This is a genomic window from Arthrobacter oryzae, assembly GCF_030718995.1.
In the GTDB taxonomy this organism is placed as follows: domain Bacteria; phylum Actinomycetota; class Actinomycetes; order Actinomycetales; family Micrococcaceae; genus Arthrobacter; species Arthrobacter oryzae_C.
In genome coordinates, this window is the sequence record NZ_CP132204.1 from 681,256 (window position 1) to 736,126 (window position 54,871).

Annotated in this window: 58 protein-coding genes (2 of these 58 running past the window's edge); 29 read left to right on the forward strand and 29 right to left on the reverse strand. The window is 66.4% G+C overall.

Going from position 1 to position 54,871, the window contains the following annotated elements; genetic code table 11:
* The 8 genes from Q8Z05_RS03165 to Q8Z05_RS03200 form a co-directional block, all read left to right on the forward strand.
* Window positions 1-162, forward strand: partial view of a hypothetical protein gene (locus Q8Z05_RS03165; RefSeq protein ID WP_305942052.1) — the 3' end only. The gene continues 495 nt to the left of window position 1, outside the view; 162 of the gene's 657 nt are visible here — the last part of the coding sequence; its start codon lies off the left edge, out of view; it ends in the stop codon at window positions 160-162.
* Between the two features lies 1 nt (window position 163).
* Window positions 164-529 (forward strand): DsrE family protein, encoded by a 366-nt coding sequence (locus Q8Z05_RS03170; RefSeq protein WP_305942053.1) that lies wholly within the window; start codon window positions 164-166, stop codon window positions 527-529.
* Between the two features lie 57 nt (window positions 530-586).
* Entirely contained in the window at window positions 587-787 is a 201-nt protein-coding gene (locus Q8Z05_RS03175) for a hypothetical protein (RefSeq protein WP_305942054.1), read from the forward strand.
* A 185-nt stretch (window positions 788-972) separates the two neighbouring features.
* Window positions 973-1,491, forward strand: coding sequence for a hotdog fold thioesterase (locus tag Q8Z05_RS03180; protein WP_305942055.1), 519 nt, complete (start codon window positions 973-975; stop codon window positions 1,489-1,491).
* 15 nt (window positions 1,492-1,506) lie between these two features.
* A complete protein-coding gene (gene paaK, locus Q8Z05_RS03185) occupies window positions 1,507-2,841 on the forward strand; it encodes a phenylacetate--CoA ligase PaaK (protein WP_305942056.1) in 1,335 nt (444 codons plus the stop codon).
* A 260-nt stretch (window positions 2,842-3,101) separates the two neighbouring features.
* Window positions 3,102-4,454: an MFS transporter gene (locus Q8Z05_RS03190; protein WP_305942057.1), complete on the forward strand. Its 1,353-nt coding sequence runs from the start codon at window positions 3,102-3,104 to the stop codon at window positions 4,452-4,454.
* Between the two features lie 325 nt (window positions 4,455-4,779).
* Entirely contained in the window at window positions 4,780-5,385 is a 606-nt protein-coding gene (locus Q8Z05_RS03195; protein ID WP_305942058.1) for a TetR/AcrR family transcriptional regulator, read from the forward strand.
* 79 nt (window positions 5,386-5,464) lie between these two features.
* Window positions 5,465-6,310, forward strand: coding sequence for a DUF427 domain-containing protein (locus Q8Z05_RS03200; protein ID WP_305942059.1), 846 nt, complete (start codon window positions 5,465-5,467; stop codon window positions 6,308-6,310).
* Between the two features lie 92 nt (window positions 6,311-6,402).
* Here Q8Z05_RS03200 and Q8Z05_RS03205 read toward each other — a convergent pair whose 3' ends face one another.
* A complete protein-coding gene (locus Q8Z05_RS03205; protein ID WP_305942060.1) occupies window positions 6,403-6,810 on the reverse strand; it encodes a VOC family protein in 408 nt (135 codons plus the stop codon).
* 246 nt (window positions 6,811-7,056) lie between these two features.
* Here Q8Z05_RS03205 and Q8Z05_RS03210 point away from each other — a divergent pair, with 246 nt between their 5' ends.
* Both Q8Z05_RS03210 and ykgO read left to right on the forward strand, forming a co-directional pair.
* The gene (locus Q8Z05_RS03210) at window positions 7,057-8,187 is read left to right on the forward strand and encodes a GTP-binding protein (protein WP_305942061.1); all 1,131 of its coding nucleotides are present in this window, start codon (window positions 7,057-7,059) and stop codon (window positions 8,185-8,187) included.
* The gene (gene ykgO / locus Q8Z05_RS03215) at window positions 8,184-8,306 is read left to right on the forward strand and encodes a type B 50S ribosomal protein L36 (protein ID WP_011693081.1); all 123 of its coding nucleotides are present in this window, start codon (window positions 8,184-8,186) and stop codon (window positions 8,304-8,306) included. The genes Q8Z05_RS03210 and ykgO overlap by 4 nt, the downstream gene beginning before the upstream one ends.
* Window positions 8,307-8,334: 28 nt before the next feature.
* On the opposite strand, the gene Q8Z05_RS03220 is transcribed toward ykgO, so the two are convergent.
* The 4 genes from Q8Z05_RS03220 to paaZ form a co-directional block, all read right to left on the reverse strand.
* Complete coding sequence (locus Q8Z05_RS03220) at window positions 8,335-9,585, reverse strand: hypothetical protein (protein WP_305942062.1); 1,251 nt, start codon at window positions 9,583-9,585, stop codon at window positions 8,335-8,337.
* A gap of 7 nt (window positions 9,586-9,592) precedes the next feature.
* Window positions 9,593-10,390, reverse strand: a complete 798-nt coding sequence (locus Q8Z05_RS03225) for a TIGR03943 family putative permease subunit (RefSeq protein ID WP_305942063.1) — start codon at window positions 10,388-10,390, stop codon at window positions 9,593-9,595.
* Window positions 10,380-11,381 (reverse strand): permease, encoded by a 1,002-nt coding sequence (locus Q8Z05_RS03230; protein ID WP_305942064.1) that lies wholly within the window; start codon window positions 11,379-11,381, stop codon window positions 10,380-10,382. The genes Q8Z05_RS03225 and Q8Z05_RS03230 overlap by 11 nt, the downstream gene beginning before the upstream one ends.
* Before the next feature lie 392 nt (window positions 11,382-11,773).
* The gene (gene paaZ / locus Q8Z05_RS03235; protein WP_305942065.1) at window positions 11,774-13,885 is read right to left on the reverse strand and encodes a phenylacetic acid degradation bifunctional protein PaaZ; all 2,112 of its coding nucleotides are present in this window, start codon (window positions 13,883-13,885) and stop codon (window positions 11,774-11,776) included.
* A gap of 153 nt (window positions 13,886-14,038) precedes the next feature.
* Between paaZ and Q8Z05_RS03240 the strand changes: the two genes are divergently transcribed.
* Together Q8Z05_RS03240 and Q8Z05_RS03245 are read left to right on the forward strand one after the other, a co-directional pair.
* Window positions 14,039-14,452 (forward strand): PaaI family thioesterase, encoded by a 414-nt coding sequence (locus Q8Z05_RS03240; RefSeq protein WP_305943467.1) that lies wholly within the window; start codon window positions 14,039-14,041, stop codon window positions 14,450-14,452.
* 109 nt (window positions 14,453-14,561) lie between these two features.
* Complete coding sequence (locus tag Q8Z05_RS03245; RefSeq protein WP_305942066.1) at window positions 14,562-15,272, forward strand: DUF4397 domain-containing protein; 711 nt, start codon at window positions 14,562-14,564, stop codon at window positions 15,270-15,272.
* A gap of 80 nt (window positions 15,273-15,352) precedes the next feature.
* Here Q8Z05_RS03245 and Q8Z05_RS03250 read toward each other — a convergent pair whose 3' ends face one another.
* Window positions 15,353-15,937, reverse strand: a complete 585-nt coding sequence (locus Q8Z05_RS03250; protein WP_305942067.1) for a ferritin — start codon at window positions 15,935-15,937, stop codon at window positions 15,353-15,355.
* Window positions 15,938-16,144: 207 nt separating this feature from the next.
* Between Q8Z05_RS03250 and Q8Z05_RS03255 the strand changes: the two genes are divergently transcribed.
* The 3 genes from Q8Z05_RS03255 (at window position 16,145) to Q8Z05_RS03265 (ending at window position 19,011) form a co-directional block, all read left to right on the forward strand.
* Entirely contained in the window at window positions 16,145-16,720 is a 576-nt protein-coding gene (locus tag Q8Z05_RS03255; RefSeq protein WP_305942068.1) for an RNA polymerase sigma factor, read from the forward strand.
* Window positions 16,707-17,606 (forward strand): anti-sigma factor, encoded by a 900-nt coding sequence (locus Q8Z05_RS03260; protein WP_305942069.1) that lies wholly within the window; start codon window positions 16,707-16,709, stop codon window positions 17,604-17,606. The genes Q8Z05_RS03255 and Q8Z05_RS03260 overlap by 14 nt, the downstream gene beginning before the upstream one ends.
* 145 nt (window positions 17,607-17,751) lie before the next feature.
* Complete coding sequence (locus Q8Z05_RS03265; RefSeq protein ID WP_305942070.1) at window positions 17,752-19,011, forward strand: globin domain-containing protein; 1,260 nt, start codon at window positions 17,752-17,754, stop codon at window positions 19,009-19,011.
* Window positions 19,012-19,099: 88 nt separating this feature from the next.
* Here the strand turns inward: Q8Z05_RS03265 and Q8Z05_RS03270 are convergent, their stop codons facing one another.
* Both Q8Z05_RS03270 and Q8Z05_RS03275 read right to left on the reverse strand, forming a co-directional pair.
* On the reverse strand, window positions 19,100-21,586 hold the full coding sequence (locus Q8Z05_RS03270; protein WP_305942071.1) for a trypsin-like serine protease: 2,487 nt from the start codon (window positions 21,584-21,586) through the stop codon (window positions 19,100-19,102).
* A gap of 19 nt (window positions 21,587-21,605) precedes the next feature.
* Window positions 21,606-22,319: a tyrosine-protein phosphatase gene (locus tag Q8Z05_RS03275; RefSeq protein ID WP_305942072.1), complete on the reverse strand. Its 714-nt coding sequence runs from the start codon at window positions 22,317-22,319 to the stop codon at window positions 21,606-21,608.
* 195 nt (window positions 22,320-22,514) lie between these two features.
* On the opposite strand from Q8Z05_RS03275, the gene Q8Z05_RS03280 reads away from it, so the two are divergent.
* A complete protein-coding gene (locus tag Q8Z05_RS03280; RefSeq protein WP_305942073.1) occupies window positions 22,515-23,396 on the forward strand; it encodes an SGNH/GDSL hydrolase family protein in 882 nt (293 codons plus the stop codon).
* Window positions 23,397-23,419: 23 nt separating this feature from the next.
* On the opposite strand, the gene Q8Z05_RS03285 is transcribed toward Q8Z05_RS03280, so the two are convergent.
* The gene (locus tag Q8Z05_RS03285) at window positions 23,420-24,028 is read right to left on the reverse strand and encodes a GNAT family N-acetyltransferase (RefSeq protein ID WP_305942074.1); all 609 of its coding nucleotides are present in this window, start codon (window positions 24,026-24,028) and stop codon (window positions 23,420-23,422) included.
* A 36-nt stretch (window positions 24,029-24,064) separates the two neighbouring features.
* Here Q8Z05_RS03285 and Q8Z05_RS03290 point away from each other — a divergent pair, with 36 nt between their 5' ends.
* Window positions 24,065-24,505: an SRPBCC family protein gene (locus Q8Z05_RS03290; protein ID WP_305942075.1), complete on the forward strand. Its 441-nt coding sequence runs from the start codon at window positions 24,065-24,067 to the stop codon at window positions 24,503-24,505.
* Between the two features lie 74 nt (window positions 24,506-24,579).
* Here Q8Z05_RS03290 and Q8Z05_RS03295 read toward each other — a convergent pair whose 3' ends face one another.
* From Q8Z05_RS03295 to Q8Z05_RS03315, 5 genes are all read right to left on the reverse strand, one after another.
* Entirely contained in the window at window positions 24,580-25,452 is an 873-nt protein-coding gene (locus tag Q8Z05_RS03295) for a 3-hydroxyacyl-CoA dehydrogenase family protein (protein WP_305942076.1), read from the reverse strand.
* Between the two features lie 2 nt (window positions 25,453-25,454).
* Window positions 25,455-26,330, reverse strand: a complete 876-nt coding sequence (locus Q8Z05_RS03300) for an enoyl-CoA hydratase/isomerase family protein (protein ID WP_371745917.1) — start codon at window positions 26,328-26,330, stop codon at window positions 25,455-25,457.
* Window positions 26,330-27,559, reverse strand: a complete 1,230-nt coding sequence (locus Q8Z05_RS03305) for a thiolase family protein (RefSeq protein WP_305942078.1) — start codon at window positions 27,557-27,559, stop codon at window positions 26,330-26,332. The genes Q8Z05_RS03300 and Q8Z05_RS03305 overlap by 1 nt, the downstream gene beginning before the upstream one ends.
* A 216-nt stretch (window positions 27,560-27,775) precedes the next feature.
* Window positions 27,776-28,468, reverse strand: coding sequence for a pentapeptide repeat-containing protein (locus Q8Z05_RS03310; RefSeq protein WP_305942079.1), 693 nt, complete (start codon window positions 28,466-28,468; stop codon window positions 27,776-27,778).
* Window positions 28,468-28,941, reverse strand: coding sequence for an SRPBCC family protein (locus tag Q8Z05_RS03315; RefSeq protein WP_305942080.1), 474 nt, complete (start codon window positions 28,939-28,941; stop codon window positions 28,468-28,470). The genes Q8Z05_RS03310 and Q8Z05_RS03315 overlap by 1 nt, the downstream gene beginning before the upstream one ends.
* Before the next feature lie 188 nt (window positions 28,942-29,129).
* Here Q8Z05_RS03315 and Q8Z05_RS03320 point away from each other — a divergent pair, with 188 nt between their 5' ends.
* Complete coding sequence (locus Q8Z05_RS03320; protein WP_011693098.1) at window positions 29,130-29,306, forward strand: CsbD family protein; 177 nt, start codon at window positions 29,130-29,132, stop codon at window positions 29,304-29,306.
* A 123-nt stretch (window positions 29,307-29,429) separates the two neighbouring features.
* Window positions 29,430-30,152, forward strand: coding sequence for a dienelactone hydrolase family protein (locus tag Q8Z05_RS03325; protein WP_305942081.1), 723 nt, complete (start codon window positions 29,430-29,432; stop codon window positions 30,150-30,152).
* 80 nt (window positions 30,153-30,232) lie between these two features.
* Here Q8Z05_RS03325 and Q8Z05_RS03330 read toward each other — a convergent pair whose 3' ends face one another.
* From Q8Z05_RS03330 to Q8Z05_RS03365, 8 genes are all read right to left on the reverse strand, one after another.
* Window positions 30,233-31,693: an amino acid permease gene (locus Q8Z05_RS03330; protein ID WP_305942082.1), complete on the reverse strand. Its 1,461-nt coding sequence runs from the start codon at window positions 31,691-31,693 to the stop codon at window positions 30,233-30,235.
* A 207-nt stretch (window positions 31,694-31,900) separates the two neighbouring features.
* Window positions 31,901-32,218, reverse strand: coding sequence for a Rieske (2Fe-2S) protein (locus tag Q8Z05_RS03335; protein ID WP_305942083.1), 318 nt, complete (start codon window positions 32,216-32,218; stop codon window positions 31,901-31,903).
* Window positions 32,215-34,737: a nitrite reductase large subunit NirB gene (gene nirB, locus Q8Z05_RS03340; RefSeq protein ID WP_305943468.1), complete on the reverse strand. Its 2,523-nt coding sequence runs from the start codon at window positions 34,735-34,737 to the stop codon at window positions 32,215-32,217. Before nirB ends, Q8Z05_RS03335 begins: the two co-directional genes overlap by 4 nt.
* Before the next feature lie 56 nt (window positions 34,738-34,793).
* A complete protein-coding gene (locus Q8Z05_RS03345) occupies window positions 34,794-35,141 on the reverse strand; it encodes a molybdopterin oxidoreductase (protein ID WP_305942084.1) in 348 nt (115 codons plus the stop codon).
* Window positions 35,142-35,371: 230 nt separating this feature from the next.
* On the reverse strand, window positions 35,372-37,060 hold the full coding sequence (locus tag Q8Z05_RS03350) for an ABC-F family ATP-binding cassette domain-containing protein (protein ID WP_305942085.1): 1,689 nt from the start codon (window positions 37,058-37,060) through the stop codon (window positions 35,372-35,374).
* Between the two features lie 110 nt (window positions 37,061-37,170).
* Complete coding sequence (locus Q8Z05_RS03355; RefSeq protein ID WP_305942086.1) at window positions 37,171-38,046, reverse strand: metal ABC transporter permease; 876 nt, start codon at window positions 38,044-38,046, stop codon at window positions 37,171-37,173.
* Window positions 38,047-38,049: 3 nt separating this feature from the next.
* Window positions 38,050-38,883, reverse strand: a complete 834-nt coding sequence (locus Q8Z05_RS03360; RefSeq protein ID WP_305942087.1) for a metal ABC transporter ATP-binding protein — start codon at window positions 38,881-38,883, stop codon at window positions 38,050-38,052.
* Window positions 38,880-39,860, reverse strand: coding sequence for a metal ABC transporter substrate-binding protein (locus tag Q8Z05_RS03365; protein WP_305942088.1), 981 nt, complete (start codon window positions 39,858-39,860; stop codon window positions 38,880-38,882). Before Q8Z05_RS03365 ends, Q8Z05_RS03360 begins: the two co-directional genes overlap by 4 nt.
* Window positions 39,861-39,930: 70 nt before the next feature.
* Here Q8Z05_RS03365 and Q8Z05_RS03370 point away from each other — a divergent pair, with 70 nt between their 5' ends.
* The 5 genes from Q8Z05_RS03370 (at window position 39,931) to Q8Z05_RS03390 (ending at window position 44,334) form a co-directional block, all read left to right on the forward strand.
* Window positions 39,931-40,692, forward strand: coding sequence for a CPBP family intramembrane glutamic endopeptidase (locus Q8Z05_RS03370; RefSeq protein ID WP_305942089.1), 762 nt, complete (start codon window positions 39,931-39,933; stop codon window positions 40,690-40,692).
* A gap of 73 nt (window positions 40,693-40,765) precedes the next feature.
* Window positions 40,766-41,206 (forward strand): VOC family protein, encoded by a 441-nt coding sequence (locus Q8Z05_RS03375; protein ID WP_305942090.1) that lies wholly within the window; start codon window positions 40,766-40,768, stop codon window positions 41,204-41,206.
* 21 nt (window positions 41,207-41,227) lie between these two features.
* Window positions 41,228-42,196 (forward strand): 1,4-dihydroxy-2-naphthoyl-CoA synthase, encoded by a 969-nt coding sequence (locus Q8Z05_RS03380; protein ID WP_305942091.1) that lies wholly within the window; start codon window positions 41,228-41,230, stop codon window positions 42,194-42,196.
* 27 nt (window positions 42,197-42,223) lie between these two features.
* Window positions 42,224-43,390, forward strand: coding sequence for an AMP-binding protein (locus Q8Z05_RS03385; protein ID WP_305942092.1), 1,167 nt, complete (start codon window positions 42,224-42,226; stop codon window positions 43,388-43,390).
* Window positions 43,391-43,452: 62 nt separating this feature from the next.
* Window positions 43,453-44,334: a 1,4-dihydroxy-2-naphthoate polyprenyltransferase gene (locus tag Q8Z05_RS03390; RefSeq protein ID WP_305942093.1), complete on the forward strand. Its 882-nt coding sequence runs from the start codon at window positions 43,453-43,455 to the stop codon at window positions 44,332-44,334.
* A gap of 17 nt (window positions 44,335-44,351) precedes the next feature.
* On the opposite strand, the gene Q8Z05_RS03395 is transcribed toward Q8Z05_RS03390, so the two are convergent.
* Window positions 44,352-44,681, reverse strand: coding sequence for a DUF4229 domain-containing protein (locus tag Q8Z05_RS03395; protein WP_305943469.1), 330 nt, complete (start codon window positions 44,679-44,681; stop codon window positions 44,352-44,354).
* A 73-nt stretch (window positions 44,682-44,754) separates the two neighbouring features.
* Here Q8Z05_RS03395 and Q8Z05_RS03400 point away from each other — a divergent pair, with 73 nt between their 5' ends.
* Together Q8Z05_RS03400 and Q8Z05_RS03405 are read left to right on the forward strand one after the other, a co-directional pair.
* A complete protein-coding gene (locus Q8Z05_RS03400; protein WP_305942094.1) occupies window positions 44,755-45,219 on the forward strand; it encodes a PLDc N-terminal domain-containing protein in 465 nt (154 codons plus the stop codon).
* 256 nt (window positions 45,220-45,475) lie between these two features.
* On the forward strand, window positions 45,476-46,414 hold the full coding sequence (locus tag Q8Z05_RS03405; RefSeq protein WP_305942095.1) for a hypothetical protein: 939 nt from the start codon (window positions 45,476-45,478) through the stop codon (window positions 46,412-46,414).
* 130 nt (window positions 46,415-46,544) lie between these two features.
* On the opposite strand, the gene ccsB is transcribed toward Q8Z05_RS03405, so the two are convergent.
* Genes ccsB through Q8Z05_RS03430 form a run of 5 tightly spaced genes read right to left on the reverse strand, consistent with a single transcriptional unit; the run spans window position 46,545 to window position 51,627 of the window.
* A complete protein-coding gene (gene ccsB / locus Q8Z05_RS03410) occupies window positions 46,545-47,669 on the reverse strand; it encodes a c-type cytochrome biogenesis protein CcsB (protein WP_305942096.1) in 1,125 nt (374 codons plus the stop codon).
* Window positions 47,669-49,537 carry a cytochrome c biogenesis protein ResB gene (gene resB, locus Q8Z05_RS03415; RefSeq protein ID WP_305942097.1) on the reverse strand — a complete coding sequence of 623 codons (1,869 nt, stop codon included), beginning with the start codon at window positions 49,535-49,537 and terminating at the stop codon, window positions 47,669-47,671. Before resB ends, ccsB begins: the two co-directional genes overlap by 1 nt.
* Window positions 49,537-50,292, reverse strand: coding sequence for a cytochrome c biogenesis CcdA family protein (locus Q8Z05_RS03420; protein WP_305942098.1), 756 nt, complete (start codon window positions 50,290-50,292; stop codon window positions 49,537-49,539). Before Q8Z05_RS03420 ends, resB begins: the two co-directional genes overlap by 1 nt.
* A 16-nt stretch (window positions 50,293-50,308) precedes the next feature.
* On the reverse strand, window positions 50,309-50,914 hold the full coding sequence (locus Q8Z05_RS03425; protein WP_305943470.1) for a TlpA family protein disulfide reductase: 606 nt from the start codon (window positions 50,912-50,914) through the stop codon (window positions 50,309-50,311).
* 47 nt (window positions 50,915-50,961) lie between these two features.
* The gene (locus Q8Z05_RS03430; RefSeq protein ID WP_305942099.1) at window positions 50,962-51,627 is read right to left on the reverse strand and encodes a histidine phosphatase family protein; all 666 of its coding nucleotides are present in this window, start codon (window positions 51,625-51,627) and stop codon (window positions 50,962-50,964) included.
* 221 nt (window positions 51,628-51,848) lie between these two features.
* Here Q8Z05_RS03430 and Q8Z05_RS03435 point away from each other — a divergent pair, with 221 nt between their 5' ends.
* From Q8Z05_RS03435 to Q8Z05_RS03445, 3 genes are all read left to right on the forward strand, one after another.
* Window positions 51,849-52,397 carry a YceI family protein gene (locus tag Q8Z05_RS03435; RefSeq protein ID WP_305942100.1) on the forward strand — a complete coding sequence of 183 codons (549 nt, stop codon included), beginning with the start codon at window positions 51,849-51,851 and terminating at the stop codon, window positions 52,395-52,397.
* Between the two features lie 289 nt (window positions 52,398-52,686).
* Window positions 52,687-53,547 (forward strand): hypothetical protein, encoded by an 861-nt coding sequence (locus tag Q8Z05_RS03440; protein ID WP_305942101.1) that lies wholly within the window; start codon window positions 52,687-52,689, stop codon window positions 53,545-53,547.
* A 275-nt stretch (window positions 53,548-53,822) separates the two neighbouring features.
* Window positions 53,823-54,590 (forward strand): hypothetical protein, encoded by a 768-nt coding sequence (locus Q8Z05_RS03445; RefSeq protein WP_305942102.1) that lies wholly within the window; start codon window positions 53,823-53,825, stop codon window positions 54,588-54,590.
* A 66-nt stretch (window positions 54,591-54,656) separates the two neighbouring features.
* Here Q8Z05_RS03445 and Q8Z05_RS03450 read toward each other — a convergent pair whose 3' ends face one another.
* A protein-coding gene (locus Q8Z05_RS03450) for a redox-sensing transcriptional repressor Rex (protein ID WP_305942103.1) crosses the window boundary here: on the reverse strand, window positions 54,657-54,871 show its 3' end. Its footprint extends 481 nt past the window's final position; the window shows 215 of its 696 coding nt (coding positions 482-696); the start codon falls outside the window, past its right edge; its stop codon occupies window positions 54,657-54,659.

Here is a 54,871-nt window from a genome sequence, read left to right on the forward strand (position 1 = left end):
ATCCAGCACATCCCGATCGGCGACGTGCTCTTGGTTAGCACCCGCGATCCGGCTGCCAAAGAGGATCTACCTTCCATGGCCCGTCTTATGGGGCATGTTGTTCATTCGATCAAAGCACCGGGAGACGGACGTCTGCTGGTGAGTGTGGAAAGGGGAAAATGAGATGAGCGAGAAGCTGATCTTCAACTGCACCTACGGAAAGGAAGAACCCGAGCGCGCCACGCTCCCGTTTGTGGCCGCTAACGTAGCTGCGGCAGCGGGCCAGGATGCGATCGTGCTGTGCACGATCGAAGCTGTGTGGCTGGGCACCAAGGGTGGAACCGACGGAGTGGCCCAGCCGGGGCTGCCGGAGCTTGGCAACTTGTACACCGAGTTCATCGAGAATGGCGGCCGGGTGTGGCTGTGCGGCGCGTGCGCCAAGCCCCGAGGCATCACTGAGGAGCAACTCGAGAAGGGCTCCACCATCGTGGGAGCCGCCAAGGTCGTCGAGGAGGTCCTGGCCGGAGCTAAGACAATCGCGTTCGCCTGACCCTCGGCGCCAGCTGTGGATGGTGCCTGACGCCGAGGGCGTCCCTGAGAGGCATTCATGACCAAGACCAGTATGCGCATCATCACCGGAACCATTGCGGGCGGCCTGCTCCGGGGAGTCGTCCTGAACTTGGTCCTCATCCCCCTGCTCGTCCTGCCTATACTGCTCTCGTCGATCAAAGTCTGGAACACTCGTCAGGACTTCAGCGCCGCCGCGATCGCGGCTGTCCACGCATGTACGTCGCTCCGCAGCTCATGAAGGCCATCGTAAGGGGCGGCGTCGAAGTACTCGCTGGGGGCGTGCCTTGGCCCGCACCATGCCCGTCACAGCGCCCGGGCACAGCACCCGTCACAGCACCGGATTCAGCACCGCCTCTTGACAGCATGCCCCAAAATGGGATTACCTAATGAACATTCGGTAAATAAAGCTGGAGGCAATGACGCATGGCTGAAGCAACACTTTCCGGGGCCACCCACCCCATCCTTGAAAACGACTATGCCTCCGAATGGATGGGCATCGAGGTTGTTGCGCTGGACGACGGACATGCCACGATCCGCATGGCACTCCGGCAGGAAATGCTCAATGGATTCGGCATGGCGCACGGCGGAATGATCTTCGCCTTCGGCGACACTGCCTTCGCGCTGGCCTGCAACCAGTCCACCCCTAGCCCTGCAGACGAAGGCAACATCACCGTGGCGTCCGGCGTCGATATCAACTTCCTCAAGCCGGCCTTCCGCGGCCAGGTCCTTACTGCCGTCGCCAACCGCCGCGCCGTTACCGGCCGCAGCGGCCTCTTCGACGTCCAGATCTTCGCCGCCGATCCCGCCGCAGGCACTCCCGCTGCGGCACCCGCCGGCCCGGCCCCCGCCGCCACGGTCCCGGGCCAACTTCCCACCGACATGCCCCCGGGCGAGCTCATCGCCGAGTTCCGCGGCCGCAGCCGCACCATCTCCAAGAAATAGAAACAGGGACCCCAGATGACCCTCCACGCCACTGAACCAGCAGCAGCCACCGACGCCGTGCTGGACCGCGAAGAAACCATATCCCGTGACGAGCTGGAAGCACTTCAGCTGAGCCGCCTCCAGCACACGGTTGCCTACGCCTACGACCGCGTGCCGCTCTACAAGCGCAAGTTCGACGAAGCCGGCGTCCACCCCACGGACCTGCGCGAACTCGCGGACCTGGGCAAGTTCCCCTTCACCACCAAGGAAGACCTCCGGCTGGAGTACCCCTTCGGCATGTTCGCCGTGCCGCAGAACGAGGTGGCGCGCATCCACGCCAGCTCCGGCACCACCGGCCGCGCCACCGTAGTGGGCTACACCAAGAAGGACCTCGCCGACTGGGCCAAGCTCGTGGCACGGTCCCTCCGCGCCTCCGGAGTCCGTCCCGGCATGAAGGTCCACAACGCCTACGGTTACGGCCTGTTCACCGGCGGCATGGGCGCCCACGCCGGCGCCGAGGCCCTGGGCTGCACCGTCATCCCCATTTCCGGCGGCCAGACCGAACGCCAGATTACCCTCATCCAGGACTTCAAGCCCGACGCGATCTTGGCCACCCCCACCTACCTGCTGACCATCGCCGACGCGATGATGAAGCAGGGGATCGACCCGGCCTCCACCTCGCTCAAGTACGCCGTGCTGGGTGCTGAGCCGTGGACCGAGGAAATGCGCCACGAGCTGGAAACCACCATGAACATCAAGGCCTGCGACATCTACGGCCTGTCCGAGGTCATGGGTCCGGGCGTGGCCGGCGAAGCCGTGGAAACCCAGGACGGCAGCCACATCTGGGAGGACCACTTCCGCCCGGAGATCATCGACGCATTCGACCCCACGAAGGTCCTGGGCGACGGCGAACACGGCGAACTGGTGTTCACCTCGCTCACCAAGGAAGCGCTGCCCATCATCCGCTACCGCACCAAGGACCTCACCCGCCTGCTCCCCGGCACCGCCCGCCCCGCGCATCGCCGCATGGGCCGCATCACCGGCCGCAGCGACGACATGATCATCCTGCGCGGCGTGAACCTGTTCCCGTCGCAGATCGAGGAGATTGCCCTGCGCATCCCCGAGCTGAGCCCGCACTTCCAGCTGGAACTCACCCGGCCCGAAGGCCAGCGGATGGACCAGCTGACGGTGAAGATCGAACGCCGGGAATCGGTCACTGTTGAAGGTGTCGCTTCGGCAGCAAAGGTCCTGCAGCAGCAGATCAAGATCCATGTCGGGTCCTCCTGCACCGTCAACGTCGTCGAGCCGGGCTCCCTGGAGCGCTCAAACGGCAAGCTCCGCCGGATCTACGACATGCGCCCCAAGGGGTAGCGCGAACGGACAGTTGCGGCCCCACGCGGCAACAGCCAGAAGGGTCCGGGGTTTGAACCCCGGGCCCTTTTTGGCGTGCCCGCCGTCTTGCCCGACCGTCCCCCGGCTTCCCCATCGGCCGCCACCCCTGCCCCTCACCCCTCCACTTTTGCCTCGTGTTGCCATAATTTAGGCAATCGGTTGCCAAATACTTCCACAGCACCTAGTCTGGGAACCGCGTCCACGCAGTGGTGGGCGCTTTCTCATGAACAGGATCAGCAATGACGCATACTCCCTCGACTACGGGAACCAAGCCACACGGCGCGCTCCACCCGGCCGCCGTCAACAAAACCGAGCTTCGCCGCGCCGGCTGGGCAGGGTTCATCGGAACCGTCCTGGAAAACTACGACATGGTGGTCTACGGCGTTGGCACGGCCATCATCTTCAACACCCTGTTCTTCCCCAACGTCTCCCCCGCGGTCGGCTTCATCGCCAGCTTCGGCGCCTACGCCGTCGGCTTCGTGGCCCGGCCCATGGGCGGACTGTTCTTCTCCCGCTACGGCGACAAGATCGGCCGGAAGTTCGTACTCGTGGCCACGCTGGCCCTGATGGGCACGGCCACTTTTGCCATGGGCCTGCTGCCCACCTACGAATCCGTGGGCATCCTGGCCCCGATCCTCCTGACCGTGCTGCGGTTCATCCAGGGCTTCGGTGCCGGCGCGGAAATGGCCAGCGCCGTGGTGCTGCTCGCCGAATTCGCCCCCAAGGGCAGGCGCGGCGCCATGACCTCGCTGGTGTGGGCCGGTGCCGCCGTCGGCTCCGTCTTCGGCTCCGGCGCCTGGATCCTGGTGCAGCTGCTGCCGCGCGAAGACCTCGAGTCCTGGGGCTGGCGCCTGGTGTTCCTTTCCAGCGCCCTCGTCACCGTGGCCGCGTACCTGATCCGCCGCAACATGAAGGAATCGCCGGTGTTCGCCGAGCTCAAGAAGGAGCACGTCGAGGCAGCCTCACCGGTCGCGGAAGTGCTCAAGAAGGGCCGCCGCCCGCTCCGCCAGGTGTTCCTCATCAACATGGGCACGCACGCCCACTCCTACATCTACCAGGCCTTCCTGGGCACGTTCCTGATCTCCGTGGTCAACATCGACAAGGCACTCATCCCGCAGATGCTGGCCATGGGCGGCCTCTTCGCCATTCCCGCCGCACTGGTGGCCGGCCGCGCCACCGACCGCTGGGGCCGCAAGCCCGTGAACGTGTTCATTCTTGCCTTCCTCTTCCTGTTCTCCTTCCCGGCGTTCTGGCTCAGCAGCACGGGCAACGTCTGGCTGATTGCCCTCGTCTACGCCGTGGGCTTCACCTTTGCCGTGGAGGGCGGCATCGCTGCGCAGTCGGCCATGTACGCCGAGCTGTTCGGTTCCAAGTTCCGGTACGCCGGCGTGGCCATTGCCCGCGAGTTCTCGGCGATCTTCGGCGGCGGCATCGCGCCCATCATCTGCTCGGCCCTGCTCGCCTGGGCCACGGGCTCCTACTGGCCCATCGCCGCCTACATGATGGTTATCGTGGGCATCTCGCTGGTCCAAGCCATCAAGGCACCGGAGACCAGGGACCGCGACCTCACGCTGGAAGAGAACGCCAGCTAAGGCGTCGCCTTGGGACTTGGTCCCGGACGTAGGGATGGTCCCCGGCTGCTGCGGCCGGGGACCATCCTTTTACGGGAGGCATTCAGTGCACTGCTGCCAATGCGCGACAGCGCTGTGACGTGCCGATGGCTAACCGCCAGCCGGGCAGCCCAATGTGCCTGATCCCGTCCCGGTCTTTGAAGCTGTTTCAGCAGGTGTACCGGCCCCCGCACCGATGGTTCCTACTACTAGCTGTTCTAGCACCGGGGCCACAGGCAGGCAAGGATTTTCAGGTATATGACCCGGTTGCATCAATTGACCGAACGTTCATGAGAAAATAGCCGGTATGTCCACCACTGATGCACCCACCAAGCGCGGCCGCCCCGGATACGACCAGCAGTCGGTGCTGCAGATCGCCGTCGAGGTTTTCAACCGCCACGGCTACGACGCCACGTCCATGGGCATCCTCGCCGAAAACCTCGGCATTTCCAAGTCGGCCATCTACCACCACGTGCCGTCCAAGGGCGACCTCCTCAAGCTCGCACTGGAAGAGGCGCTGGGCGGACTGGAAGCCATCCTCGAGCAGCCGCAGGCCCAGTCCGGAACGGCCGAGGCCCGGCTCGAGTTCGTACTCCGCGAAACCATCTCCGTGCTGGTGGAACGGCTCCCCTTCGTCACCCTGCTGCTGCGCCTGCGCGGCAACACGGAGATCGAGCGCGACGCCATGGAACGCCGGCGCACCTTCGACCACAAGGTGGCGGCCCTGATCTCCGCCGCCCGCGATGAGGGCTCCCTCCGCGAGGACATCGATCCCCGCACGGTCACCCGCCTCCTGTTCGGCACCATCAACTCAATCGTCGAATGGTACAAGCCGGGCGGTTCACTGTCGCCGGAAAAGCTGGCTGACGACGTCATCACAATGGCTTTCAAGGGACTCAACGCGGCACGCTAGTCCTGTTCTCCCTCACCGCGGCCGGACGGCCGCCGCGGCAGTCATTGACGGCCGGATTAGCGGCGCCCACCCTGTAGTCATGGCCACGAAGTTATCCGAAGTCCTCTTCGGCACATTCCCCGATTTGCGGTACCAGCCCACCCCCAAAAGGGTGCGGGCCATGCTCGGCGGGAACGCCGTCGTCGACACCCTGTACGCCCTCCTGGTGTGGGAACCCAAGCGCATCACCCCCGTTTACGCCGTCCCCGAAGTGGACCTTCAAGCCGAACTGCAGCCGCCCGGGCAGCAGGCCGGCAACATCCCCGAATACGGGTTCAAACTCATGCTGGACGCGCCGCCGTCGCTGGATCCGCGCACCGGCTTTGGCCGGCACACGGCGGAAGGCGAGGAGTTGGACGTCGTGACCTCCGACGCCAGGCTGCCGCGCGCGGCCTTCCGGCCGGCTGACCCCGACCTCGCCGGACACGTGGTGCTGGATTTCAACGCCTTCGACTGGCTAGAGGACGACGAGGAGATCATCGGGCACCCCCGCGACCCCTTCCACCGCGTGGACATCCGTGCGTCGTCACTCACCGTGGAGGTAAGGGTCGACGACGTCACCCTGGCCACCACGAACGGCGCGCAGCTGCTGTACGAAACCATGCTGCCGGTGCGCTACTACCTCCCGCCGCTGAACGTGCGGCTGGACCTCATGGACGCCGGCGACAAGAAGACGGTGTGCCCGTACAAGGGGACGGCGAGCTACCTGACCTACCCGCCCGCCGAGAACGGGCGCAACATCGCGTGGATGTACGACCAGCGTTTCCGTGACGCCGCCCAGATCCACGGGCTGGTGTGCTTCTTCAACGAACGCGTGGACATCACGGTGGACGGGGTCAGGCAGGAACGGCCGGTCACGCCGTGGTCAACACCGGCGTCGCACTGACGGGGTGTTGCTGACGGGGTGCTGCCGACACGGGTGGGCCTGGCTGGGTTATGGCAAAGATAAGGCGTCCCGCTGAGCCGGGACGCCAGTCTCTAGAGCTGGTAATCCGCTACCGTGCTGATGTTCTCGTGCACGCAAAGAATGTTGTGCTCGGAGTCCATGAACCAGGCGCACTTCTCGGAATCGGTTGTACAAATGTGGTTCTCAGTCTTGAGATCGGGGAGATCGTAGTCCTGGAACGTGACGCCCTTGGCTTCCATCTCATGGACGGTGCGTTCGATCTCGCTGACTTCGAAACTCAAGGCGGTGTGCTCTGAATGCTTACCGTCCTTGACCGGCATCAACTGCAGCATGGGGCCGCCTTCTGAGCCGAACAATTCGCTTCCGTCATCTGCCACGCCACGGTGCGGGAGTCCAAGGGTGTCCTCATAGAAATGCCGGGCACGCTCTGCATCATCGACTGGCAGGACTGTTGTGGCTTTACTGAGTACTAGGGTCATTTCGCCACCTCCTACGTTGAAAATTTTACGCCCGAGCGGTGCAGAAAGATCTGGCCGGACGCTCTCTCACTTCCCGCCGCCTCTCCCCGGACGCTCTCTCACTTCCCGCCGCCTCCCCCCGGACGCCCTCTCACTCCCTGCCGCCTCCCCCCGGACGCCCTCTCACTTCCCGCCGCTTCCCCCGGACGCTCCCTCACACCCCGCATCAAGTTGTAAATGAGAATGATTCTCATATAGTCTTACGGCATGAATGTGACAGTCGTAAGTTCCCTGGACGCTTTCTGCCGGCAGCAGGCGTGCGCGGCGCTGGCCGCGGATTCGCCCGGCGCCCTGGTTGTTTTCCATGACCTGCTTGAAGACGGGCTGGTGATCCGGCGTGTCTTCCGGGAGGGCCGGCGCCTCGAGCGTGAAGAGTCGCTGCTGGAGCACGGCTGCCTCAGCTGTACCGTGCGTTTGGACGTCGTGCCCACAGTGGGCAGGCTGCTGGAACAGGGTTCGCACATCATTCTGGGCCTGCCGCCCGCTGTGGCCTCAGTGGCGGCCGTGCACGCACTGCTGAAGGGTCTCGGGGCCTCCATCACGATTGATTCGGCCGTGCTTGCCTGCGCTCCCGGTGCGATTGAGGACCAGATCTGGGACCACCACACCCTGTTCGAGTCCGGTTTCACTCCCGTTCCCGACGATGACCGGACCCCGGGGGAATTCCTCATCGGGGAACTCGCGTTCAGCGACACAGTCCTGCTGGCCGATCCCGCCCTGGTGCCTGTCGATCCGGCGATCCGGGACCGCGGGGTCCAGCTCGTCAAAGAGCTGGCCCCGCATGCGAAGGTCACCGCTGACGACGGCGGCATCCGGCCGGGACGCCACAACCTGGCGGAGGCAACGGCCCGGACCGTCCCCGGCTCGGTTCGGATCCCGGCAGAGTCCTGCCCACCTTTCAGTACCGTGGTGCAGCGGATACGGCGGCCCCTTCATCCGGAGCGCTTCCGGCATGCCCTGGCGGCCCTGGCGGAGGGATGCTGCTGGCTGCGCGGGCGGCTCTGGGTGGCGTCCGCCCCCGGGTGCCGGATCGCCATCCAGGGCGTCGGGCCGCGTGTGTGGCTGGAAAACACCGGACCCTGGCAGGCCGACGCCGCATCCCGCCCGTTCATGTCAGCCGGAGCCGGTCCCGACCCCGTGCTGGACTGGCATCCCGAATTCGGTGATCGCGGGACCGTCCTGGCCGTCACGGGCGACGACGTCGACGCCGCAGAAATCGCAGCACTGCTTGCGGCCTGCGAGCTGTCTGCCGCGGAGATGGCATCCGCCGCCGCCTCATTTCCTGACCCATTTGCTTTGAACCAACCATCGGAAACACCACAAAGGAGCACATCATGAAAGTACGGAACTCATTGCGCGCGCTGAAGAAGATTCCGGGCGCCCAGATTGTCCGCCGCCGGGGCCGCACCTTCGTCATCAATAAGAAGAACCCCCGCATGAAGGCCCGCCAGGGCTGACCAGGGGCTCAGCCGCAAGCGCCGGGATCTATCCGCACCAGCTGGGGAGGAACCCCGGGAAGCTCCGGACATGCCGGCCGGTATCCAGCTCGATGATCTCGGTCCGCATGGGTGAATAGGCGGCCGCGACAGGGTAGCGGTCGTAGGCACCGTCAGGGGCTGTTGCTTCCACGGCAAGGAACTTTCCGTCCGGAGAGGGGCAGTAGTTCTGGATGCGCGACCAGGCCGGCTCCGGCTCAAAGAGGTTCGCAGAGCCTGTCGCGTCCGTGACCGTCAGTATGGAGGTCACCTTGCCTGCGGCGAACTCGCTAATGCTTTGGACGTAGCGCCCGCTTCCATTGAGGAGGACCGTGGTGCCCGGCCATGAATTGTCGTTCCGGACCACCGCCTTCAGGTCGAGGGGGCGTACGGTCCCCTTGGTCAGATCGATGCCCGAGTTTTTCCCGATCTTGTCCGTGGGGTCGGCGCCTGGGTCGACCACGTGGACCTCCCTGGTTCCGGGAATGAACCCGCGGAATTCGGTGTGCAGGCCCAGCGGCGCGGGTTTTCCGGCGTTGAGGGCATCGACGAGGAACATGGCCGAGGAATCGTTCCGCACCACCAGTGAGGAGGTGCCGGGAACGAAGTCCCAGTTGAGGACGGACACCGCCTTTCCATCGGGGCCGCGGATCTCCCGCGGGGGCGTGGAGGGATCCTCGATGTCGTATACGAACAAGGTCTTGTGGTGCTGCTGTGACGGCGAGGCGCTGGAGAAGGCGAACCCGATGAGGCCCTTGGACGCCGCGCGCAGGAGTTCGACCTGTCCAGGTCCCGGAAGCGGAACCTGGGCCTCCGGCCCGCCGGAGAGGGGGACGATGTCAAGGGAAGTGGTGTTGTCCTCATTGATCGTGACGGCGGCCAGGGCGTTGGGCAGCGCCGCGTATTCCTGAATCCGGTTGGCAGTGAGGATGACGGACCCGTCGCCTGCATCGGCGATGTTGTTTCCCCGTATGGTGTCCGGCTTCTTCTTTCCGGCGGCGTCATAGCTGATGTCGCGTTGGAGCGTGTACAGCTCGAAGCCAGCCGTCCCGGATGTCCCTTGCAGCGCTGACACCGCGTTCGGCCGGGGTTCCGAGACGAAGTTCGCAGCGGTGAGGGCCAGGCACAGTGCCACCAGAAGGGCGATCGTGCCGCGGAGCCGCAAGGCGAAGGAGAGCAAGCCGCGGCGTGGGACCGTGGCCGGGATGCGCGTGGCCGGGCGGGGGCGTGTGCGTTGGGCAGCGGATCGCTTAGGAGGCACGGATCGCTTAGTAGACATAGGGGGAATCCGGTTCCGGGACCGCGGTAATGGAATCTGGAACCATCACAAGGGTTTCACCGCTGATCTGGCTGGGGTTGGTTTCGAAGCCGCCGGATACCGTTACCCAGCTGTCGGTTTCGAACCGGTCCTGCCAGCCCGGCGAGTAAACGGGCAGGCCGATCGGCCGGGCATCCACTGCGCAGCAGGTCAGCACGAAACGGGCCGTGAAGAAGACGTTTTCCGGGTCGCTCTTGTCCGGTGTCACGAATCCGGTGACTGTCGCCGTCTTGCCGGCCAGAAATTCCTGCCCGGCCCCCTGACGCAGCAGCGAGACCCAGTCCTTCATGGTGAACGTGGTGTAGTCAGCGCCCACGAGCTCGATAGCCTCGTCCCTCGAAAGCGTCGACGCCGCACCGTTGAGGTCGCGCTGGTTGACCGTGGCGGTGCTGAGCGTGGCCGGCGGCAGGACCAGGAGTCCGGCGACGGCGGCAGCCACGATCAGCGTGCTTCCTGCAGCTCCGAGGCGTCTCCGGCGCCGTTTGCCGGCGTCGTCGTGCCCGGAACCGCTCGCATGATCGTGGCCGGGTCCGTGCGGGTCTTGGGGAACCATGGCCTGGGGAACCAGGGCGAATGCGGCCAGGGCAAGTACCGCCGCGATCACGGCCATGATGACGGTGAACGCGAAGTACCGCGGGTGGATGTACAGCGCGAGCTGCCCTGTGAAACCCAGCCACAGGGTGGCCACGACGCCGATGAGGCTCAGCATCACGCCAAGCCAGCGGTCGAGGAGCCGCCTATAGGACATAATTGACCGCCAATCCCAGTGCGGCGGAGCACAGTGCCACCACCACGGTGAGCTGCAGGAGGGTCTTTGCGGTGAAAGTGGTGCGGAGGAGGGCCAGCATTTTCACATCAATCATCGGCCCGAACACCAGGAACGCCACGATGGAGCCCGGCATGAACGTTGCCCCGAACGACAGGATGAAGAACGCGTCAACGTTGGAGCACACTGCCACGACGAAGGCCAGGACCATCAAGGCCGCAACGGACCAGACCGGACTGCTTCCCACCGAAACCAGGACGTCCCGCGGGACCCCTACCTGGATGAGCCCCGCGATACCTGCGCCGATGAACAGGGCGGGCATCATGGCGCCCGTCTCCCGCACGAACAGCTGGACGCTGCGTCCAACTTTTCCTGTGGCCTGCCCGGCGTGGTCCTCCATGGAACACTCCTCCTGGAACCGCGGCGTCAACAGCGCCTCGGGGCGCGGATGGCGGCTGTAGATCCATCCGATCAGGTTGGCGATGAGGAAACCGCCGGCAATGCGGGAAACGAGGATGCCGTTGTCCCAGCCGAATGCCTGCTGGGTGGTGATGATCGTGACCGGATTCAGGATCGGCGCAGCAAACAGGAACGTCATGGACTCGGACACGGTCAGCCCCCGCACGATCAGCCCGCGGGCCAGCGGGACGTTCCCGCATTCGCACACCGGGAGCAGCATCCCCAGCAGGGACAGGACGGGCCGCCTGAGCGCCGGACTCTTCGGGAGCCGTCGGACCAGGAAACCCTCCGGCAGCCAGATCTGCACTCCGATCGAGAGCACGATGCCGAGGAAAACGAACGGGAGGGATTCGATCACCACGCTGATCGACAGGGAAACAAAGTCACGCGCAGCATCCGCCAGCCAGGTTGCCTGGCCCGTCGCTGGAGACAGGATCCGGAGGGCCAGCAGTACACCGATCACCGCTAATCCGACCATCAGCCCCATGGCAGGGCGGCGCGCTCTTCCGGGCATCGGATGAGTGTGGGCGTCGTGGGGCGCCTGGACGCGTTTTGCTGTCGCTGGCACCGGCACGGGCACTCCCCCACTAAATCGGCATCCGCCTGACCCCTGCACCGGTGCGAGCGTAGGAAGGACCGCCCGGCCCGGTGCGATGTGCCCAAGTCTAGGCAGCACACCCCGGAGGCTCCTGAGTGGCTTCTACCTGAGTTTTCACCAGTGACCACTCGTATCAAGGGGCATCATACGTATCAGAATTAGCCCACGAAACGCCGACGCTCTCTCACTTCCTGCCGGAAAAGCGCCGACGCTCTCTCACGGGTGAGAGAGCGTCGGCGGAAAACCCTTAGGAAGTGAGAGAGCGTCGGCGGAAAACCCTCAGGAAGTGAGAGAGCGTCCGGGGAGGGCTACTTTTCGACCAGGGTGAGGACGTCGTAGGTGGCTACGATTTCGTCGTTCTGGTTGGTGAGGACGGCGTCCCAGGCCACCTCGCCATATTCGTCGGTCTCGCGCGGGGTGATCTTCTTGGCGGTCAGGGTCACGCGGATGGAGTCGCCTGCGGCCACCGGGGTGATGAAGCGCAGGTTCTCCAGGCCGTAATTCGCCAGCACGGGGCCCGGAGCCGGCTCCACGAACAGCCCGGCGCCCCAGGCCAGCAGCAGGTAGCCGTGCGCCACAATGCCCGGGAAGAACGGATTGGCCTCCGCAGCCTCCTGGTTGGTGTGGGCGTAGAACGTGTCGCCCGTGGAGTTGGCGAACTTGGTGATCTCCTCCAGGCTCACTTCGCGCAGCCCGGAGCGGACCGCATCGCCGATGTGCAGCGTGCTCAGGTGCTTCCGGAACGGGTGCTGGCCCTCGGTGTCAAGGGTGAAGTTGCGGTCCGCGCCGGTGTGCCACACACCCGTGACGGCGGTGAGCATGTTGGGCGAACCCTGGATGGCGGTGCGCTGCATGTGGTGCATCACCGAGCGGATGCCGCCCAGCTCTTCGCCGCCGCCGGCACGTCCCGGCCCGCCGTGGACCAGGTGCGGGACAGGCGAGCCATGGCCTGTCGACGAACGGGCGTCCTCGCGGTTGAGCATCAGGACGCGGCCGTGGTGCGCCGCGATCCCGGTGACCAGTTCGCGGGCAACCTCGGGGTCGTTGGTGCACACCGAAGCCACCAGCGAGCCGCCACCACGGGCGGCGAGGCGCACGGCGTCGGCCAGGTCGGTGTAGCCGATCACCGAGGACACCGGGCCGAAGGCCTCCAGCGAGTGGACTTCCTCGGCTTCGGCGTCTGCCCAGCTGAGCAGCACGGGCGACATAAAGGCACCGCCTTCGACGACGGCAACTCCCCCGTCCGCCTTGGTGACCTTCGGCGAGTCCAGCGTGCCGTACGCAAGCTCGCCGCCGGCGTCGAGCATGGACTGCACAGCGGCGCGGACGTCGGCCAACTGCTCCAGGGAGGCCAACGCACCCATGGTGACGCCTTCGGCGCGGGGATCACCCAGCACCACGCGTTCCTCGATGCGGGCACCCACGGCGGCAACGACGTCGGACACCAGCTCGCGGGGCACGATGGTGCGGCGGATGGACGTGCACTTCTGGCCGGCCTTGACCGTCATTTCGGTGACCACGGATTTGATGAATGCGTCGAACTCCGGGGTGCCCTTGACCGCGTCCGGGCCCAGGATGGCGGCGTTGAGCGAGTCCGTTTCGGACGTGAAGCGGATGCCGCCCTCCACCACGTTCGGGTGGTTCTTCAACGAGTTGGCCGTGGAGGCGGACCCGGTGAACGACACAAGGTCGCGGTAGTCGAGGTGGTCCAGGATGGTGCGGGCTGATCCGGAGATGAGCTGCAGGGAACCCTTGGGCAGGATGTTGGATTCGATCATGGCCTTGACCACGGCCGCTGCCACGTAGCCGGTGGGGGTGGCCGGCTTGACGATGGTGGGAACACCGGCAATGAACGCCGGCGCAAACTTCTCCAGCATGCCCCAGACCGGGAAGTTGAAGGCGTTGATCTGCACTGCGACGCCCGGAATGCGGGTGTAGATGTGCTCGCCGGCGAAGGATCCGTCCCGGGACAGCACCTCCATAGGGCCGTCCACCACAACCTGCGAGTTGGGCAGCTCGCGCCGGCCCTTGGAACCGAACGTGAAGAGCACGCCGATGCCGCCGTCGATGTCCACCATGGAGTCGACCTTGGTGGCGCCGGTCTGCGCGGACAGCTCATAGAAGTGCTCGCGGCGGGCGTTGAGGTACTGGGCCAGTTCCTTGAGCTTGAGGGCGCGCTGGTGGAAGGTCAGCGTGCCGAGTTCCTTCTGGCCGGTGGTACGGCCGTAATCCACGACGTCGGCAAGGTCCAGTCCCTCGGTGCTCACCTTCGCCAGGAGTTCTCCTGTGCTGGCGTCCAGGACCGGAACAGCGGAAGCCGCGGCTCCGGCGTCGGGCGTCCACCAGGCGTCCCGGACGAAACTGGGAACGGTCTCCACAGTGTCCAGCGAGGATTTCGGAGCAGTTGCAGTGGTGGTCATCGTTGACGGGTCCTTCCAGCGCGGGGCAAGATCATCACGGCCAGTGCATTACTGACCGTCCGTTCGGTAATATGTCTACAGTACATGAATGTGCCGCGCTGCACACTAGCCTTGCTGCACAGTAGGAAGACCGACAACGAAAGCGAAGTGGCCATGCAGCCCGAAACCGGCAGCGTCGAACTGTGGAAGATCACGCTCGGCGAACTCGACGAGAAGATGGGCGTGAAGATCGTCGAGGAATCCGTGGAGCGTGTTGTCGCCACCATGCCGGTGGAGGGCAACCGGCAGTCCTTCGGGCTGCTTCACGGCGGAGCCTCACTTGCTGTGGGCGAGGCGGTAGGCTCCTGGGCCGCCGTGATCCACGCCAGCACCATGGGCAAGACCGCCGTGGGCGTGGATGTGTCCGCCACCCACCACAAATCGGCACGCGACGGCCAGATCACCATCACGGCCACGCCCATCCACCTGGGCGGAACGCTGACCACGCACGAGGTCCTGCTCACCAACGAGGCCGGCCAGCGACTGTGCACGCTCCGGATCACCAACCTGTTGATGGACCGGAAATGACGGACAAAAAAACTTCATGACTTTGCATCCAAAGAGGGCATCCCGCAGGTAGTAAAGGCGTAAGCACAAACACAGCCCGTCCCCCGGGCGTCCCTCTGAGGAGTTTGAAATGCGCAAAACAACCTACGCCGCCGGAGCACTGTCGCTCGCGGCCGCACTGACCTTCGCAGCCCCCGCCCAGGCCGGTGGCTGGCACCACCACGACGACGACCCCGCCAAGCTCAGTGTGCTGCACGGCGTCCCCGGCCTGACGGTGGACGTGTGGGTGGATGGCAACCTCACCCTGGATGACTTCACTCCCGGAACCCTGGCCGGCCCGCTGGAGCTCGCCGCCGGGGACTACGACATCGCCATCACCGCCTCGGACGCCACCAGCGCCGACAACCCGGTGATCGGGCCGGTGACCGTTGAGCTCGACAGCGGCGGAGACTACACCGCCGTGGCCCACCTCGACGCCGAGGGGGCCGCCACGGCCACACTCTTCGCCAACGACACGAAGGCTCCGCGCAACGACAAGAAGGGCAAGCTGACGGTGAGGCACGTAGCCGCAGCGCCCGCCGTCGACGTTCTGGCCGGCGGTTCCGCCGTGATCGAGGGACTCAGCAACCCGGAGGAGGCAACCCTGAAGCTCAAGGCCGGAACCATTTCGGCGTCCGTTGCCGCAGCCGGGACCACCGACCCGGTGATCGGGCCGGCCGACATCACGGTCGAGGGCGGCAAGAACACGATCGTGTACGCCTGGGGCAGCCTGGCTGACGGCAACCTGGCCGTGGCGGTCCAGGTTGTTGACTCCGAGGAGCGGTGGCACGGCCGCCGCTGACACACGCCATCACTGATAACCAACACCGGCGGGGCCGCCTGGCGCGGCCCCGCCGCTGTGCCTGTCACCGCTGGTGTGATCTACAGCGCTCCGCCCGCCGCTTCCGGCGTCCCGGAGTCGCCGCCGCCGCCATGCCCTCCGCCGTGACCGTGGTGGCCGCCGTGCCCGCCGCCGCCCCCGGCGTCTCCCACCCGCTCGCGGGCAAGGAACATCTCGACGTCGAAAAGGTTGTCCGCCCGGCGTGCAACGTTCAGGAGTGTGGACATGGATGCGACTTCTTCCACCTGTTCCTTGAGGAACCAGAGCATGAACTGTTCCCCGAGGGGATCGTTTTCCGCCCGGGCCGCGGCGAAGAGTTCCTTGATGCGGTCGGTGACTTCAATTTCCTGCGCCAGGGCCAGGACCAGGGGTTCCTCCGCCGAGGTGAAATCGTTCCGGACCGGGTCGATGCCGGGAATCGAAATCCTGATGCCCCGGTCCAGGATGTACCGGACCATCATCATCGCGTGGTTCCGCTCCTCCAGCGACTGCCGGTAGAAGTGCTTGGCCAGCCGGGGCAGGTCCTGTCCGTCGAACCAGGCCGCGATGGCGATGTACTGCTGGGACGCTGCGAACTCATTGCCGACCTGTTTGATGAGCAGGTCGTTGAAAGTTGTGGTGCTCATGGGGCTCTCCTCGAATCGGGGGTCAAGGCTGAGGACCTGCGGCACGGAGGCTCTGCGTGGCCCGGGTTTGCCGGAGGGCCTTCATTGAGCTTGCTCCGGCGTGGAGGAGCTGGTCAAGACCCCGCAGGTCCGCTTCTATGGCGGACCGGCGTCGGGGACGGCATAATGTGGTTCCACAGGTCTCACTGCCGCTCGAAGGAGCCATCGATGACCCTTGCCGGCCCGCACGATTGGGACGCTGCTCTCGATCATGCGTTCGCGTCCGGCCAGGAAACGGCCCTCGCCGAGGCCTACCGGCGGCTGAGCCCGCTGGTGTTCACGCTGGCGCTGAGGTCACTGGGGGAACGGGCAGCGGCCGACGACGTCACCCAGGAAGTCTTTATCCGCGCCTGGAAGTCTCGCACCAGCTACCGGCCGGAAGCCGCCCGCCTGCCGGCCTGGCTTGTGGGGATCACCCGCAACGCCATTTCCGATGCGCTCTCGGCCCGGATGCGCCGGCAGGAGCTGGAACACGCTGCCGGGCAGTTCGTGGGTGATGAGCGCGTCGCCGGACCGCCGGCAGCTGACGTGGAAGCCGTGGCAGACCGCATAACCTTGGAGGAAGAGCTGGACCGGTTGGGCGATCCACAGAAGGCGATTATGAAGCTGGCGTTCTACGAGGACCTCACGCACGACCAGATCTCCTCGCGCCTGCAACTGCCCCTCGGCACCGTCAAGAGCCACATCCGTCGCAGCCTCTCCCGGATGCGGACCCGTCTGGAGGTGGGCCATGAAGCATCTTGACGATGAGCAGCTGAGCCTGCTGGCCCTTGGCGAACCCGCCGTGAGCCCGGCCGAGGCCGACCATCTGGCGTTCTGCAGTGAGTGCTCCGGAACCCTTTCCGCCCTGGAACGCACCGTCCGCGCCGCCACCGTGGATCCGGCCGAAGTGGAACTGGCCACGCCCGGACCGCATAACTGGGCCGCTATCCACCAGGCATTGGGGCTCTCCCCCGGGCAGGCTCAGGACCCGCTGAGCAGGGCACCCTCCCTGACGAGTCCAACCGCAGGAAGTCCAACCGCGGGAAGTCCGGCGGCGGGAAGTCCGGCGGCGGCGCCGGTCATCTCAGCGCCACCCACCTCAGCTCCGGTCACCTCGGCGCCGGTTACCGCGCCGACGCCGCTTAGGCCCCGCGCCGCAGGTGCGAGGGCAGGTTCCGGTGCCCGGCGCTGGGTGGCGATGGCGGCAGCCGCCGGAATCGTCGTTGGCGCGGCCGCCGTGTGGGCCGGCTACAACGTCCTCGGGCGAGGCCCGGAAGCCGTGCCTTCGCCCACGCCGACGGCTCCCCAGCCCGTGGTCATTGCCCAGGCACCGCTGCAGCCCCTGGCGTCGTATACGGCAAACGGGAAGGCGCTGGTGGAGGAGCTTCCCGACGGGACGCGCCAGCTGGTGGTCCAGCTCCCGGACAGCCAAATCAACGGCTTCCGTGAGGTCTGGGTCATCTCGCCGGACCTCTCCAAACTCGTCAGCCTCGGAGTGCTGGACGGCGAGCCCGGTGTCTTTGCCATCCCTGAAGGACTGGACCTCGCGGAGTACCCCATTGTGGACGTGTCCAACGAGCCGTTCGACGGCAACCCCGCACACTCGTCGGACAGCATTGCGCGCGGCGAGCTGGCAACGGAAAACTGATCCGCAGCCTGCCCCGGTACACCGGTTTTCGACTGCCGTGAAGTGCCAACCGGCCCGGAAGTGGACGGGCCCGGACTGCTAGGTTTGCTGTGCCGAGCGACGAACCACCGCCCGCATTCACCGGCAAGACCGGAAGGGACCAACCATGCTCTCAGACACCTCTTCTCCAGTCATCAAGGCAACGCTGCCTGTAGTTGGCGAGCACATCGAGGAGATCGCCAAACGGTTCTACAAACACATGTTCGAGGCGCGGCCGGACCTCCTGGACGGCCTCTTCAACCGGGGCAACCAGGCGGACGGGCGGCAGCAGCAGGCGTTGGCGGGGTCCATCGCGGCGTTTGCCGGGTTCCTCGTGGACAAGCCTGACCAGTTGCCGGACCATCTGCTCTCCCGCGTCGCGCACAAGCACGTGTCGCTGGGCCTGGCCCCGGATCAGTACCAGATTGTGCATGACCACCTGATGTGGTCCATCGTGGACGTGCTCGGGGATGCCGTGACTCCCGAGGTGGCCGCCGCCTGGGACGAGGTCTACTGGCTCATGGCCAACATGCTTATCAACAAGGAACGCGGACTCTACAACGCCGTGCACCTCTCACCCGAGACGATCTGGCGGACGTGGCGGGTTGTCCGGCGGATCCAGGAAACCGACGACGTGCTCACGTTCATCGTGGAACGCACCGACGAGCGCGACGTCAAGCCGTCCCTTCCCGGGCAGTACGTCACCATCAAGATGCTGATGCACGACGGCGTGCACCAGCCCCGGCAGTACAGCCTCACCAAGGCCGACGACGGCCACCACCGGCAGTTCGCGGTGAAGCGCGTCCACGGACTCCCCACGCCCGACGGCGAGATGTCCAACCTGCTCCACAACGAGATCCACGAAGGCGACGAGGTGGTGCTTTCGGCACCCTTCGGCGACGTGGTCCTGGAATACACGGACAGGCCGGTTGTCCTGGCCAGCGCGGGCATCGGCATCACGCCCATGGCCGGCATGCTGTCCCATCTGGTGAAGGCCGGTTCCCAGCGCCAGGTCATGCTCCTCCACGCGGATGACACCCCGGCGTCGTTCCCGCTCCGGGCCCAGGTCACCGAGGACCTCGCGCAGCTGGCGGACGGGTCACTGAACACGTGGTTCCTCGAACCGGAGGGCTCACCCGCTGGCTCCGGCGCAGCCGGGACAGGGTCAGCCGGGACGGGGTCAGCCGGGACGGACAGCGCACCGGCGTTCAAGGGCTTCATGGACGTCAACGCGGTGGATCTGCCGGACGACGCCGAATACTACCTCTGCGGTCCGCTGCCCTTCCTGAAGTCGGTCCGGAGCGCGCTGGTGGCACGGGGCGTACCGGCCAAGGACATCCAGTACGAAGTGTTCGGCCCGGACCTCTGGCTGGCCGACTTCCAATAGCCCGGAGTTTTTGTCCACTTATCGCGACTTAAGACCGCTGTTGGTCGCGATAAGTGGACAAAAACTCGCACCCGGCGGCGGGCGGCGGTCAGCGGCGGGAACGCCGCCTTGCCAGGAGCAGCGCGGCGCCGCCGAGCAGCAGCACACCGGCCCCGGCGCCGGCGGCGGTGAGCAGGCCGTCGGCGCCGGTGGCCGGCAGCTGGCCCGGGACGGCGGCCGGGATGACTGCGGCCGGAACAATCACCGGAGCCGGATCCACCACGAAGGTCAGGTTCACCGGTGCCGATGCGGCGCCGTCGACCGCCTGGCTGACCGCCACCGTATGGTTTCCGGCCGCGAGCCCGGCCGGCAGCGGCATGCTCCAGGTGCCGTCCGCAGCGGCGAGCACTGTTGCGGCGCCGTCCACCGTGACCGTCACCGCCCCGCCCTTCAGGGCAGTGCCGGTGATCTGCCGTGGTGCCGCGTCGTGGGCGAAATGCTGGCCGTTGTGGATGTTGGTCACCGCGGGCGACGGCGGCACTACCGTGAAGGTCCGGCTCGCCGCCGGGCTGTCAGCGATGCCTGCTGCGGTCTGTACTGCCCTGACGGTGAAAGAGCCGAACCTCGCGGGCCCGGTCACAGGCACTGCCCAGGCGCCGTCGAGCCCCACCACGGCCTGGCCGGTGGCATCGCCCGAGAGTTCCACCGTGGCGCCGGGTGTTCCGGTCCCTTCGATGCGTTCGAGTGCCGTCAGGACGTCGCCCTCATCAGGAGCGGCAATGACGGGTGCGGGCAGCTCGGACGGCAGCACAGTGACCTCGAAAGAGCTGGCCCCGGAGTGGCTGAAACCGTTGACCGTTTCGGCGATAAACCGCAACCGGCCGGCCGGAGAGGGAGCAGTGAACTGCCATCGTCCGGAGGCGTCCAACGGCACGTCCGCGGGCGGCTGCCCGGGTACCGTAATGCGGACCTTCGACCCCGCGGCCACAGCGGAGGCCGGAGCCGCAGGGACCTGCCCGGTGATGGTCTGGCCGACCGCAACTCCGCCGCCGCTGGCCGGCCCCGTGAGGGTGGGTTTGTTGAGGAACAGCTGAAGCTGGACGCCCGGTAGCCGGGTCATGGCGTCCTCCAGGGTGGTGGCCACGGCAAAGTTGGCCGCCGAACCGGGGGCGTCTCCCGCCGAGTGCGTGCCGACGGCGAAGTTTCCGCTGATCCAGGGTCCGCCGGAGTCGCCGCCGCTGGACTGGACGGAGTTGGAGAGGAAGCCGCGGAAGGCCCGGAGGTCGGAGGGGTCGGCGGTGATGCCTCCCACTACATAAATGCCTACTTCGTCCACTGTGCCGCAGGACCAGCCGGCGGTGCGGCCGGAGCGGCAGACGGCCTGCCCCGGCGACGGCGACGCCGTTCCGATGATCTTCACGGCCGTGGATCCGGGGTCCGAGGGCGCATCCCAGCGGGTGGTGGCTGGCTGGACCTCGAGTCCTGCCCGGATGCCCTCGATGACGGCGATGTCCGTCCCGATGTTCCCCGGGTACTCTTCGTCGCCGGTGATCCAGGAGTTGCCCGGGCCGCCGAACTGGCTGAAGCCGAGGGTGCCCAGCAGCTTGTTCGCCGGGGATTCCGGCCGCTCCACGTTTGCCGTGGTGACCGTGCCGTCTTCGGTGCAGTGGCCTGCGGTGAGGACCAGGGGTTCGCCTTCCGGGCTGTAGGCGCCATAACCGGCGGAGCACACAATGCCGTTGTTGAGGACGTAGCCCTGCCCGCCGAAGAAGTCTTCCTCCGGGGCAAGCGGTTCGCCCTGCTCGAGACGGACGTTCGAGTAGCGCGCCACGAACTCGGACGGCGACGGCGGCGAAGCTGCGGGGGTGCCGCCGGCCTGTGTTGCCGGGGTGCCGCCGGCTTCCGGGTGGTTGGTGCCGCCGGTGCGGACCACAAAGCTGCCGTTGGCATACGTCACCGCTTGCAGCCCGCCGGCCCCGACTTCGCTGACGTAGTCGTTGAAGAGCTGGTCCGTGCTGGCCGCGACGCGGTCCGCCGCCACCGGCACGGCCGGTTCGGCGGGCGCGGCCGGTTCGGCGGGCGCGGCCGTGGAAGAAGGCGAAGCAGGCGAAGGCGGTGCGGACGGCACGCGACCTGCGGACGCGGTGCCGGCAGCTACCAGGACGAAGTCGCCGGGGCCCGCGGCATTGAGCTCAGCCACCCTGGCCGCAAGCTCCGGCCCGCCGCCTTCGACCACGATGCGGCCGTCTGCCAGGCTGATCCCCACATAGCCGGGCAAGGCACGCAAGGAGGCAACGGCGTCGGCCGCGCGTTTGCCCTGGTCACCGGCGGCGTTGAACTCTTCCAGCGTCATGCCCAAGTCGCGGAGGACGGCTTCCGTCAGCCCGGCGTCGCTGACGGCAGGAGCGGACGGGGGTGCCGGAGCGGCAGGAGCGGCGGGCGCGGACGGTGCCGAATCACCAGCGGCAGGGGCTGCCGGAGAACCGGACTCTGCGACGGCGGGAACCGCGAGGAACGTGGCGCCGAACGCCATGGCGGCGGTGGCCGCGAGTCCCAGGGCGCGGTGGAACGGATTCCGGCCGGAATGATGCGTCAAGGTGTCCCCCATGTTGTGTTCACGTCGTTATGCTGGCTGCCAGCCGGGTCCGGATGGCAGCCAATTCGGCAGCGGTGATGCCGTGCCGCAAAAGATAGTTCCGGGTGTCCAGTGTCCGGACGAACTCCAGGGTTCCGCCGCCGCGTTTCTCCAGCAGGGGCACCAACGCGTCTTCCTCCAGGTAGCGCTCGTGTTTGTGCGGCGGGCCGGCTTTCCGGTGGCGCTCGTTGATGCCGCGCATAGCCGCCTGGTAGCCGGTCACGATCTCGGAATCGCCCGCGCCAGTGAGGTCCTGGAGCATGGCGGCCACCATTCCGCTGCGGTCGCGTCCGGCGGAGCAATGGATCACCACGCCGGCGGGGGCGGCGGCAACAGCCTTGAAGACGGCCACGAGCTTATCCGGAAACAGCCGGGCATTGGCGGCATAGCAGGCGGGATCGTTCAGGTAGGGGGAACACAGTTCCTTGAACTCGGGGTGGTCCGGGTCTTCGGTGGGAGCGTGCACGACGTCGAACGCTGCCAGTACCTCCGCACTCACCTCGGGATCGGTGTCCCTCAGTCCGTGTTCCGAAGGGTTCCGGAGGTCTATCACGGTGCGGACGCCGTCGTCGTACGCCTGTTTCCAGCCCGCCTCGGTGACCCATTCCCGGCGCCCCATGCGGAAGACGCTGCCGGAAATGCGCCAGGCATTCACGGCTCCGTCCCAGTGCACGGGCTGTCCAGGCTGTTCCATCCAGACAGCTAACCACAGACCCCCGACATCCGGCACGGGTAGCTGCCGGAAAATAGGGTGGTGCGCCGCAAATAATCGGGTATTCCGGCCCGTGTCCGGCGGGCGGTTGATGGATGTACCGTTGGGCGTACTTGCGGCCTGGCCGCGGCCCGCGGCCAGGAGCCCGGTGCACAGTTCAGAACAAAGGGGAAACTGATGAGTGACCGGATATTACGACGGCGGAGCGCGGCATTCGCTGCCGGCCTGGCAACGCTGACGCTGGCATTGGGAACCGCGGCGGGTCCTGCGGGAGCCGCACCTGAGGGAGGACTTGACTACGTCGCCATCGGTGACTCCTACACTGCGGGGACCGGCGCCGGAGCAGCAGACAAACCGGCGGGCACAACGTGCTGGCAGAGCACCCCGGGGTACGTCGGCGACGTCGACAAAACAGGCCGAGTGTCCCTGGTGGTCAACGCCGCCTGCCACGGGGCACTCCTCACCGGCGGAACTGAGAAGAGCGTGCAAACCCAGATCCAGACGCTGGCCTACACGCAGGACCTGAACGCCTCCACCGGCATGGTCACCATCACCGCCGGAGCCAATGACGCCGGAGTGAGCCCCGTACTGTTTGCCTGCGCAACCAATGGCGTGGAAGTGTGCGCCAACGCGGTCGCGGCGTCGGAGGGCGCGCTTGGACAGGTGGGCGCCGGGCTGGCAAGCGCCTACGCGACAATCCACGCGTTGGCTCCGAACGCGAAGATCGCGGTCCTGGGGTATCCCAGGCTGTTCGAACCGGCCGACGGGAATCCCTACTTCTCCGCGGACGAGCAGGTCCTGATCAACCGGGCCACCGACAGTCTCAACACCGCCATCGCCGGTGCCGTCGCCAGTGCCAAGGCCGGCGGGGCGGACGCCCAGTTCGTCGATGTCACCACCAGGTTTGCCGGGCACGCCGTGAACTCCGACGATCCCTGGATCGCCTACGACAGCGGCAACCCCCTGGCTGACACCAACTTCCACCCGAATCCCACCGGGCACCGGGCTTATGCCACGGCGATTATGACCGAGGTCCAGCCGGCCAAATTGGCGAGGTAGAGGTCCTGTCAGTTCAGGCTCGCCTAGCGCCGCTTGGCGAGCCTGAACTCCAGGCCTGCGCGGACCATGGGCCACTCGTGCTCCAGGATCGAGAACACCACGGTGTCCCGGAGCTGCCCGTCCGCGGTCCGGGTGTGGCTGCGCAGCACGCCGTCCTGCTTGGCTCCCAGCCGCGCAATCGCCTCCCGTGACTGGTGGTTGAGCCAGTGCGTCCGGAACTCGACAGCCGGGCACCCCAGCGTTTCAAAGGCATGCCGCAGGAGCAGCAGCTTCGAGTCCGCGTTGGTTCCGGTGCCGTGCGAAGACGCAGCATTCCACGTGGAACCGATCTCCACGCGGGGAGTGGCGGCGTCGATGTTCATATAGGTGGTCATCCCGATCACCCTGCCGGGGCCGCCGGTGGCGGGGTCCAGGAGGCGCGCGGTGAACGGCAGCATGGAGCCGGTTTCCTGGAGCCGGAGTCGCCGGTCGATCTCCGCGGCCATGCCTTCCGGGGTGGGCACGCTGGTGTACCAGAGCTTCCAGAGCTCGCCGTCGCGGGCGGCGTCCACCAGTCCGCCGTGGTGCGCGCGGCTCAACGGCTCGAGCACAACGTGTTGGCCGGTCAGCGTGATGGGTTCGATGGAAGTCACCGGACCATCCTAGGGGGCAGAGGCTAGGCTGTTGGGATGATCACAGTAGCGGGAACCGTCAGCTCTCCCCTCGGGGCAGAGGAAGCCTTCACCTACCTGTCAGCCTTCGAGCACACCGCGGAATGGGATCCGGGCACGCCCGTGGTGAAGAAGCTCTCCGAGGGGCCGGTTGCCGTGGGCCACCGGTACCACGCCGAAGCGGAATTCCGGGGCAAGCGGCAGACCCTCATCTACGAAGTGGTGGAGCTGACCCGCAACCACATCAAGCTCCGCGGCGAAAACAAAACGGTGATCTCCGAGGACTCGATCGACGTCTCGCCGGACGGGACCGGCTGCACCGTGAAGTACACGGCGGAGTTCCAGCTCAAGGGCGCCCTCAAACTCATTGAACCGTTCATGAAGCCGGCCTTTATGTCACTCCGGGATCCCGCGATGAACGGCCTGAAGTCCGCCCTCGACGCCCGGGCCGGACGCTAGGCGGGAACACCGCTAAGCGGGCCGCGCGCCAAGCGGACGCGGCCCGCGCTAGGCGGGAACACCGCCGTCGAGCCTTAAGCCGGCCAGTCGAAGAAGCCCTTGCCGGTTTTGCGACCCAGCTCGCGGCGGGCCACCTTGTCGCGCAGGATCTGCGGCGGCGCGAAGCGCTCCCCCAGAGTCGACTGCAGGTACTCCGCAATGCCCAGCCGGACGTCCAGGCCCACGATGTCCGTGGTGCGCAGCGGACCGGTGGGGTGCTTGTAGCCCAACACCATGGCGTTGTCGATGTCCTCGGCGGACGCGACGCCTTCCTCCACCATGCGCATCGCTTCCAGGGCGATGGCCACGCCCAGACGTGACGAGGCAAAGCCGGGGGCATCATTGACGACGACGGCGGTCTTGCCGAGTGCCTCCACCCACCTTTTGGCTGCGGCCGCCAGGTCCGGGGACGTCTGTTCGCCGAGCACCACCTCGATGAGCGTGGACGCAGGGACAGGGTTGAAGAAGTGCAGGCCCAGGAAGTTTCCCGGACGCTTCAGTTCGCGGGCCAATCCGTTGACGGACAGCGAGGACGTGTTGGAGGCGAGGTAGGCGTCGTCAGAGAGGCGCTCCTCGATGCCGCGGAGGGAGGCGACCTTCAGGTCCCAGTCCTCCGGAACGGCCTCGACCACCAGCTGGCGGTCCTTGAAGTCGTCATAGTCCACCGTGACGGAGAGCCGCGAGACCATTTCGTCCAGGTTGCCGTCCGTGGCGCCGCGCTCGATGCTCTTGGCGGCGGCGGACTCCACGCGTTCCCGGGCTGCCTCGGCCGAGGCCTCGTCCCGCTCCACCACCAGGACGTTGGCGCCGTTGATCAGGAAGGCGTGGGCGATGCCGGCCCCCATCCGGCCGCCGCCGAGGACACCGACTGTTGGGGGAAGGTCCGCCGGAAGTACGGAGTTGCTCATGGTTACTTCGTCCCGTCTGATTGGTCTGAATTCGTGGCTGATACCTTGGCCGTCTTCTTGACTGCTTTTTTATCCGTCTTCTTGTCCAGGAAAGCCTGCATTCTGTCGAACTTCGCCTGGGACTCGAACAGGATGCCCTGCGCCAGCTGGTCAATCAGCGGGTGCGCCTCGGCCGGTGCGTGGAACACGGACTTGGTGATCCGCACGGCCAGCGGGTCCTGCCGGGCAATGCGGTCCGCGAGGCTGTGCGCGCCGTCCATCAGCACGGGCGCCTCGTGGATTTCGGTGATGAGGTTGACGGCGAGGGCCTGTTCGGCGCGGAGCACCAGGCCGGCCAGCAGGATCTGCTTGGCCACCGGTTCGCCCACCAGTTCCTTGAGCCGCCAGCTGGCGCCGGCCGCGGCGAGGATGCCCAGGCCGGTCTCGGGGTTGCCGATGCGGACGCTGGGCGTGCCGATCCGGAAGTCCGCGGCGTAGGCGAGCTCCGCGCCGCCGCCGAGGCAGTAGCCGTCCAGTGCGGCAATGACGGGCATGGGCAGCTTGGCGATCCGGACGAAGATCGTGGAGTTGATGCCCTGCAGTGCATCGTCCCGTCGCCGTTCGCGCAGCTGGGCGATGTCCGCACCCGAGGCGAAGACACCGTCCACGCCCGCAATGATCAGTACCTTGGGGTTCTGCTCCAGCGCGGCGCATACGGCGTGGAGTTCGTCCACCATCTGCTGGTCGATGGCGTTCCGGACCTCCGGGCGGTTGAGGAGCACCACCACGCGGTCGTCACGCTCCTCGACCAGGAGGGTTGTGAAGTCCCGGGTGCTCAGGTCAGTGGTGTTCAGGTCCTGGGTGCTCACGTCTCCGATCGCGCTGTCCGGGGCCGCCATTACACGCGCTCCAGCAGCATCGCGGTGCCCTGGCCGACGCCGATGCACATGGTGGCGAGACCCATTTTGGCGTCCTCGCGTTCCATCCGCCCCAGCAGGGTGATGGCGATCCGTGAGCCGCTGGAACCGAGCGGATGCCCCAGGCTGATGGCGCCGCCGTCGCGGTTCACGATCTCCGGGTCCAGGCCGAGCCGGCGCATGCTGGCCAGCGACTGGGTGGCAAACGCTTCGTTAAGTTCGACGGCGCCAAGGTCGCCGACGCTGTAGCCGCTCCGGCCCAGCACCTTCTGGGTGGCCGGCACGGGGCCGATGCCCATGATCTCCGGTTCGCAGCCGGCGGAGGCGCCGTCGATGATGCGGGCCCGCGGGGTGAGGCCGAGCTTCTGGATAGCGGCTTCGGACGCGACGATGATGGCGGAGGCGCCGTCGTTCAGCGTGGAGGAGTTGCCGGCCGTGACGATCGATCCGCCCTTGACCACGGGGCGGAGTCCGGAGAGAACGTCCATGGTGGTGCCGGCGCGGGGGCCTTCGTCGGTGTCCACCACGGTTTCGCCCTTGCGGGTCTTGACCGTCACGGGGACGATTTCGTCCTTGAACCGGCCGGCGGCGATGGCCGCGAGCGAGCGTTCGTGGGAGCGCACGGCGAAGGCGTCCGCGTCTTCGCGGGAGATGCCGTCCACGCGGCCCACTTCCTCAGCCGTTTCCGGCATGGAGTAGGTCATTTTGCCGTCCCGGGACAGCTCGCCCTTCTGGAACAGCGGGTTGGCGAAGCGCCAGCCGATGGAGGTGTCGAAGATGGCGCCGGGCTTGGCGAAGGCGGTCTGCGGCTTTTCCTGCACCCAGGGTGCCCGGCTCATCGATTCCACGCCGCCGGCGATCACGATGTCCGCAGCACCGGACTTGATCATCTGGCTGGCCATGATGATGGCGCTCAGACCCGAGGCGCATAGCCGGTTGACCGTGATGCCCGGGATGTGGAGGGGAAGCCCGGCGAGCAGGGTGGCCATGCGGGCCACGTTGCGGTTCTCCTCGCCTGCGCCATTCGCGTTGCCGAGGATCACTTCGTCGATGGAATCGGGGTCAAGGCCTGCGCGGGAAACGGCTTCGCGGACCACCAAGGCGGCGAGGTCGTCCGGGCGAACGGCCGAGAGTGCGCCTCCGTAGCGGCCCACCGGTGTCCGGGCACCGCCCACCAAAAATGCCTGCGGTCCTGCTACTGCTGAGGCCATGGAAACACCCTTCACGCGATTAACGGCAATGTCATCTGCGGCGCCAAACAGCGTTTGAATCACAAGCGCTAATTTACCGACCGTTCGTTCTATAAAGATTACACGGCGGCCGCAAGGGGTCAACCGGCCCCCCTCCACTCCCCGGGGAGTTTTTGTCCACTTATCGCGAGATAAGGCCCCTTTTGGACGCGATAAGTGGACAAAAACTCCGGAAAGTTACAGCACCACGACGCCGAGATGGGCAGCCAGCAGCGGGGCCAGGAGGCTCAGCTGGTAGTCGTCGATCACCACGCCGGACAGGCTCTCAAGTCCGCTGATGGTGCGGAAGTCGGTGGTCCTCAGGTCGAAGTCCTTGAGTTTGGCGCCGGCAAGATCCAGGGTGCCGATGGTGCAGTTCTTCAGCGCCACCCGGGTGCCCGTCACCGAGCCGAGGTCCAGTTCGTTGATGATGCAGTCGCTGATCTGCACGTCCGTCAGCCGGGAGCCGCGCAGGTTCACGTAGTCCAGCTTGCCGCCGTCGATCCGCACCGAGGTCCAGCCGCTCTCATACAGCTCCGCCGAACCCCACCGGGGATTGCTGATCTCCACGTCCCGAAGCGTGGCCCGCGCAGCCGTGAACACCGGGGCATAGGCCTCGGCCAGGATGCAGTCCCGGAATGTCGCACCGCGGAGCTGGGTTTCGTTGAACGAGACTCCGTCGAATTCACACTCGGCGAAGTCCGTGCCGCTCAGCTCCAAACCGTCGGCGTCAGCGCGGCGGAACCTCACGCCGTCGTATCTTTCACCGCGCCGGAAATCCGGGGAGGCCTCGTCACGGAGTTCGTCGAGCCGGACCGGCGAAAGCCTGGGGGCTGTCACCTTGGGAGCCTTCCCCGCAGTTGTTCGCCCCGCGGCCTGCCTGCCTGTCATCAGAGGGACTCGGCCTTGGCCGCAATGTCGGCAAGGTCCTTGGCCAGCGCCTTTTTGGTGATGCTCATGCCGAGCCGCCCGAACAGCGCCATCATGACCTTGCCCAGGAGGGTGGGTTTGACCATTTCGGCACCGAAGGTCAGCGCGAGGTCCGTCCCGCCGTCGCGTTCGGCAAGGACGAACCGCGTGGTGTAGTCCGCGCCGCCCTGGAGCGCCTTCACCGTCGTACTGCCGGCCCCGGATGCCGACGGCGGCTCGGCCTGCGACACCCACATTTCCACGGTTTCGGCCCGGCCCATCATGGTGCGGGTTTCCTTCCAGCGCGTGCCTTCGCCATATCCGCCCTCGCTGAGCATTCGGATGGAGGCGACGCCGGAGAGGGTGGCGGCCGAGCCCGGGATGTCCGAGATCACGGCCCAGACCTTGTCCGGACTGGCATTGATGTGGCGCGTGAGGGTGGTCTTGTGATCCATGCTCCCGAGCCTATCGGGAGCCGCCGACAACCGGGCCTCCCCGCGGACCCGCAACGGCAGCGGGTCCGCCGAAGTCCGCTGAAGCCGCGCACCAAACTGGCACATTCGCCGCCAGATTTAGTAAGCATGCTTTGTGTTATGGTGAAACTGCTTAGTTTTTTTACCGGCAACGAAAGGTGGAATACACCATGGGAATCGGCGACAAAATTCAGAACGAAGCAGAGCACCTCGGCGGCAAGGCCAAGGAAGCGGCCGGCAACGCCACGGACAATGACCGTCTGCGCGCAGAGGGTCAGAAGGACCAGGTTGTTGCTGACGCCAAGAAAGTTGGCGAAAACGTGAAGGACGAGTTCAAAAGAGACTAAAGCGCCTCGGGCGGCGGCCACGGCCGTTGCCGGGGAAAGTTGGCGGGCATTCCTTATGGGGGGTGCCCGCCTTTTTTGTGGGATTCTCGGGGAGACAGCATCCGACGACGGGAAGTCCGCGCCATGACAATCATTGATCTCAGCGGACCCGGCACGTCAGCGGGCTCCCCAAACCTCCGCGGCTACCTGGCGGAACCCGAAGGAACGGGGCCGTTTCCCGCCGTCCTGATGATCCACGAAGCGTTCGGCCTCAACGACATTTCGCGGCGCCAGGCGGACCGGCTGGCAGCAGCCGGCTACCTGGCCCTGGCCGTGGACCTCTTCAGCGACGGCGGACCGCGCCGCTGCCTGGTCTCCACCATGCGGTCGCTGCTCTCCGGCACAGGCAAGGCCTTCGCGGACCTGGCAACCGCCCACGCCTGGCTGGAGCAGTCGGGGCGCACCAACGGCAAAGTCGGGGTGATCGGATTCTGCATGGGCGGCGGCTTTGCCCTGCTCGTGGCCAAGGACGGGTTCGACGCGGCAGCCGTCAACTACGGCAGGCTGCCCAAAAACCCGGAAGCGGCACTGCTCGGCGCATGTCCCGTGGTGGGCAACTTCGGCAAGGCGGACCGCACCCTTCCCGGTGCCGCGGCCAGATTGGAAACCGCGCTGGATACGCTGGGCATCGAGCACGACATCAAGGAATTCGACGGCGCCGGCCACGCGTTCATGAACGACGCCGAGGAAGGGCCCCGGCCGCTCCGCCCGCTCTTCCGCGTGCTTGGAATCAAGCCGAATCCGGACGCAGCCGCGGAAGCCTGGCAGCGGATCGAGGACCATTTCGCCAAGCACCTGAAGACCTAGTCACGACGACGGCGGGCCGCCCGAAAGGGTGACCCGCCGTCGTCGTACTGCTTGGGCGCGTACTGCTTAGGTGAAACGCGCTAGCTGAAGAGCTCGCTCTTCGGTTCGTTGTTCCTGACCTTCTGCCAGCCGAGCCACAGCACCAGGGCGAAGAACGGAATGGTGGCGAGCGTCCAGAGGCCGAGGTGGAAGACCTCGCCGGTCTTGCTGGTCATGGTGTCGAAGCCGATCAGCACCGTGATGGCGAGCAGGGCAATGAGGCCGGCCCAGCTGCTCCAGGTTCCGCCGGGCGCGGGCAGGGAGGAGACCTTGCCCTTCTTCTTGCGCAGCGCGATCTGGCTGGCGAAGATGGCACCCCACGTGAAGATCACGCCGATCGACGCCGAGTTGAGCGCAAGGTCGAAGGCGTGCGAGCCGCCGAGCCAGATGTTGAGCAGGATGCCCACCAGGTAAACGGCACCGATGGCCAGGATGGCGGCGTACGGCACGTGGCTCTTGGACATCCTTGTCAGCCACTCCGGAGCGTGTCCGTTGTTGGCCATGGTGCGGAAGATCCGGCCGATCGAGTACAGGCCCGAGTTGCAGGAGGACAGCGCGGCGGTGATGACGATCATGTTCATGACATCGCCCATCCAGCCCAGGCCCATCTGGCCGAACACGGTGACGAACGGCGAGGTGCCGGCAACGTACTGGTCCGAGGGCAGCAGCATGGCCAGGAGGGTCACGGAACCGACATAGAACACCACGATGCGGAAGACGACGGCGCGGATGGCCTTGGGCACTTCCTTGGCCGGGTCCTGCATTTCGCCGGCCGTGATGCCCACGAGCTCAATGCCGTTGTAGGCGAAGATCACGGCGTTCAGGACGAGGATCATCACCAGCGCACCCTTGGGGAACATCCCGCCTTCGGCCGCGAAGAGGTTGTTGACCGAAGCATTGCCGTCGCCCACCTGGGCGTTGGTGACCACCATGAAGGTGCCCACGGCGAGGAAGATCACGATGGCGCCCACCTTGAGGCAGGAGGCCCAGAATTCGAATTCGCCGAACGCCTTGACGCTCAGAAGGTTGACGCCCACGAGCAGCAGCAGGGCCGCGATGGCGGACAGTTCAACGGGCACGTTGGGGAAGAAGAACTGGAAGTAGAGTCCGATCGCGATGAGCTCGGCGATGCCGGTCATGGCCCAGTTGATGAAATACATCCATCCGGACAGGTACGCGCCCTTCTTGCCGAACATCTCGCCGGCATAGCTCACGAAGGAGCCGGAGGTCTGGCGGTACATGATGAGTTCACCCAGGGCGCGCATCAGCAGGTAGGCGATGACGCCGGCAATGGCGTAGGAGAAGATCAGCGCGGGGCCCGTGGAGGCCAGGCGTCCGCCGGCACCCATGAAGAGACCGACGCCGATGGCGCCGCCCATGGCGATCATGGTGACCTGGCGGCCGCTGAGGGACTTCTTGTAGCCCTCGGCGCTGAGGGTGGAGTCGACGACGGCGGATTGCGCCGGCGGGCTCACGAGTTCTGTTGGGGTACTTTGTGGCACAACTGTTCCTTGTGGGTCGGGGGATGGCCGGCTCAGGAACGCGGAGTTTTTGTCCAGATAATTCGGGTTTATCCCCCGTTTGGGGCAATTATCTGGACAAAAACTCGCAAGGCGTCGAAGTTCGCGCGGCCTCCCCAGTTTACAAGGCCCGCAGAACCGTCAGTGACGCAGACAACAGGTGGAAGGAGTTATGCCGAACAAATTCACCTACCAGGCCGACATTCGCAGAATAATATTCTGATGATTATCCGTTTGGACGTCGTAGCTGGTCAGAGGTTCGGCGCCGGTGGTGGAACAGCCCGTGTCCAGCCTGAAGGCGTTCTGGTGCAGCGGGCACAGGACCAGGTCCTGGTCGATGGTGCCGTCCGCGATCGGGCCGCCCTTATGCGGGCACACGGCGGACAGCGCCCGCAGGCTGCCGTCGCGGAGCCGGAAGACCGCCACCTGTACCCCGTCGACGCCGAAGGCCCGCCCCTCCCCGAACGGGACCTGGTCCACTGGGCCGAGGTTGTATCCCGCGTTCATCGGACCGGCACCTGGGGCAGCACCGTGAGCGGCAGGGAGGTGCGGAACTGCCCCGGCGTGAGCGGATCGTCGCGTTCGGTCCACGGGTCCACGTAGCTGTCCACGGAGGCCTGCATGGCCGCGTCAAGCCCCGCCGCGAGGCCCTGCGCGTCGTCCACCACCACGGCGCGGATATGGTCGATGCCCACCCGGGGCACGAAGGAGTAGGTGCGCTCCAGCCAGTTGGCGTTTTCCCGGTAGTACTGCATGAACCGGCCCGTCAGCACCTTCACCTTCTCGGGGTCATCAACGGAGGCCAGCAGGTCGCCCTTGCGGATGTGGGCGCCGGCCGCTCCCCCGACGTAGATTTCCCAGCGGCCGCCCTCCACTGCCACCACGCCAACGTCCTTGACCAGCGACTCGGCGCAGTTCCGCGGGCAGCCCGAGACGGCCAGCTTCAGTTTGGCCGGCGCCTCGATCCCCTGGAACTGCGACTCGATCTCGATCCCCAGCTTGGTGGAATCGCCGGTGCCGTAGCGGCAAAAGTCCTTGCCCACGCAGGTCTTGACGGTGCGGAAGCTCTTCCCGTACGCGTAGCCGGAGGGCATGTCCAGGTCAGCCCACACCTGCGGCAGGTCCTCCTTGGGCACACCCAGCAGGTCGATGCGCTGCCCTCCCGTCAGCTTGATCAGGGGGATGTTGTGCTTTTCGGCGACGTCGGCAATCCGGCGCAGCTGCTGGACCGACGTCACGCCGCCCTTCATCTGGGGAACCACGGAGAACGTGCCGTCCCGCTGGATGTTGGCGTGGACGCGGTCGTTGATGAACCGGGCGTCCCGCTCGTCGATGTACTGGTCCGCGAGCATCATCTTCATCAGGGACGCGAGGCCCATCTTGGATTTGGCATCCTCCGCGCTGCCGGGCGCCAGCGCGGCAAACACGGCGGACACAGAGCGGAGGCCCTGCTTGCGGATGGCCGCCATCAGCGAAGCTTTGTCCAGCGGGATGCCCGGGACGTAGTAGCTGGCGGCCGGGTCCTCCTCCACCGAACCGTCCGCGGCCCATTCCACCACCTGCTTCACCAGCAGCTTGCAGGAACCGCAGCCCTTGCCTGCACGGGTGGCGTCCATGGCTCCGGCCACGGTGTTGCACCCGCCCCTGACCACGTCCACCAGGGATTTCTTGCTGACGCCGTTGCAGTTGCAGACCTGCGCGTCATCGCTGAGCTCGGCCACACCCTGTTCTTCGGCGGGACCGCCAAGATCGAACATCAGCGAGATCCGCTCCTCCGGCAGCGGGAGGCCCTTGTCGAAGGCCTGGGTCAGGTAGGCCACCTTGCGGCTGTCACCGAGGAGGGTGGCTCCCACCATTTTGTTGTCGCGGATGACGATGGACTTGAACACGCCGCGGCTGGGTTCGGAGAACACGATGTGTTCGTCCGTCTCCCGCTCCGGGCCCGTCAGGCCCATGGACGCGACTTCGACGCCGGCAACCTTGAGTTTGGTGGCGGTCCGGGAACCCAGGTATGCCGCGGTGGTGTCCGCGCCGGTGACGTGGTCGGCGAGCACCGCGGCCTGTTCCCAGAGCGGTGCCACCAGTCCATAGACCTCGCCGCGGTGCTGGACGCATTCGCCTACGGCATAGATGCTGTCCTCGTCCACCACGCGCAGCTGGTCATCCACCACAGTGGCCCGCTCCACGTGCAGGCCGCTCAGCACGGCGAGGTCCACGTTGGGGCGGATTCCTGCGGCCACCACCACCATGTCGCAGGCGATGTCAGGCCGGTCCCGCAGCCGGACCCCGGTGACCCTGTCCGCTCCCAGGACCGCGGTGGTGCGGCTGCCGGTGTGCACCCGGATGCCCAGGGCCTCGACGCTCCGGCGCAGGATGGCTCCGCCGTCAGGCCCCATCTGGGCGTTCATGAGGTGCGCGCCGGAGTGGACTACGTCCACCTCGATGCCATGGCTTTGGAGACCCCGCGCCGCTTCCAGTCCCAGCAGGCCGCCGCCGATCACCACGGCCCTGTAGTGATCTTCGTACTGCGCGTGCTCCACCATGTTGCGGGTGTCGTCGATGGTGCGGAACGTGAAGACGCCGGGTTTGATCGAGCCGCTGGGGGTGTAGAGGCCGTCCATCGGAGGCATGAACGACTGGCTGCCGGTGGCGATGATCAGGACGTCGTACGGGACCACATGGCCGTTGTTGGCGAAGACGTATTTGGTGAAGCGGTCGATCCGCTCCACCCGGACGCCGGCGTGCAGCGTGATGTTGTTGTCCTGGTACCAGTGCAGGGAGTTCAGGAAGATGTCCGCGTCGCTTTCCTCCCCGGAGAGGACGTGGCTGAGCATGATCCTGTTGTAGTTGCCGTACGGCTCGTCGCCGAACATCGTGATGGTGAACTGCTCGGCGCCGCCGCGGGCCAGGATCTCTTCCACGGCACGGGCACCGGCCATGCCGTTGCCAATCACCACCAGCCGACGGCGGGTGTCCGGCTTTCCCGGCGGCCGCCTGCCTTTCGTGAGGGAGACAGGCCCGGGCATCTCGTGCTGGGCCTTGTGGGGCGTCTTGCGCTTGTTTTGGTCTGCGACGGCGGTCATCAGTGTTCCACCATGCCCAGGTCGATGACCACGTAGCCCGTGACGCCGTCGGCCGCCAGGAGGAACACTTCGATCACCGAGCCGCCTTCGATGTCCTCCACCACGCGGAGCGGCACGTGGACGTCGCTCTTGGCGCCGATGGGGAAATACCGCATGGGCGCGCCGTCGCGCATCAGGACCGCGGTGATCAGCTCGGAGGTGGAGTTGCCGCCGCGGAAGTAGAGGGTCTGGTTGATGATTCCGTCCGGAACGAAGTGCGCGAGCTCCCGGTGGATGGGAACGGGCTTTTCAAGTCCGGCACCCTCGAAGGGGAAGACGCCCTGCAGGAAGAGGTTCTTGGTGATCACGGGAGGGATCCTTTCGGCCGGCTGGGTAGGGGCCCGGCGGCGGTGCGCGCGGGTGCTACTTGAGCGTGGGAATCACTGACTCCCTTCCATCCTGCTCCGCAGTTGTTTCGGCCCGGCGCGCAGGGAGTAACGATCCCTTAACGCAAACCTCACCGTTCCGCGGCCCGGTTTCGGGCCCGGTTTCGGGCCCGGTTTCCGGCCCCCGCAGCTACTGCGAAGCTACCCCGCAGCTACTGCAGTGCGCCGTCCCGCATGGTGTACCGCAGCCAGCTCCCGGCCGGGCTTCCGGCGGCGGCCTCACGCGCGGCGCATTTATCGAACCACTCCCCCAGCGCGCGGTCGTGGCTCACCATGATCAGCGTCCCGCCGAATTCCGAGAGGGCCGCTTCCAGCTGTTCCACCAGCACGGGTGCCAGGTGGTTGGTGGGTTCGTCCACGAGCATCGTCCCGAAGCCGCCCAGCAGGAGCCGGGCGAGGGCCAGCCTGCGCTGCTGTCCGGCGGAAAGGCTGCCCACGGGCACATGGAATTCGGTGGTGCGGAAAAGGCCCAGCCGCAGCAGGGCCTCCGCGTGCTCGTCGATGTTCCCGCCCAGTCCGGCCACGAAAGCGGGCAGCAGCCGCTGCCCCGGACGGATAGGCGGTTCCAGTTCCTGCTGCAAATAGCCGATCCGGCCGCGCCGCGCCACGGTCCCCGCGTCCGGTTCCAGCGTGCCGGCAAGGACGGACAGAAGGGTGGATTTACCAGCGCCGTTGGGACCCGTGATCAGGATCTTCCGGCCGGCCTCCACCCGGAAGTCCGTCCGTTCCAGCCGCCCGTGAACCACCACACCGCGTGCCTCCAGGGCCGGTCCAGCGGCCGCACCGGACGCGCCGGCGACACCGGAGTCCGCGCCCCCACCGGTCTCCGGCTGCAGGTCCACCGCCAGTTTCAACGGAACCGGCGGACGGTCCACGGGGTTGGCTTCGAGCCTGCGCAGCCGCTCCTGGGCGTTGCGGACCTTGCTGCTGGCAGCCTGCTGCCAGGTGCCGGCCTTGAAGTCGAAGCCCATCTTGTCGCCGTCGCGCCTCCGGGCGTAACCCATCTTCCCGGCCACGGTGTCCGCCTGCAGGCGTTCGGCCGCCATCGCGTCCAGCCAGGTGCGGTACTGCTGCACCCAGCGTTCACGCTCGGCCGCCTTCTCCCGCAGATACCCCTCGTAGCCGTTGCCGTACCGGTTGACGGCGCACCGTTCGGCGTCCACTTCGATGACGGAAACGGCCACTTTGCGCAGCAGCGCCCGGTCATGGGAAACCACGACGACGGTTCCCCGGTGGGCGGCCAGCCGCGCCTCGAGCCAGGCCGTTCCGCTGGCGTCCAGGTGGTTGGTGGGCTCGTCCAGCAGGAGGATGTCCGCCGGATCAGCCAGCACGCAGGCCAGCGCAACCCGGTGCTGTTCCCCGCCCGAGAGCGACCCCAGCGTCCGCCGCCGGTCCAGCCCGCCGAGGCCCAGGCGGTCCAGGGCTGCCTCCACGCGCGACTCCGCGGCGTACCCTTCCCGCAGCTGGTACTGGGTCTGCAGGTTGCCGTAGCGCTCCAGCTGCTCCTCGTCGGCGTCTGCCAGGCCCGCTTCCAAGGAGTCCAGCTCTGCCTCGAGTCCGCGCAGCGACGCCAGGGCGTCGTCGATCGCGTTGCCCACCGTGAACGACGCCGGCAGGCCGGTGGTCTGCGCCAGGTAGCCGACGCGCCCGTGGCACGCGGCAGTGCCTTCGTTGGGGTTCTCGAGCCCGGCGAGGATCCGGAGCAAAGTTGATTTTCCGGCCCCGTTTTCACCGACGACGGCCACATGTTCACCGGCACCGATGACGAGGTCAACCGCAGTGAAGAGCCGCCGGTCACCGTAGCCATGGGTGACGCCGGTCAGGGAAAGGTGTTCAGTCACAGTGAGTCCTAACGGGGTACGGAGTGTGGCGGGGCTTGTTAGGACTTCATCCGTCCACCCTGCCCGGCCGGACCCCCGGCGTCAAGCGCCGCCGTCGTACGCCGTTTCCCTCAGACGGCGAGGGCCGCTGCCTTCCTGCGCCGCGCCTTCGCCAGCCGCGTGCCGATCAGCCCCTGGCGGGGGCTGAACAGATAGACGACGGCGAAAATGGCACCTTGGGTGAGCACCACCATGGCACCGGAGGCGGTGTCCAGGTAGTAGCTGAGGTAGATGCCGGCGATCGAGCAGGCCGCCGAAATGACCGGGGCGATCACCAGCATGCGGGAGAACCGGTCCGTCAGCAGGTAGGCGGTGGCGCCGGGGATGATCAGCATGGCCACCACCAGCACCACGCCGACGGTCTGCAGCGCCACCACGGAGGTCAGCGCCAGGAGTCCCAGCAGCAGCGCTCCCAGCCGCTTCGGGGACAGGCCGATGGCGTGGGCGTGCGTGGGGTCGAAGGCGTACAGGGTGAGGTCCCGGCGTTTGAGGATCAGGATGGCGAACGCCACCACTCCCAGCACCAGCACCTGGATCATGTCCGAATCGCTGACGCCCAGCAGGTTGCCGAAAATAATGTGGTTGAGGTCGGTCTGGCTGGGCGTGACGGAGATCAGCACCAGGCCCAGGGCGAACAGCGAGGTGAACACAATGCCGATCGCCGCGTCCTCCTTGACCCGGCTGGTGTTCCGGACCACCCCGATCAGGGTGACGGCGATCAGCGCGAACACCAGCGCGCCCAGGGCAAACGGTGCGCCCACGATATAGGCCAGCACGACGCCGGGCAGCACGGCGTGGGAGACGGCGTCGCCCATGAGCGACCAGCCGATCAGCACCAGCCAGCAGCTCAGCACGGCGCAGACAATGGCGGCAAGCGCTGTGGTGATGATGGCGCGCACCATGAAGTCGTAGCTCAACGGTTCCAGCAGGATGTCAATGAGGTCCATGGCCTAGCTCCTGCCCTGGTGCCGGGACAGGTCCCGGTCCGGAAGGTCCCTGCCCGGAAGGTCGGCAGCCGGAAGCTCACCTGCCGGACGCTCGGGGTCCGGCAGCTCACGGTTAAGGACGTCCAGGCCGAAGGCCATGGCCAGGTATTCGGGCTGCAGGACAACCTCCGGCGGGCCGTGCATGAGGACCTTGCGCATCAGGAGCACCGCTTCGTCGCACAGCTGCGGCAGGGCGTGGAGGTCGTGCGTGGAAATGAGGATGGTGCAGCCGTCCGAAGCGAGCTCCCGCAGCAGCCGCGTGATGGTGGCTTCGGAGCGCTTGTCCACTCCGGCGAACGGCTCGTCCAAGAGCATCATGGTGGCGCCCTGGGCGATGCCCCGGGCCACGAACGCCCGCTTCTTCTGGCCGCCGGACAGCTGGCCGATCTGCCGGTTCGCGAACTCGGAGAGTTCCACCCGGTCCAGTGCGAGGTCGACGGCGGCGCGGTCTTCCTTGGAGGGGCGGCGGGTGAAACCCTGGTGCCCGTAGCGGCCCATCATCACCACGTCGCGGACGGACAGCGGGAACTGCCAGTCCACTTCCTCGCTTTGCGGGACGTAACCGATTCCGCCTTCCCGGCGTGCCTTGGCAGGTGAGGCCCCGTTGATGAGGACGCGGCCGGCGTCGGGCTTGATCATTCCCATGATCACCTTGAACAGCGTGGATTTGCCGGAACCGTTCATGCCGATCAGGCCGCAGATCCGGGCAGTGTCCAGGGTCAGCGACGCGGCCTCCAGCGCCAGGACCTCGCCGTAGTGGACGGTGACGTTTTCAACGAGGATGGCCGGGGTGCTCACGATGCCGCCCCCGCCGAGGCGCCGGCCAGGGCTTCGGTGATGATTTTGGAGTCGTGCCGGATGAGGTCCAGGTAGGTGGGCACGGGACCGTCCGACTCGGACAGCGAATCCACGTAGAGCACGCCGCCGAATGCTGCCCCCGTGGCTCCCACCACCTGGCGCATGGGGGCGTCGGACACCGTGGACTCGCAGAAGACGGCCGGGACCTTGTTGGCCTTGACGAACTCGATGGCCCGGGCGATCTGTTGCGGCGTGGCCTGCTGCTCCGCGTTGACGGCCCAGATGTAGACCTCCCGGAGGCCGGCGTCGCGCGCCAGGTAGGAGAAGGCACCTTCGCAGGTCACCAGGGCACGCTGCGTTTCCGGAACGGTGGCGAGCTTCTGCACCATCTCATCCTTCACGGCCTGCAGTTTGGCTTTGTAGGCCGCCCCGTTCGCCTCGAAGACGGAGGCGTTGTCAGGATCGAGCTTCGAGAACGCCTTCACCATGTTGTCCACGTAGATCTGCACGTTGACCGGGGACATCCATGCGTGCGGGTTCGGCTTGCCCTGGTAGGAGTCCTCGCTGATGGACATCACCTCAACGCCTTCGCTCACCACGGCGTGCGGAACATCCAGGCCCTCGACGAACTGCGCGAACCAGGCTTCCAGGTTCAGCCCGTTGTCCAGGATCAGGTCCGCCTTGGACGCCTTGCGGATGTCCCCGGGGGTGGGCTCGTAGCCGTGGATTTCGGCACCGGCCTTGGTGATGGACTCGACCTGCAGCTTGTCGCCGGCCACGTTCTGCGCGACGTCGGCCAGGACGGTGAAGGTGGTCAGCACCACGGGCTTTTCATCGCCGGGCCCCTGGCCGGGTGCATTGCCCCCGCACGCGGTGAGGGACAGGCAGAGGACAGCGGCGGCGACGGCGGCTCCGGCAGAGCGGAGGACCCCGGTTCGGCGGACTACTTTGGCGCACCGAAACAGAAATTTAGGCATACCGAATATTCTACTCGGCGCCGCCTCCCCGCTGCAACGCCGCCCTCCCGGCCCAAGCTAGGCTGGGGACATGGGAACAGCTGTCCGCAATTCCCCGGCGCCACAGCCGGAGCTCTACCGATTTTCTGCGCTCGACTACACCACCGTGGGGCTTTACGTGGCCGTCGCGGCACTCTTTGCCGTGGCAGGCCCGCTGCTGCAACCATTGCTGCTGCAGCTGTCCCCGGACCCCACCGTTGCCGTGTACTCGGTCAACCTGCTGTTCTACGGCGGCGTAGGCATCCTTGCCGTCACCGCCGCCCGCCGCGTGGCCGCCCGCGACCTCCGCGTCCTGGCCACCAGGCCATGGTTCACGCTGATCATGATTCCGGTCGCGGTGGTGGCCATGCTGATCCTGACGGCCATCCTGGTGGCCATCACCGGAGCCGTGCAGAACTCCGCCAACCAGGCCAACGTGCAGGCACTCGTCCAGCAGGTGTCGCCGTGGCTGATCGTGCCCCTGCTGGTCATCGTGGGCCCGTTTGTGGAGGAATACATCTTCCGGCACCTGCTGATCGGCAAGCTGAGCCGGCGGGTCAACATCTGGGTGTGCTGCGTGCTGTCCACCGTGCTGTTCGCGGCGCTGCACATTGTGGGCCAGGAAACCCTGACCCTGCCCGTGCTGATGCCGTACCTGGCCATGGGCGCCACCCTGGTGTTCGTGTACGTGTGGACCGGCAAGAACCTGATGTTCTCCTACTTCGTCCACGCCGCGAAGAACCTGCTGGCCGTGGTGTTCATCTACGCCATTCCGCCCGAACTGATGGACCAGCTGCAGCAGGTCCAGCCCTAGACACCCGACTGACACCCTCCTGACCGCTCGCGGCCCCCTACCGCCGTGCACGCCGCCGTCGTACTTTTGGGTCATGGGACTCAACATTCAGATCGTCATCGACTGCAAGAACCCGCACGAACTCGCCGACTGGTGGGCGGAAACCCTGGACTGGGCCGTGGAGCCGCAGGACGAAGGATTCATCCGGTCCATGATCGACCAGGGGTACGCCACCGAAGCCGAAACCAAAACCCACCACGGCAAGCTCGTCTGGGCCACCGGCGCAGCAATCCGGCCGGCGGAGGAGATCGATGCCAAGGCGCCGGAGCGGCGGCTGCTGTTCCAGACCGCGCCGGAGGGTAAGACCGTCAAGAACCGGGTGCACTGGGACGTACGAATTGGCGACCGGGACAAGGATCAGGTGCGCAAAGAGCTCGAAGCACGGGGCGCAACGTTCCTGTGGACGGCCAACCAGGGCCCCCACGAATGGCACACCATGGCGGACCCGGAGGGCAACGAGTTCTGCATCAGCTGAGGCGATTACTAGACTCGGACTGTGAGCAACGTATTCCCAGCCAAGGTATCCGACGTCTTTGACCCCTCCCGGTGGCGCACCGTGGCCGGCTTCGACGACTTCCAGGACATGACGTACCACCGGCAGGTGGAGCGGGATTCGGACGGCGCCGTGCTGCGGGACCTGCCCACGGTCCGCATCGCCTTCAACCGCCCGGAGGTCCGCAACGCGTTCCGTCCCGGCACCGTGGACGAGCTCTACCGCGCCATGGACCACGCCCGAATGACCCCCAACGTGGCCACCGTGCTGCTCACCGGCAACGGGCCATCGGCCAAGGACGGCGGGCACTCCTTCTGCTCCGGCGGGGACCAGCGGATCCGCGGCCGCGACGGGTATCGGTACGTAGTACAGAACACAGCCGACGGCGAGACCAAGGAAACCATCGACCCCGCCCGCGCCGGCCGGCTGCACATCCTGGAAGTCCAGCGGCTCATGCGCACCATGCCCAAGGTGGTCATCGCCGTCGTGAACGGCTGGGCCGCCGGCGGCGGGCACTCGCTGCACGTGGTCTCGGACCTCACCATCGCCTCACGCCAGTACGGCAAGTTCAAGCAGACGGACGCCACCGTGGGAAGTTTCGACGCCGGATACGGCTCCGCGCTGCTGGCCCGCCAGATCGGCCAGAAGGCCGCCCGCGAGATCTTCTTCCTGGCCCGCGAATACTCGGCCGAGGACATGGTCCGCATGGGTGCCGTGAACGAGGCCGTGGACCACGAACGGCTCGAGGAAGTCGCCCTGGAGTACGCGGCGGACATCGCCCGGCAGTCGCCCCAGGCCATCCGCATGCTCAAGTTCGCGTTCAACCTGGCCGACGACGGCCTGGCCGGGCAGCAGGTCTTCGCCGGCGAAGCCACCCGGCTGGCGTACATGACGGACGAGGCCGTGGAGGGCAAGGAAGCCTTCCTCGAGAAACGCGACCCCGACTGGTCCCAGTTCCCGTACTACTTCTAAGCCCGCCCTACCCCGAAGGCAGCACCTGTGACCTCCCAGCCCTCCGCGACTTCCCAGCCCCCGAACATCGAGCCTGCCCTGAAGGCGCTGGCGGACGCCCTCCACGGTGAGGGTCCCGCCGTCGAACTTTCCGCCGGCCCCGACGGGAACGTTGTGGTCTCCGCCGTGGAAACGCCGGGGTTCGAGGATGCTGCCGTGGTGGTGCGCACGTCCGGTTCCACGGGTGCGCCCAAGGCGACGGTCCTCACGGTTGACGCCCTGGCGGCGTCCTCCGTGGCCACCGCCTTCGCGCTCAAGGGCGAGGGCCAGTGGCTGCTCGCCCTCCCCCTGCAGTACGTGGCCGGGGTGCAGGTCCTGGTGCGCTCCCTGTTCGCCGGCACCCGGCCGTGGGCCATGGACCTGTCCGGCGGCTTCACGCCGGAGGCCTTCACCGCGGCCGCCCTGGAGCTCACGGACAAGATCCGCTTCACCTCGCTGGTGCCCACCCAGCTGCAGCGGCTGCTGGACTCGCCGTCGGCGGAGACGCTTGCCGTGCTCCGCCGGTTCAACGGCATCCTGCTCGGCGGCGGCCCCGCCTCGCCCGAACTGCTGGCCGCGGCCCGCGACGCCGGCGCACGCGTGATCACCACGTACGGCTCAGCCGAGACCTGCGGCGGCTGCGTGTACGACGGTTTCCCGCTCGAGGACGTGCTGGCCCGTGTGGACGGGGACGGCAGGATCCTGCTGGGCGGACCCACCCTGGCGGCCGGCTACCTCGACGAGCCCCGACTCACTGCCGACGCCTTCTTCGAGGAGGACGGCGTGCGCTGGTACCGCACCAGCGACCTCGGCTCCATCGACGCCACCGGGAAGCTCACCGTCCTGGGCCGGGCCGACGACGTCATCATCACCGGAGGCGTAAAGGTTTCGGCCACGCACGTGCAGGCCGAGCTGGAAAAGCTCGACGGCGTGCTGGCGGCTTTTGTGGCCGGCGTCCCGTCCGAGGAATGGGGCCAGGCCGTGGCAGCCTACGTTGCCGTGGCGGACAGCTCCCCTGCCGGCCTCGAAGGCTTCACCGCGCGCCGGCACGATGCTTTGGGTGCCCTGGCGCCTAAAACCGTCCTCGCGGCCGGCGAACTGATGATGCTTCCCAACGGCAAACCCGACAGGCTGGGCATGACTGTTCGGCTGGACGCCCTGCATCAGGGAAAATAGAGAAGCTCTTCGCACGCCCGCACCAAGCTGACCCGCACAACGAACCAATCGGAGTACTGACCGTGGCTACAGCCGCACAATGGATCCAAGGCGCCCGACCGCGCACCCTGCCGGCTGCCATCGCACCGGTCCTGATCGGCACGGCCGCAGCCTTCGAGATGGACGCTTTCAAGCCGCTCAACGCCGTCCTTGCCGCCATGGTGGCCTTGCTGCTGCAGGTCGGCGTGAACTATGCCAACGACTACTCGGACGGCATCCGGGGCACGGACGAGGACCGCGTGGGACCGCTCCGGCTGGTGGGCTCAGGCGCCGCCAAACCGGAGATGGTCAAGCGGGCCGCGTTCGGCGCCTTCGGGCTGGCCATGCTGTTCGGCCTGGTCCTGGTGGTCATCACCCAGGCGTGGTGGCTGGTGTTGGTGGGCCTGGGCTGCGTCCTGGCCGCGTGGGGGTACACCGGCGGGAAGAACCCCTACGGCTACATGGGCCTGGGCGACGTCTTCGTGTTCGTATTCTTCGGCCTGGTGGCCACCCTCGGCACCACCTACACCCAGGCCGGGCAGATCAGCCTGCCTGCCGTCATCGGCGCGATCGGGACCGGGCTGATCGCCTGCGCCCTCCTGATGGCAAACAACGTCCGTGACATCCCCACCGACATCCAGGCCGGAAAGAAGACGCTGGCCGTGCGGCTGGGCGACAAGCACGCCCGTGAAAGCTACGTCCTGATGCTCGCCGTCGCCATCCTGCTGGTCATCGTCCTGGCACCGGCACGCCCGTGGATGCTGATCGTGCTGCTGCTGATTCCCGCCAGCCTGATGCCGTCATGGCTGATGATCAACGGACGCAAGCGCAAGAGCCTCATCCCCGTCCTCAAGCAGACGGGCCTGATCAACCTGGGCTACAGCGTGCTGTTCTCCCTGGGGCTTGTGCTGAGCCACGGGCTGTAAAGCACGGGCTGTAAGGGTCAGGATTCCTTGCGCGGAACTTCGGTGCGGGGGGCTTCGGTACGGGGAACCTCTGAGCGGACGGTGATGTCCGGGTTGGCGTCCACCAGGCTGTCCTCGGCGTCGGCGTCTTCAACCTCGCCGGCAGTCCGGATGGGCTTGGCCCGGCCGGAGAACCGCTCATGCAGGGTGGCGGTGGCGGCGTCGCGCTGCTTCTGGAAGAACAGGTAGCTGATGGCGAAAGCGATCAGGCCGGCGCAGACCGCGGAGAGCAGCATTCCGATTTGAAGGAAGCTGAACAGTGCGAACAGCGGCACAAACAGCGCCAGGCGGATCAGGGTGTATTTCATAAAGGCCACAGTCCAAGTTTAGCCGTCCGCCGCCCGCACCCCCGCCAAAGCTTCCTGACGGTAGACTGGTGGTATGCCCCGAGTATTGGTCGCCGTCGCCGTTCTAGCCATATACGTCTATGGCATCGTGGACGTGATCCGCACTGATAGGAACCTCACCAGGGGCATCTCCAAGACTGCCTGGATGGTAGTGGTTGTTGTGCTGCCTGTGGTGGGTGCGGCGCTGTGGTTCATCATCGGTCGGCCGCGCAAGGACCGCACCGCCCCGCAGGCCTACACTCGTACCACGGCACCGGATGACGACCCCGATTTCCTGCGCAACCTTGAACTCCGCCGCCGCAACCAGGCCGAAGCGGACCGCCTCAGGAAGCTCAAGGAGGACCTGCAGGCCAAGGAACGCAAGGCCAACGGCGGCGCCTCCGGCACGAACGGCGCTGAGGGCAAGGGAAAGTCGAACGGCAGCCAGCGGGGCGACAAGCACACCGAGGAATCGCACCACCCCGAGACCGACTCCCACGGCACGGACGAGGTCAAGTAGGCTCGCTCGGCGGCCCTTGAACGCTTGAACGGACCACGGGCCCAGGAGCCGTCGGGCCGCGCGCCAACCGCACCCATTTGCCGGTTTGAGCCGCTATAGCCCGTCCAGAGCGGCGAAAAGTGTCAACCGGCCGCGTCCGGGAGGCTGCACGCGGTAGCGTCCGCACCAAACGTCACGGGCCCTCACTTGTCCTCCACATCGACCTCCGACTGTGGATAACCCCTCTGCCCTCATTGCGCCGGGGCACAATGCTCGTATGCGCCCTCCCTCCGAGCTCCCCGATGACCTTCGCCGCGGGCCCTTCACACTGGAGCAGGCCCGGTCTGCAGGCCTCACCCCGCGCCGCCTGCGGGCACGCGACCTGGTGCGGCCCTGTACCGGAGCGAGGGTTTCAGCCGCGGCCGAGGCAACCCTGCTGCTCCGCGCCGCTGCTGTCGGCGCGGTGACGGGAGCTGTTGTCAGCCATCTCTCGGCAGCCCTGCTCTGGGGATTTCCCCTGCCCCTGGTTTGGCAAAACAACGAGGTGCTCCATCTGACCTGCCCGGCCGGCCGGCGCGCCCTGCGGCGCAAGGGTGTGGCGGGGCACCAACTGGACCTGGAACCTGCAGAAATCACTCCGGGCCGGCATGTGCAATGCACCTCCCCGCTGCGGACGTGGTTCGACCTTGCCGGAATACTTGGCCTCGATGACTTGGTGATCGCCGGCGATTTCCTGCTGCGACGCCGGAATCCCCTCTCCACGCTGGCCGAACTGGACAGCTTCCTGGCCGCCAAGGCGGGCAAGCCGGGTTACCGCAAGTCCATGCGGGCCCGGGCCCTGATGCGGGCACATACCGATTCCCCGAAGGAGTCGGAGGTCAGGCTGCTGTTGCGCCGGTACGGCCTTCCCGAGCCTGCCATCAACCTGCCGATGTTCGACGAGACCGGCCGCTGGATCCAGGATCCCGACATGTCCTATGAGCGCGAGATGGTGGCGATCCAGTACGACGGCGGCCATCACGCATCGGCCGCCCAACGCCGCAGCGACATCTTCCGTGACGAGGACGCCAAGGAAGCGGGCTGGCGGGTAGTGGTGCTGACCCAGCTGGACCTCGACCCGCTGGTGCCCGGCATGGAGCCCCGTGCCGTTACCCGCGTCCGCAAAGCGCTCGTTGAGCGTGGCTGGGCAGCGGCACCAGCCCGCCGTCGTCGTTGAACTGGCGCTGCACCTCGGCCCTTTGACACTTTTGGCCGCTAAGCGCGTGGCTTAGCGGCCAAAAGTGGCAAAGGGTGCGCAAGAACGCGGCGCAGGAACACGGGGGGCCGGGCCTGCCGGACCCCGACCCTTACAGCCCCGAGTAGGAGTGCAGGCCGTTGAAGAACTGGTTCACGATGGTGAAGTTGAAGATCACGCAGAGGTAGCCCACAATCGACAGCCAGGCGGCCCGGGTGCCGGTCCAGCCCCGGGTGGCGCGGGCATGCAGGTAGCCGGCGTAAACCACCCAGATCACGAACGTCCAGACTTCCTTGGTGTCCCAGCCCCAGAAGCGGCCCCAGGCTTTCTCGGCCCAGATGGCGCCGAACATCAGGGTGAAGGTCCAGCCCACAAAGGCGATCGCGTTGATGCGGTAGGAGAGGTTTTCCAGGCTGAGGGCGGACGGCACCAGGCGCATGAAGCCCAGCTTGTCCGCGCCGCCTGCCGCGATGGCCTTCTGCCGGTGCGACTGCACCAGCTGCAGGGCGGACATCGCGAACGTCAGCGTGAACAGCGCGGAGGACAGCACCGCGATGGACACGTGGATGATCAGCCAGTAGCTCTGCAGTGCCGGCACCAGGTGTCCAACGGGCGTCCAGTAGGCCACGGATGCCGCAACCAGCATGATGATGGCCAGGCCGATCACGAACGTGCCCAGGAACCGGAGGTCGCGGCGGATCAGCACCAGCAGGAAGACCGCCACGGCCACGAACGCGCCTGTGGTGAGGAACTCGTACATGTTGCCCCACGGCACCCGGCCTGCACCGAGGGCACGGGTGATCACCCCGGCGCCGTGGATCACGGCGCCCAGCACCGTCAGGGCAACCGCAACGCGGGCGGGAACGCGGCGTTCGGCGGCGTAGCGCATTCCGGCGTCGGCGGTCTGCCCCGCGCCTGCTACGGCACCGGCGGACGCACGGCCAGTGGACGACGACGGCCGCTCGGCACGGCCGGCCGGCCCGCTGACGTCCGAGTCAGCACGGTCAACAGCAGCACGGTCGACAGCACCGCCGGTGCCGACGCCGGCTCCCACCGGAACCTTGGCTGTTGCAGTTGCCTGCGCTGCGGCCGCAGCCTTAAGGTCCACAGCCCGGAGCGCCTTGCTGCTCTTGGCCAGGTCCCAGGCGAAGGCGATAAAGGCAACCGTGTACGTACCGGCAGCCAGCAGCATAAAGAGCTCGCTGTACTGGCCCATTGTTTCGTTGATGGGGAGCATTACTGGTCCTTCTTCGACTCGGATGAGCCTGCTGTTGACTGGATGAAGTCGTCTGTGCGCAATTCTGTAGAGTCACCGCTGCGGCCGCTGTTGCCGCGATCCGCCGGGACGTCCTCCGACGGGTCATTATCCACCTGCCCGCTGGTAACTTTCTGGGAGTCGTCGTCCTGGGCGTCCAGGCCCCATTCCTCCGTCAGCAGTCCGCGGATCGTCTGCGCTTCCGCCGCGAGCCGGTGGTCTTCGCCGCGGGCCAGGAGTCCGTACTCCACCATGGTGCGGCCGTCGGGGTGGGTGCCCGTACGTACCCAGACCCGGCGGCGGTTCACGTAGAGGGACGTCACCAGTCCGGCCACAGCGAGCAGGGCGAAGATCAGGGCGTAGAGCTGGCCCGGGTTGTGGTGGATGTCCACGCCGATGTAGCGCTTCACCCCGTCGAAGCTGATGGAGCCCTTGCCGTCCGGGAGCGTGTAGGTGCTGCCGGGAGCCAGGGTGATGCCGCCGGCGTCGAGGTTCCGGGCGTTGAGCGGCGTGAGCTTCTTGACATCGAGCTCGAAGACGTTCTGCGGGGAGCCCGCGTCCAGGCCGAGGTCGCCGAAGTACGAGTTCAGGGTGAGCTGCGGATTGATCAGCTCCGGGTCCCCGCTGAAGGAGACGCCTTCCTCGGTGACGAACGCGGTGGGCAGGAAGAAGCCTGCGAAGCCGAGCTGGTCCGGCTTCGCATCGGGAACCTTGATCACCACGGAGGAGTAGTAGTTGTCGCCCTGCAGCTTCGCCACCACCGGGCCCTGCATGGCGACGTTGCCGGCGCCGTCGCGGATGGTCACCACGGGGGCGTAGCCGTTGCCGGTGAGGTAGATGCTGGTGCCGCCCAGGCTGACGGGATCGTTGACCTTCAGGACCTGCTGCTCCGCCGGTGCGTCCGGTGTTTCCCGCGTGGTCACGTCGGCTTTGAAGTCGATGGGCTGGCCGAACTTGCCCTGCGATTCGCGGTCGAAGGTGATCTGGAACTTGTCCAGCTGAATGGAGTAGGGCTGGAGCTGGCTGCTCTGGAAGTTGGTGCCCGGGGTGAACTGGTCGTAGCCCACCAGGGTGTTCACGAAGGTGTCGCCCTCCACCAGGATCCGCTGCCCGCTGTACCCGAACAGGCCGCCGGCCGCCACGGAGACCAGCACCCCGATCAGCGACGTGTGGAACACCAGGTTCCCCACCTCCTTCAGGAAGCCGCGCTCGGCCCCCAAAGAGGGCCGCGCGCCGTCGTCGTCCCTGACATCAACGCGGTAACCGCGTTTCCTCAGCTTCGCGGCGGCGTCCGCAATGGCGCGCGACGCCGGGATCCCGGCGTCCGCGGGGATCACCAGCGTGCCGTACTCGGGCAGGCGGGAAAGCCGCGCCGGGGTGCGCGGGGGCTGGGAGCGCATCGCCTTGTAGTGGGCGATCGCGCGGGGAACCACGCAGCCGATCAGTGAAATGAACAGCAGGATGTAGATGGCCGAGAACCACGCCGAGGAGTACACGTCGTAGAGCTGGAGGGAGTCCAGGATCTTGCCGTAGTCCGGGTTGTCCGCGATGTACTGGGTGACGATCGACGGGTTCGCGGGGCGCTGCGGGAACAGCGATCCGGGCACGGCGGCAACAGCGAGCAGGAGCAGCAGGAACAGCGCGGTGCGCATGCTGGTCAGCTGGGTCCAGGCCCACCGCAGCATGCCTTTGAGCCCCAGCGCCGGCAGCGCAGCTTCCGCCTTGGCTTTGGCCACGGGAGTGGCCGCGTTATTGTCCGCGCCTGATTTTCCGGCAGTGGTCTCTGCTTGGTTCTCCGCTGATTCGTCCACGGGTGCTGGCTTGTTCTTGTCGTTCACTCGCTCGCTCATCAGATCGGCAATTTCACATCGGTTTGGAACCAGTACTGCAGCCCGGACACCCAGGCGCCCCATACACCGCTGGCCATCAGGAGGCCCAGGACCACCAGGATTCCGCCGCCGATCCGCTGGATGGCGAGGCGGTGCTTGCGGAAGAAGGACATCACGCCGACACCGCGGCGGACGGCCAGCGCAATCAGCAGGAACGGGATACCCAGTCCCAGGCTGTAGACAAAGGCCAGGAACGCGCCCTTGGCAGCCGAGGACCCTCCGGACATGCTCAGCAGTTGGACGGCGGAGTAGGTGGGGCCGATGCACGGCGCCCACCCCAGTCCGAAGGTGATGCCCAGCAACGGTGCACCCCACAGCCCGGCCGGCGGTTTGGCGTGGATCTTGGCGTCCCGCTGCAGCCAGCCGAATCCGCCCATGAACACCACGCCCATGATGATCACCAGGATGCCCAGCACCTGGGTGATCCAGGCGTTCTGGCCGCCGCTGATCATGGATCCCAACTGGCCGAACGCGCCGCCCAGCAGGACGAAGATCACCGAGAAGCCGAGCACGAACAGGCCGATTCCGGCAAGCATCCGGCCGCGTTTCTGCTTCTCCAGGTCCACGCCGGTCAGTCCGGTGACATAGCCCAGGTATCCGGGCACCAGCGGCAGGACGCACGGCGAGAGGAAAGACACGAGTCCGGCGAGCAACGCCACGGGGATGGCGAGCAGCAGGGAACCGCTCAGGATGGCTTCGGCGAAGGGGCTGTTCACGGTGGGGGCGCCGCCGTTACTCTGCCACGGCGGCGGCTATGAGGGCTTTGAGCGTGCCCTTTTGGATTTCACCCAGGACACGGGAGGCAACCCGGCCCTGCTTGTCCAGCACCAGCGTGGTGGGCACAGCACCCGGGGGAACCAGCCCGGAGACGGCCAGAAGCACGCCGCCGTCCTTGTCATGGAAGCTGGGGTAGGTCAGGTTGAAGGTCTTGTCGAACGCCTCGGCGGCGGCCTTTTCATCGCGGAGGTTCACGCCGTAGAACTGCACGCCCTGCTCCTTGAACTCCTGGTGGAGGGCTTCGAGCGAGGGCGCTTCGACGCGGCACGGTGCGCAGGCGGCGAACCAGAAGTTGAGGACCGTGACTTTGCCGACGAAGTCAGCGGGCTCCACGGTGGTGCCGTTGAACAGCGTGCCCTTGATGCTGACGGCGGATTTGCGGTCTGCGGCGGCAAACTCGGTCACCGAGCCGTCCCCGGCCACGTAGTTCTTGTTGTCTCCGGCCTTGGCCTGCTTGGCCAGGGCGTCCTCCTGGGCGCACGCGGAAAGCCCCAGGGTAAGGGCGGCCAGGCCGAGGCCCCCCGCTGCCAAAACGCTGCGGCGCGACGCCGCGTTCGTCATTTCATGGCGTGCGCCAACTGCCTTGGTGAACTTGAATCCGGCCACGCTCAGGCCCCCGGAGTGTTCGAGGCGCCGGGCAGAAGTGCGGCAGCAGGCTCGCTGTACTCAACGCGCAGGAGCGTGCCGTCGTCGTCGAACACCAGCGACGTGATGGACGTGAGCGTGCATTCGCGCTTGCGCGGATCATGCCAGAGGGGCTTGCCCTCGGCGCTCAGGCGGGTAGACCAGATGGGGAGCTGGTGGCTGACCAGGATGGCCTCGGCGCCCTCCCCGCCCAGCTCAATGGCACGACGGCGCGCGTCCTGCACCGCCGCGATGACGCGGGCGGCCTGGTTCTTGTACGGCTCACCCCAGGACGGCACGAAGGGGTTGCGCAGGTACAGCCAGTGCTTTGGCTTGCGGAGCTCGGCCTTGTTGACCTTGAGGCCTTCAAAGTGGTTCTCAGCTTCGATAATGCGCGCCTCGGTGTGGATCTCAAGGTTCAGCGCTTCCGATATGGGGAGGGCTGTTTCCTGCGCGCGGGTGAGCGGTGACGCCACCAGGTGCACGATGTTGGCCCCGCCGGCTGCGCGGTCACTGAAGTGCACCGCGAGGGTCTTGGCCATCTGCTGCCCGAGATCGGAGAGGTGGAATTCCGGCAGCCGTCCGTACAGGACGCCGTCCGGATTGTGGACCTCGCCATGGCGAAGAAGATGAACAGTGGCTTGGGGCATGTTTACCAGTTTCTCAAAGATGTCGGACGATCTGAAATCTTCTACAGGAAGTAGAACTCAGAAGTTTTGAAAAATGTTCCCCGGGATTGGAATAAAAGATGCAAATGCATGTTTATACTGGGTGAAGCAGTTAGTTGAGACTTCAACCAAGGAAGTTTTTGCTGGCGATCAGATGTCCTTCCGCAAGAGACTTTCCACCACAGAACACAAGGAGCACCACCATGGCACTGCCCGCTAACGTCACCACCGGCACCTGGACCCTCGACAACTCGCACAGCGAAATCGGCTTCACTGTCCGCCACGCCGGCATCAGCAAGGTCCGCGGCAAGTTCACTGACGCCGCAGCAACGCTGGACCTCTCCGAGAACGTTGCCGACTCCAAGGTCAACGCCACCATCCAGACCGCCAGCTTCGACTCCGGCGACGTCAACCGCGACGGCCACGTCCGCGGCGAAGATTTCTTCGATGTGGAGAAGTTCCCGGAGATCTCCTTCGTCTCCAACGCGATCGTTCCCAAGGGCGACGCCTACGAGCTCCAGGGCGACCTGACCATCAAGGGTGTCACCCGCCCGGTGGCTCTCGAAACCGAGCTCCACGGTGTGGCTGTGGATCCGTTCGGCAACACCCGCGCAGGCCTCACCGCTGAAACCACCATCAGCCGCAAGGACTTCGGCCTGACCTGGAACGCCGTCCTCGAAGCCGGCGGCGTGCTGGTCAGCGACAAGGTTGGCATCAACCTCGAGCTCGCCTTCATCGCACCCGCCGCGTAATTACCCTGCCTTGTAGTTACCGGCAGTAGCAGTACCGGGAGTACTGCACCACCCCAGCGCCCCGCTCCGTCCCCGCGACGGAGCGGGGCGCTGTGTTTAATCCGGATGGTTCGGCACCGGTTCCTCGTGCAACGAAGCCGCCAGACCCGACCGGCCAGAATACCTCTTCGGAATGATCCACCGGGCGGCCGGAGCGCGGTACGGTGGAACCAAACCATGCTGGGGGCAGGGAACCGTTTACTGATCCCGGTACCTGATTAGTCAGTAGTCGACCCGCAAAGGACCAACTATGAGCACCCCGCCAGCCAACCCGCCCAGCCAGAACGAACCTGAAAACGGCAAGCCCGGCCCCGACGCTCCGCAGCAGGGACAGAACGCCCCCCAGTACGGGCAGCAGTCCCCCGCGGCTCCGCAATACGGACAGAACGCACCGCAATACGGCCAGCAGCAGCACGGGCAGCAGCCCCCGGCCGCTCCGCAATACGGACAGAACGCCCCCCAGTACGGGCAGCAGCCCCCGGCCGCTCCGCAATACGGACAGAACGCCCCCCAGTACGGGCAGCAGCAGTACGGGCAGCAGCCCCCTGCTCCCCAGTACGGGCAGCAGCCATACGGGCAGGCGCCGCAGCAGTACGGCCAGTCCCCCTACGCCCAGTACCCGTCCGAGCAGCCGCAGGGTGTAGCAGCCGGCGGGGTTCCAAAAATGGTCAACAACGCGTTCTGGATGATCGTTGCAGCGGGCGCCCTATGGCTGGTCTCCCTTCTGATCGCCATTCCCGCGCTCGATGATCCGGCCATGCGCAGCACGTTCGAGGAGCAGATGCGGACAAGCGGCGCGGACGTCGACTTCGAGTCGATCAAGGGCCTGATCATCGGCATGATGGTGGTGGTCGGCCTCGTCGGTGCCGGCCTGTACGCGTTGGTGGCGTTCAACGTGCGCAAGGGCAAGAACTGGGCCCGCATCCTGGGCACCGTCCTGGCCGCCCTGTCAATCTTCAGCCTGTTCCCGCTCAGCCTCGGAACCCTCTCGGGCCTGCTGGGCATCGTGGCGATCGTGATGCTGTACCTCCCGGCGTCCGCACCTTACTTCCAGAAGCAGCAGCCTTTCGGGGGCCCCTACTCCCAGCCGGGCAACCCCTACGGCCGCTAGTCCCGACCTGTAGGCAAAAGCACCAAACCGAAGCATCTCAGTTCCGCACCCGGAGGGCGTGGATTTTGGCTCGACCAGGCGAATTCAGTCGCCGGCCGCCGGAGTCCGCGCCCTTTGCGGTTGCCCGGCAATCTCTTGAGCCGAAATTGAGCTGCAAACTATGCCCAGAACGCCCCTGCGCGCGGTACCGTGTTAGCAAAATCACACTGGGGGGCAGGATGATGTGGCTGATCCCGGTTGAGATTACTGAGTAATCGAGTTGCAAAGGATCAATAATGAGCATTCCGTCCATCCCGCCGTCGCCCTCCAACGATTCCGCAGCCGGCGGTCAATACGGCCAGCAGCCGCCGCAGTACGCGCAGGCGCCGCAATACGCCCAGGCACCCCAGTACGGGCAGCCGCAATACGCCCAGGCACCCCAGTACGGGCAGCCGCAGTACGGGCAGCCGCCTCAATCCGGGCAGGCACCCCAGTACGGGCAGCCGCAGGATGCACAGCAGCAGTTTGCACAGCCGCAGCAGTTCGGGCAACAGCAGTACCTCGCTTACCCCTCTGAACTGCCGCAGCAGGGGAACTCAGGCCGTGCCACTCCCCCGCTGGTGAACGCCTCATTCTGGCTGTTGGTCCTCGCCTGCCTCTTCTGGGTGGGTTCGATCTTCTTCTCCATGGGTTCCCTCGATGACCCTGCCCTGCGCAGACAGATGGAAGCGAGGCTGGCAACCAGCGGCGCCGAAGTCGATTTCGAAGCCCTCAAGGGCATCATCGTGGGAATGGTGGCGCTGATTGCCGCTGTCGGCGTCCTGCTTTATGCGCTCGTGGCCTTCAAAATCCGGAAGGGCCGGAACTGGGCCCGCATTCTCGGCACTATCTTGGCCGCCTTTTCCCTGCTGGGAATCTTCGAGAACGGACCGGGAACGCCGTCCATCCTTGCCGGGGTTGCCGCGATGGTGCTCCTGTACCTCCCCGGCTCAGCGCCGTATTTCCGGAAGTACCACCCGTTCGCTGGGCCTTACGGTCAGCCCGGCTACCCCTACGGCCGCTAACAACAGTGCGGCCGCCTACGGCCGCACGGCCGCACAGCGACCGCCGGCAGCACGGGAGCGGCGGGCTTACTCGCCGTCCTCCGGAATCTGCGTCCGCTGGGCGTGGTAGGCCAGGATCTGCAGCTCGGTGGCCATGTCCACCTTTCGCAGGTTGACGCCCGCCGGCACCTGCAGCATTACCGGGGCGAAACTGAGGATGCTCCGCACACCGGCGGCGATGACGCGGTCGCACACACCCTGGGCCACGGCGGCAGGCAGTGCCAGCACCACCATGTTGGCGC

Coding starts and splice junctions, on each gene's coding strand:
- Q8Z05_RS03170 (WP_305942053.1), top strand. CDS start 164: ATGAGCGAGAAGCTGATCTTCAACTGCACCTACGGAAAGGAAGAACCC.
- Q8Z05_RS03175 (WP_305942054.1), top strand. CDS start 587: ATGACCAAGACCAGTATGCGCATCATCACCGGAACCATTGCGGGCGGC.
- Q8Z05_RS03180 (WP_305942055.1), top strand. CDS start 973: ATGGCTGAAGCAACACTTTCCGGGGCCACCCACCCCATCCTTGAAAAC.
- paaK (WP_305942056.1), top strand. CDS start 1,507: ATGACCCTCCACGCCACTGAACCAGCAGCAGCCACCGACGCCGTGCTG.
- Q8Z05_RS03190 (WP_305942057.1), top strand. CDS start 3,102: ATGACGCATACTCCCTCGACTACGGGAACCAAGCCACACGGCGCGCTC.
- Q8Z05_RS03195 (WP_305942058.1), top strand. CDS start 4,780: ATGTCCACCACTGATGCACCCACCAAGCGCGGCCGCCCCGGATACGAC.
- Q8Z05_RS03200 (WP_305942059.1), top strand. CDS start 5,465: ATGGCCACGAAGTTATCCGAAGTCCTCTTCGGCACATTCCCCGATTTG.
- Q8Z05_RS03205 (WP_305942060.1), bottom strand. CDS start 6,810: ATGACCCTAGTACTCAGTAAAGCCACAACAGTCCTGCCAGTCGATGAT.
- Q8Z05_RS03210 (WP_305942061.1), top strand. CDS start 7,057: ATGAATGTGACAGTCGTAAGTTCCCTGGACGCTTTCTGCCGGCAGCAG.
- ykgO (WP_011693081.1), top strand. CDS start 8,184: ATGAAAGTACGGAACTCATTGCGCGCGCTGAAGAAGATTCCGGGCGCC.
- Q8Z05_RS03225 (WP_305942063.1), bottom strand. CDS start 10,390: ATGTCCTATAGGCGGCTCCTCGACCGCTGGCTTGGCGTGATGCTGAGC.
- Q8Z05_RS03230 (WP_305942064.1), bottom strand. CDS start 11,381: ATGCCCGGAAGAGCGCGCCGCCCTGCCATGGGGCTGATGGTCGGATTA.
- paaZ (WP_305942065.1), bottom strand. CDS start 13,885: ATGACCACCACTGCAACTGCTCCGAAATCCTCGCTGGACACTGTGGAG.
- Q8Z05_RS03240 (WP_305943467.1), top strand. CDS start 14,039: ATGCAGCCCGAAACCGGCAGCGTCGAACTGTGGAAGATCACGCTCGGC.
- Q8Z05_RS03245 (WP_305942066.1), top strand. CDS start 14,562: ATGCGCAAAACAACCTACGCCGCCGGAGCACTGTCGCTCGCGGCCGCA.
- Q8Z05_RS03250 (WP_305942067.1), bottom strand. CDS start 15,937: ATGAGCACCACAACTTTCAACGACCTGCTCATCAAACAGGTCGGCAAT.
- Q8Z05_RS03255 (WP_305942068.1), top strand. CDS start 16,145: ATGACCCTTGCCGGCCCGCACGATTGGGACGCTGCTCTCGATCATGCG.
- Q8Z05_RS03260 (WP_305942069.1), top strand. CDS start 16,707: ATGAAGCATCTTGACGATGAGCAGCTGAGCCTGCTGGCCCTTGGCGAA.
- Q8Z05_RS03265 (WP_305942070.1), top strand. CDS start 17,752: ATGCTCTCAGACACCTCTTCTCCAGTCATCAAGGCAACGCTGCCTGTA.
- Q8Z05_RS03275 (WP_305942072.1), bottom strand. CDS start 22,319: ATGGAACAGCCTGGACAGCCCGTGCACTGGGACGGAGCCGTGAATGCC.
- Q8Z05_RS03280 (WP_305942073.1), top strand. CDS start 22,515: ATGAGTGACCGGATATTACGACGGCGGAGCGCGGCATTCGCTGCCGGC.
- Q8Z05_RS03290 (WP_305942075.1), top strand. CDS start 24,065: ATGATCACAGTAGCGGGAACCGTCAGCTCTCCCCTCGGGGCAGAGGAA.
- Q8Z05_RS03295 (WP_305942076.1), bottom strand. CDS start 25,452: ATGAGCAACTCCGTACTTCCGGCGGACCTTCCCCCAACAGTCGGTGTC.
- Q8Z05_RS03300 (WP_371745917.1), bottom strand. CDS start 26,330: ATGGCGGCCCCGGACAGCGCGATCGGAGACGTGAGCACCCAGGACCTG.
- Q8Z05_RS03305 (WP_305942078.1), bottom strand. CDS start 27,559: ATGGCCTCAGCAGTAGCAGGACCGCAGGCATTTTTGGTGGGCGGTGCC.
- Q8Z05_RS03310 (WP_305942079.1), bottom strand. CDS start 28,468: ATGACAGGCAGGCAGGCCGCGGGGCGAACAACTGCGGGGAAGGCTCCC.
- Q8Z05_RS03315 (WP_305942080.1), bottom strand. CDS start 28,941: ATGGATCACAAGACCACCCTCACGCGCCACATCAATGCCAGTCCGGAC.
- Q8Z05_RS03320 (WP_011693098.1), top strand. CDS start 29,130: ATGGGAATCGGCGACAAAATTCAGAACGAAGCAGAGCACCTCGGCGGC.
- Q8Z05_RS03325 (WP_305942081.1), top strand. CDS start 29,430: ATGACAATCATTGATCTCAGCGGACCCGGCACGTCAGCGGGCTCCCCA.
- Q8Z05_RS03335 (WP_305942083.1), bottom strand. CDS start 32,218: ATGAACGCGGGATACAACCTCGGCCCAGTGGACCAGGTCCCGTTCGGG.
- nirB (WP_305943468.1), bottom strand. CDS start 34,737: ATGCCCGGGCCTGTCTCCCTCACGAAAGGCAGGCGGCCGCCGGGAAAG.
- Q8Z05_RS03355 (WP_305942086.1), bottom strand. CDS start 38,046: ATGGACCTCATTGACATCCTGCTGGAACCGTTGAGCTACGACTTCATG.
- Q8Z05_RS03365 (WP_305942088.1), bottom strand. CDS start 39,860: ATGCCTAAATTTCTGTTTCGGTGCGCCAAAGTAGTCCGCCGAACCGGG.
- Q8Z05_RS03370 (WP_305942089.1), top strand. CDS start 39,931: ATGGGAACAGCTGTCCGCAATTCCCCGGCGCCACAGCCGGAGCTCTAC.
- Q8Z05_RS03375 (WP_305942090.1), top strand. CDS start 40,766: ATGGGACTCAACATTCAGATCGTCATCGACTGCAAGAACCCGCACGAA.
- Q8Z05_RS03395 (WP_305943469.1), bottom strand. CDS start 44,681: ATGAAATACACCCTGATCCGCCTGGCGCTGTTTGTGCCGCTGTTCGCA.
- Q8Z05_RS03400 (WP_305942094.1), top strand. CDS start 44,755: ATGCCCCGAGTATTGGTCGCCGTCGCCGTTCTAGCCATATACGTCTAT.
- Q8Z05_RS03405 (WP_305942095.1), top strand. CDS start 45,476: ATGCGCCCTCCCTCCGAGCTCCCCGATGACCTTCGCCGCGGGCCCTTC.
- ccsB (WP_305942096.1), bottom strand. CDS start 47,669: ATGCTCCCCATCAACGAAACAATGGGCCAGTACAGCGAGCTCTTTATG.
- resB (WP_305942097.1), bottom strand. CDS start 49,537: ATGAGCGAGCGAGTGAACGACAAGAACAAGCCAGCACCCGTGGACGAA.
- Q8Z05_RS03425 (WP_305943470.1), bottom strand. CDS start 50,914: ATGACGAACGCGGCGTCGCGCCGCAGCGTTTTGGCAGCGGGGGGCCTC.
- Q8Z05_RS03430 (WP_305942099.1), bottom strand. CDS start 51,627: ATGCCCCAAGCCACTGTTCATCTTCTTCGCCATGGCGAGGTCCACAAT.
- Q8Z05_RS03435 (WP_305942100.1), top strand. CDS start 51,849: ATGGCACTGCCCGCTAACGTCACCACCGGCACCTGGACCCTCGACAAC.
- Q8Z05_RS03440 (WP_305942101.1), top strand. CDS start 52,687: ATGAGCACCCCGCCAGCCAACCCGCCCAGCCAGAACGAACCTGAAAAC.
- Q8Z05_RS03445 (WP_305942102.1), top strand. CDS start 53,823: ATGAGCATTCCGTCCATCCCGCCGTCGCCCTCCAACGATTCCGCAGCC.